Origin of the sequence: Nostoc sp. PCC 9305, assembly GCF_963920915.1 — a bacterium.
Classification (GTDB): Bacteria; Cyanobacteriota; Cyanobacteriia; order Cyanobacteriales; family Nostocaceae; genus Nostoc.
The window spans coordinates 57,672-115,342 of the sequence record NZ_CAWUDN010000007.1; the positions used below are offsets into that span (position 1 = coordinate 57,672).

General features: G+C 42.8%; 49 protein-coding genes, 1 tRNA gene and 1 riboswitch (2 of these 51 cut by a window edge). Of the genes, 24 read left to right on the forward strand and 26 right to left on the reverse strand.

Annotated features, from left to right (window positions below; genetic code table 11):
• Positions 1-552, forward strand: partial view of an alpha/beta fold hydrolase gene (locus tag ACM0OX_RS04435; RefSeq protein WP_414513381.1) — the 3' portion only. The gene continues 270 nt to the left of window position 1, outside the view; 552 of the gene's 822 nt are visible here — the last part of the coding sequence; the start codon falls outside the window, past its left edge; the stop codon is at positions 550-552.
• A gap of 58 nt (positions 553-610) precedes the next feature.
• Here the strand turns inward: ACM0OX_RS04435 and ACM0OX_RS04440 are convergent, their stop codons facing one another.
• The 5 genes from ACM0OX_RS04440 to ACM0OX_RS04460 form a co-directional block, all read right to left on the reverse strand.
• On the reverse strand, positions 611-2,176 hold the full coding sequence (locus tag ACM0OX_RS04440) for a hydantoinase B/oxoprolinase family protein (protein WP_414513383.1): 1,566 nt from the start codon (positions 2,174-2,176) through the stop codon (positions 611-613).
• A 63-nt stretch (positions 2,177-2,239) separates the two neighbouring features.
• Positions 2,240-2,824: a hypothetical protein gene (locus tag ACM0OX_RS04445; RefSeq protein ID WP_414513385.1), complete on the reverse strand. Its 585-nt coding sequence runs from the start codon at positions 2,822-2,824 to the stop codon at positions 2,240-2,242.
• Between the two features lie 24 nt (positions 2,825-2,848).
• Positions 2,849-3,304: a hypothetical protein gene (locus tag ACM0OX_RS04450; protein WP_414513387.1), complete on the reverse strand. Its 456-nt coding sequence runs from the start codon at positions 3,302-3,304 to the stop codon at positions 2,849-2,851.
• On the reverse strand, positions 3,288-3,614 hold the full coding sequence (locus ACM0OX_RS04455) for a hypothetical protein (RefSeq protein ID WP_414513389.1): 327 nt from the start codon (positions 3,612-3,614) through the stop codon (positions 3,288-3,290). Before ACM0OX_RS04455 ends, ACM0OX_RS04450 begins: the two co-directional genes overlap by 17 nt.
• A gap of 78 nt (positions 3,615-3,692) precedes the next feature.
• On the reverse strand, positions 3,693-5,786 hold the full coding sequence (locus ACM0OX_RS04460; RefSeq protein WP_414513391.1) for a hydantoinase/oxoprolinase family protein: 2,094 nt from the start codon (positions 5,784-5,786) through the stop codon (positions 3,693-3,695).
• A 225-nt stretch (positions 5,787-6,011) separates the two neighbouring features.
• Positions 6,012-6,155: riboswitch (cobalamin riboswitch) on the forward strand.
• A gap of 303 nt (positions 6,156-6,458) precedes the next feature.
• Here ACM0OX_RS04460 and ACM0OX_RS04465 point away from each other — a divergent pair.
• The 3 genes from ACM0OX_RS04465 (at position 6,459) to ACM0OX_RS04475 (ending at position 8,375) form a co-directional block, all read left to right on the forward strand.
• Positions 6,459-6,869: a DUF1636 domain-containing protein gene (locus ACM0OX_RS04465; RefSeq protein WP_414513392.1), complete on the forward strand. Its 411-nt coding sequence runs from the start codon at positions 6,459-6,461 to the stop codon at positions 6,867-6,869.
• A 162-nt stretch (positions 6,870-7,031) separates the two neighbouring features.
• A complete protein-coding gene (locus ACM0OX_RS04470) occupies positions 7,032-7,496 on the forward strand; it encodes a hypothetical protein (RefSeq protein ID WP_414513394.1) in 465 nt (154 codons plus the stop codon).
• 18 nt (positions 7,497-7,514) lie between these two features.
• On the forward strand, positions 7,515-8,375 hold the full coding sequence (locus ACM0OX_RS04475) for a methyltransferase domain-containing protein (RefSeq protein WP_414513395.1): 861 nt from the start codon (positions 7,515-7,517) through the stop codon (positions 8,373-8,375).
• A gap of 131 nt (positions 8,376-8,506) precedes the next feature.
• On the opposite strand, the gene ACM0OX_RS04480 is transcribed toward ACM0OX_RS04475, so the two are convergent.
• Entirely contained in the window at positions 8,507-11,317 is a 2,811-nt protein-coding gene (locus tag ACM0OX_RS04480) for an ATP-binding protein (protein ID WP_414513397.1), read from the reverse strand.
• 195 nt (positions 11,318-11,512) lie between these two features.
• On the opposite strand from ACM0OX_RS04480, the gene ACM0OX_RS04485 reads away from it, so the two are divergent.
• The 5 genes from ACM0OX_RS04485 to ACM0OX_RS04505 all read left to right on the forward strand — a co-directional run bounded on the left by ACM0OX_RS04485 (position 11,513) and on the right by ACM0OX_RS04505 (position 15,413).
• Positions 11,513-11,686, forward strand: coding sequence for a hypothetical protein (locus ACM0OX_RS04485; RefSeq protein WP_414513398.1), 174 nt, complete (start codon positions 11,513-11,515; stop codon positions 11,684-11,686).
• Positions 11,687-11,803: 117 nt separating this feature from the next.
• Positions 11,804-13,888, forward strand: coding sequence for a GAF domain-containing protein (locus ACM0OX_RS04490; protein WP_414513400.1), 2,085 nt, complete (start codon positions 11,804-11,806; stop codon positions 13,886-13,888).
• A gap of 97 nt (positions 13,889-13,985) precedes the next feature.
• Positions 13,986-14,399, forward strand: a complete 414-nt coding sequence (locus tag ACM0OX_RS04495; RefSeq protein WP_334896594.1) for a response regulator — start codon at positions 13,986-13,988, stop codon at positions 14,397-14,399.
• Between the two features lie 320 nt (positions 14,400-14,719).
• The gene (locus tag ACM0OX_RS04500) at positions 14,720-14,881 is read left to right on the forward strand and encodes a hypothetical protein (RefSeq protein WP_334896595.1); all 162 of its coding nucleotides are present in this window, start codon (positions 14,720-14,722) and stop codon (positions 14,879-14,881) included.
• Positions 14,820-15,413 (forward strand): Uma2 family endonuclease, encoded by a 594-nt coding sequence (locus ACM0OX_RS04505; protein ID WP_414513402.1) that lies wholly within the window; start codon positions 14,820-14,822, stop codon positions 15,411-15,413. The genes ACM0OX_RS04500 and ACM0OX_RS04505 overlap by 62 nt, the downstream gene beginning before the upstream one ends.
• Before the next feature lie 38 nt (positions 15,414-15,451).
• On the opposite strand, the gene cheB is transcribed toward ACM0OX_RS04505, so the two are convergent.
• The 4 genes from cheB to ACM0OX_RS04525 form a co-directional block, all read right to left on the reverse strand.
• Entirely contained in the window at positions 15,452-16,582 is a 1,131-nt protein-coding gene (cheB, locus tag ACM0OX_RS04510) for a chemotaxis-specific protein-glutamate methyltransferase CheB (RefSeq protein ID WP_414513404.1), read from the reverse strand.
• 205 nt (positions 16,583-16,787) lie between these two features.
• Complete coding sequence (locus ACM0OX_RS04515) at positions 16,788-19,121, reverse strand: response regulator (RefSeq protein ID WP_414513406.1); 2,334 nt, start codon at positions 19,119-19,121, stop codon at positions 16,788-16,790.
• A gap of 190 nt (positions 19,122-19,311) precedes the next feature.
• A complete protein-coding gene (locus ACM0OX_RS04520) occupies positions 19,312-20,880 on the reverse strand; it encodes a methyl-accepting chemotaxis protein (RefSeq protein ID WP_414513408.1) in 1,569 nt (522 codons plus the stop codon).
• A gap of 21 nt (positions 20,881-20,901) precedes the next feature.
• Positions 20,902-22,308 carry a methyl-accepting chemotaxis protein gene (locus ACM0OX_RS04525; protein ID WP_414513409.1) on the reverse strand — a complete coding sequence of 469 codons (1,407 nt, stop codon included), beginning with the start codon at positions 22,306-22,308 and terminating at the stop codon, positions 20,902-20,904.
• Between the two features lie 128 nt (positions 22,309-22,436).
• Here ACM0OX_RS04525 and ACM0OX_RS04530 point away from each other — a divergent pair, with 128 nt between their 5' ends.
• Positions 22,437-22,568 (forward strand): hypothetical protein, encoded by a 132-nt coding sequence (locus ACM0OX_RS04530; protein ID WP_414513411.1) that lies wholly within the window; start codon positions 22,437-22,439, stop codon positions 22,566-22,568.
• 219 nt (positions 22,569-22,787) lie between these two features.
• Here ACM0OX_RS04530 and ACM0OX_RS04535 read toward each other — a convergent pair whose 3' ends face one another.
• A complete protein-coding gene (locus ACM0OX_RS04535) occupies positions 22,788-24,245 on the reverse strand; it encodes a methyl-accepting chemotaxis protein (RefSeq protein WP_414513413.1) in 1,458 nt (485 codons plus the stop codon).
• 17 nt (positions 24,246-24,262) lie between these two features.
• Here ACM0OX_RS04535 and ACM0OX_RS04540 point away from each other — a divergent pair, with 17 nt between their 5' ends.
• Entirely contained in the window at positions 24,263-24,520 is a 258-nt protein-coding gene (locus ACM0OX_RS04540) for a hypothetical protein (RefSeq protein ID WP_414513414.1), read from the forward strand.
• Positions 24,521-24,707: 187 nt separating this feature from the next.
• Here ACM0OX_RS04540 and ACM0OX_RS04545 read toward each other — a convergent pair whose 3' ends face one another.
• The 4 genes from ACM0OX_RS04545 to ACM0OX_RS04560 all read right to left on the reverse strand — a co-directional run bounded on the left by ACM0OX_RS04545 (position 24,708) and on the right by ACM0OX_RS04560 (position 28,972).
• Entirely contained in the window at positions 24,708-25,772 is a 1,065-nt protein-coding gene (locus ACM0OX_RS04545) for a chemotaxis protein CheW (RefSeq protein ID WP_414513416.1), read from the reverse strand.
• Positions 25,762-27,321: a CheR family methyltransferase gene (locus tag ACM0OX_RS04550; RefSeq protein ID WP_414513418.1), complete on the reverse strand. Its 1,560-nt coding sequence runs from the start codon at positions 27,319-27,321 to the stop codon at positions 25,762-25,764. The genes ACM0OX_RS04545 and ACM0OX_RS04550 overlap by 11 nt, the downstream gene beginning before the upstream one ends.
• A 246-nt stretch (positions 27,322-27,567) precedes the next feature.
• The gene (locus ACM0OX_RS04555; RefSeq protein ID WP_414513419.1) at positions 27,568-28,284 is read right to left on the reverse strand and encodes an IS66 family transposase; all 717 of its coding nucleotides are present in this window, start codon (positions 28,282-28,284) and stop codon (positions 27,568-27,570) included.
• The gene (locus tag ACM0OX_RS04560; RefSeq protein ID WP_414513421.1) at positions 28,268-28,972 is read right to left on the reverse strand and encodes a DUF6444 domain-containing protein; all 705 of its coding nucleotides are present in this window, start codon (positions 28,970-28,972) and stop codon (positions 28,268-28,270) included. Before ACM0OX_RS04560 ends, ACM0OX_RS04555 begins: the two co-directional genes overlap by 17 nt.
• A gap of 77 nt (positions 28,973-29,049) precedes the next feature.
• Between ACM0OX_RS04560 and cas12k the strand changes: the two genes are divergently transcribed.
• Complete coding sequence (cas12k, locus tag ACM0OX_RS04565; protein WP_414513475.1) at positions 29,050-29,634, forward strand: type V CRISPR-associated protein Cas12k; 585 nt, start codon at positions 29,050-29,052, stop codon at positions 29,632-29,634.
• Between the two features lie 1,134 nt (positions 29,635-30,768).
• On the opposite strand, the gene ACM0OX_RS04570 is transcribed toward cas12k, so the two are convergent.
• From ACM0OX_RS04570 to ACM0OX_RS04580, 3 genes are all read right to left on the reverse strand, one after another.
• Positions 30,769-30,841 (reverse strand) — tRNA-Ala (locus ACM0OX_RS04570).
• Positions 30,842-30,906: 65 nt separating this feature from the next.
• Positions 30,907-31,635 carry an HAD family hydrolase gene (locus ACM0OX_RS04575; protein WP_414513423.1) on the reverse strand — a complete coding sequence of 243 codons (729 nt, stop codon included), beginning with the start codon at positions 31,633-31,635 and terminating at the stop codon, positions 30,907-30,909.
• Positions 31,632-32,519: a class I SAM-dependent methyltransferase gene (locus ACM0OX_RS04580; RefSeq protein ID WP_414513425.1), complete on the reverse strand. Its 888-nt coding sequence runs from the start codon at positions 32,517-32,519 to the stop codon at positions 31,632-31,634. Before ACM0OX_RS04580 ends, ACM0OX_RS04575 begins: the two co-directional genes overlap by 4 nt.
• A 318-nt stretch (positions 32,520-32,837) precedes the next feature.
• On the opposite strand from ACM0OX_RS04580, the gene ACM0OX_RS04585 reads away from it, so the two are divergent.
• A complete protein-coding gene (locus ACM0OX_RS04585; RefSeq protein ID WP_414513427.1) occupies positions 32,838-34,019 on the forward strand; it encodes an RtcB family protein in 1,182 nt (393 codons plus the stop codon).
• Positions 34,020-34,084: 65 nt separating this feature from the next.
• On the forward strand, positions 34,085-34,273 hold the full coding sequence (locus ACM0OX_RS04590) for a hypothetical protein (RefSeq protein ID WP_414513429.1): 189 nt from the start codon (positions 34,085-34,087) through the stop codon (positions 34,271-34,273).
• A 150-nt stretch (positions 34,274-34,423) separates the two neighbouring features.
• Here ACM0OX_RS04590 and ACM0OX_RS04595 read toward each other — a convergent pair whose 3' ends face one another.
• Both ACM0OX_RS04595 and ACM0OX_RS04600 read right to left on the reverse strand, forming a co-directional pair.
• On the reverse strand, positions 34,424-35,338 hold the full coding sequence (locus tag ACM0OX_RS04595; protein WP_414513430.1) for an Rpn family recombination-promoting nuclease/putative transposase: 915 nt from the start codon (positions 35,336-35,338) through the stop codon (positions 34,424-34,426).
• A 162-nt stretch (positions 35,339-35,500) separates the two neighbouring features.
• Positions 35,501-36,796, reverse strand: coding sequence for a dihydrolipoamide acetyltransferase family protein (locus ACM0OX_RS04600; protein ID WP_414513432.1), 1,296 nt, complete (start codon positions 36,794-36,796; stop codon positions 35,501-35,503).
• A 511-nt stretch (positions 36,797-37,307) separates the two neighbouring features.
• Here ACM0OX_RS04600 and ACM0OX_RS04605 point away from each other — a divergent pair.
• The gene (locus ACM0OX_RS04605; RefSeq protein WP_414513434.1) at positions 37,308-37,829 is read left to right on the forward strand and encodes a hypothetical protein; all 522 of its coding nucleotides are present in this window, start codon (positions 37,308-37,310) and stop codon (positions 37,827-37,829) included.
• Positions 37,830-37,878: 49 nt separating this feature from the next.
• Here the strand turns inward: ACM0OX_RS04605 and ACM0OX_RS04610 are convergent, their stop codons facing one another.
• Positions 37,879-38,328: a YlqD family protein gene (locus tag ACM0OX_RS04610; RefSeq protein ID WP_012412623.1), complete on the reverse strand. Its 450-nt coding sequence runs from the start codon at positions 38,326-38,328 to the stop codon at positions 37,879-37,881.
• A gap of 42 nt (positions 38,329-38,370) precedes the next feature.
• Positions 38,371-40,347 carry an AMP-dependent synthetase/ligase gene (locus ACM0OX_RS04615; RefSeq protein ID WP_414513436.1) on the reverse strand — a complete coding sequence of 659 codons (1,977 nt, stop codon included), beginning with the start codon at positions 40,345-40,347 and terminating at the stop codon, positions 38,371-38,373.
• Between the two features lie 230 nt (positions 40,348-40,577).
• On the opposite strand from ACM0OX_RS04615, the gene ACM0OX_RS04620 reads away from it, so the two are divergent.
• Together ACM0OX_RS04620 and ACM0OX_RS04625 are read left to right on the forward strand one after the other, a co-directional pair.
• Positions 40,578-40,823 carry a hypothetical protein gene (locus tag ACM0OX_RS04620; protein ID WP_414513438.1) on the forward strand — a complete coding sequence of 82 codons (246 nt, stop codon included), beginning with the start codon at positions 40,578-40,580 and terminating at the stop codon, positions 40,821-40,823.
• A 650-nt stretch (positions 40,824-41,473) separates the two neighbouring features.
• A protein-coding gene (locus tag ACM0OX_RS04625) for an IS5 family transposase (RefSeq protein WP_414513439.1) occupies positions 41,474-42,264 on the forward strand; the annotation gives its coding sequence in 2 pieces (ribosomal slippage) (positions 41,474-41,810 and positions 41,810-42,264; 792 coding nt in all).
• A gap of 53 nt (positions 42,265-42,317) precedes the next feature.
• On the opposite strand, the gene ACM0OX_RS04630 is transcribed toward ACM0OX_RS04625, so the two are convergent.
• Positions 42,318-43,283, reverse strand: coding sequence for an RsmB/NOP family class I SAM-dependent RNA methyltransferase (locus ACM0OX_RS04630; protein WP_414513440.1), 966 nt, complete (start codon positions 43,281-43,283; stop codon positions 42,318-42,320).
• A gap of 185 nt (positions 43,284-43,468) precedes the next feature.
• On the opposite strand from ACM0OX_RS04630, the gene ACM0OX_RS04635 reads away from it, so the two are divergent.
• From ACM0OX_RS04635 to ACM0OX_RS04645, 3 genes are all read left to right on the forward strand, one after another.
• Entirely contained in the window at positions 43,469-44,887 is a 1,419-nt protein-coding gene (locus ACM0OX_RS04635; RefSeq protein ID WP_414513442.1) for a DUF2157 domain-containing protein, read from the forward strand.
• A 211-nt stretch (positions 44,888-45,098) separates the two neighbouring features.
• Complete coding sequence (locus tag ACM0OX_RS04640; protein ID WP_414513444.1) at positions 45,099-45,809, forward strand: GDYXXLXY domain-containing protein; 711 nt, start codon at positions 45,099-45,101, stop codon at positions 45,807-45,809.
• Positions 45,810-46,105: 296 nt separating this feature from the next.
• A complete protein-coding gene (locus tag ACM0OX_RS04645) occupies positions 46,106-48,646 on the forward strand; it encodes a type II CAAX prenyl endopeptidase Rce1 family protein (protein ID WP_414513446.1) in 2,541 nt (846 codons plus the stop codon).
• A 172-nt stretch (positions 48,647-48,818) separates the two neighbouring features.
• Here ACM0OX_RS04645 and ACM0OX_RS04650 read toward each other — a convergent pair whose 3' ends face one another.
• Positions 48,819-49,229: a universal stress protein gene (locus ACM0OX_RS04650; RefSeq protein WP_414513477.1), complete on the reverse strand. Its 411-nt coding sequence runs from the start codon at positions 49,227-49,229 to the stop codon at positions 48,819-48,821.
• An 89-nt stretch (positions 49,230-49,318) separates the two neighbouring features.
• Here ACM0OX_RS04650 and ACM0OX_RS04655 point away from each other — a divergent pair, with 89 nt between their 5' ends.
• From ACM0OX_RS04655 to ACM0OX_RS04665, 3 genes are all read left to right on the forward strand, one after another.
• Positions 49,319-50,521 carry a phosphoglycerate kinase gene (locus tag ACM0OX_RS04655; RefSeq protein ID WP_193948422.1) on the forward strand — a complete coding sequence of 401 codons (1,203 nt, stop codon included), beginning with the start codon at positions 49,319-49,321 and terminating at the stop codon, positions 50,519-50,521.
• 86 nt (positions 50,522-50,607) lie between these two features.
• Entirely contained in the window at positions 50,608-51,225 is a 618-nt protein-coding gene (locus ACM0OX_RS04660; RefSeq protein ID WP_414513449.1) for an NUDIX hydrolase, read from the forward strand.
• A 129-nt stretch (positions 51,226-51,354) separates the two neighbouring features.
• Positions 51,355-52,233 carry a TauD/TfdA dioxygenase family protein gene (locus tag ACM0OX_RS04665; protein ID WP_414513450.1) on the forward strand — a complete coding sequence of 293 codons (879 nt, stop codon included), beginning with the start codon at positions 51,355-51,357 and terminating at the stop codon, positions 52,231-52,233.
• Between the two features lie 138 nt (positions 52,234-52,371).
• Here ACM0OX_RS04665 and ACM0OX_RS04670 read toward each other — a convergent pair whose 3' ends face one another.
• Both ACM0OX_RS04670 and ACM0OX_RS04675 read right to left on the reverse strand, forming a co-directional pair.
• A complete protein-coding gene (locus tag ACM0OX_RS04670; protein ID WP_414513452.1) occupies positions 52,372-54,552 on the reverse strand; it encodes a protein kinase domain-containing protein in 2,181 nt (726 codons plus the stop codon).
• Between the two features lie 196 nt (positions 54,553-54,748).
• Positions 54,749-56,434 (reverse strand): protein kinase domain-containing protein, encoded by a 1,686-nt coding sequence (locus ACM0OX_RS04675; RefSeq protein ID WP_414513454.1) that lies wholly within the window; start codon positions 56,432-56,434, stop codon positions 54,749-54,751.
• A gap of 149 nt (positions 56,435-56,583) precedes the next feature.
• Between ACM0OX_RS04675 and ACM0OX_RS04680 the strand changes: the two genes are divergently transcribed.
• Positions 56,584-57,671, forward strand: the 5' portion of a protein-coding gene (locus ACM0OX_RS04680) for a phenylacetate--CoA ligase family protein (RefSeq protein WP_414513456.1). Its footprint extends 427 nt past the window's final position; 1,088 of the gene's 1,515 nt are visible here — the first part of the coding sequence; the start codon lies at positions 56,584-56,586; its stop codon lies beyond the right edge, outside the window.

The following is a 57,671-nucleotide window of genomic DNA, read 5'->3' on the forward strand; positions in this document are numbered from 1 at the left end:
GGTCATTCAATGGGTAGTCAGATAGCCCAAGAGCTAGTGTTAGCACGCCCTGAAAAGGTAAAAAGTCTGATGCTACTCTCATCTTTAGCAAAAGGTGATGCATTATTCAACAGCATCATTGAGACTTGGGGAGAACTTCCTAGTAATGTAGACCTAAAACTTTATGAAAAAGTCATATTGCCCTGGATATTTACAGATACCTTCTACTCAATTCCTGACATGATCGAAGGTCTGATTGAATTTGCGATCAGATATCCTTTCCCACCTGCAACTCATTCACTCTATCATCACAGCCAAGCCATCCTTAGTAGTGACACAATAAACCGCCTCCAACAAATTCATTGTCCTACCTTAGTTATGGTTGGTAAACAAGATATTCTCACCCCGCTAAAGTTTTCCCAACAACTTGCTCAAGGTATTCCCAACGCTGAACTTGTAGTCATCGAACGTGGTGGTCACGGCTTCTTGATTGAGTCGCCGGATGCTGTAGTTGCAGCTATGCTCAATTTTCTGGGGAAATTGAAGCCAGCTTATAGCAATTTTGGATTTTAGATTTTGGATTTTAGATTACTTCCTAAAACCCTGTTTCGAGAATCTCAAATAATACTAACTAAGAGATTTTACCAAATCCACCACCGCCAGGAGTTTCTATTACAAAAACATCTCCAGTTTTCATTTCTACTGTTGCTGTGCTTTCTAAATTCTCTTCAATTCCATTCTGACGTTGTATCCAGTTGCGTCCTACTTTTCCTGTTTCCCCACCATTTAATCCAAAGGGAGGAACAAGCCGATGACCAGAGAGAATATTAGCTGTCATCGGTTCAAGAAATCGAATGCGGCGGACAACTCCATTACCACCCGAATATTTTCCTTTGCCACCGCTATCGGGACGAAGACTAAAGCTTTCTAAAAATACAGGATAACGGGTTTCTAAAACTTCTGGATCGGTCAAACGAGAGTTAGTCATGTGAGAATGAACACCATCAGTGCCATCAAAATTAATCCCCGCGCCAGAGCCGCCGCAGATAGTTTCATAATATTGATATTGCTCATTACCAAAAGTAAAATTATTCATCGTTCCTTGGGAAGCAGCTATAACACCCAAAGCACCATATAAAGCATCAACAATAGTTTGAGAAGTTTCGACATTACCCGCGACTACTGCGGCTGGATAGATTGGGTTGAGCATACAGCCAACCGGGATAATAATTTCTAGAGGATTAAGACATCCGGCATTGAGAGGAATATTATCATCAACTAAAGTACGGAAGACATATAAAACTGCTGCTTGAGTTACGGCTTTAGGAGCATTAAAATTACTATTTAGTTGTAGAGAAGTCCCAGTAAAATCGATGGTAGCACTACGGTTTTCTGAGTGAATCGTTACTTTAACTTGAATTTGTGCCCCATTATCCATTTTATAAGTAAATGAGCCATCCTTGAGAACTGCGATCGCTCGTCTAACAGACTCCTCAGCATTAGCTTGCACAAATGTCATATAAGCCTGAACAGTATCAATCCCGTATTGTAAAACCATTTTACAAATTTCTTGAACTCCCCGTTCGTTTGCAGCAATTTGGGCTTTGAAATCGGCTAGATTTTGGTTAGGATTACGAGCAGGGTAAGTATGATTTGAGAGGTGTTGTTTTACTGCGGATTCTCGAAAATTTCCCTCTTCAACCAAGAGGAAATTATCAAAAAGAATTCCTTCTTCTTCTACTGTGGTACTGTGTGGAGGCATTGAACCGGGAGTAATTCCACCAATATCTGCTTGGTGTCCGCGAGAAGCAACAAAAAATAGGGGGGTAGGGAATAGAGTATTTTTACTACTTTCCAAAAAAACAGGGGTAATTGCAGTGACATCAGGAAGGTGTGTGCCGCCGTTATAGGGGTTATTAGATAGATAGACATTTCCCGGTTTTAGGGTGTCGCCTTTATCGTTAATTAAACTGCGGACACTTTCACTCATTGAGCCTAAATGTACGGGAATATGAGGGGCATTTGCTACTAGTAATCCAGAAGAGTCAAAAATAGCGCAGGAGAAATCTAGCCTTTCTTTGATATTCACTGATGTGGCTGTGTTTTGTAACACAATTCCCATTTGTTCGGCGATAAATTGATAGAGATTTTTAAAGATTTCTAAACGGATGGGATCGGATTTAGATGTTGTATACATTTTGGGATTTTATTTATATAGATGATTTTATAGCTAGATTTGCCCTATAAAAAAAATATTCATTTAAGGAAGTCTAATTAGACATTTCCTACTTTTCTCCTTAGCTAGCTCTTCATTAAGATTTTGTCTAGCTCTTTCAGCATTATCTAATTTTTGCTCAAGCTCTTGAATCACTTCTGGTTTAGCGATTTTTTGTAACTCTTGATTTTCGGATGTTAGGTCTTGAATATCTTTTTTATAATTGTCGATTTGCAATTCTAAATTTGATATTTCGCTTTTGTAGTCGGATATAGCCTCAGACTCCTTTACAAAATTAGCTATAGATGGTGTAGCAAACCCCAAGCCAAAAATACCGAGAATAAAAGTAATTTTTAGCAGCCGATTAACTAACTCTTGCTGTTTTGCTTGTTTAGATTTTTCTGGCTTCTCGACTAGCCCCACATCAATTAAATATTGAAAAACTACTTTTTCTTTATAAGTTAAATCATCTAAATTAGTTTTCCAATCTACTTTATCTCTAAAAGCCATTTTGCAGTAATGTAAAATCGGCTCATCTTCAATATGATTTGTTTGTTGGAACTTTATAAAAGCTAAGTTAATCGTACTGAAGTAATCCTCTTGGCTCAACCTAGTTAGCTTCATTTCCATAGTCACTTGAGTTTTTATTTTGAATTAATAAGTCTGACGTTTTAAAATCTGCTGGACAGAACCATACATTTCGCTTGTTAAACCTTCAAGTTCATGCTCTATATCTTCCCAACGTCCAAGTTTACTCGTCCATTTTCCGTTAGATAATTGTCTGGCGGCGTGGGTTGGTTCACCATCAGAAGTAGCGTATATTGCTATTTTTTCAAAACCCACTTCAAGCTCGGAATTATCGCAAAGTTTGTACCCTAAGCTTTTGTATGCTTGGATAAAAGCTGACATAGTTAATTCTGCTGTTACACCTTCTACCCAGTAATACATATTATCTGGGTCTATTGGACTCCACCAGCGTTCATCCTCACCCGCAGCCCAAGCAAAACAATTATATGATGTGCTTTGCTTGCTGGTTACAGAATATTCAGTATGGTATAAGTTGGGAAATTTATTTTCTCTGTAGCTTTCCAACTTACCATCTATATCCATTTGCTTTCCCCCATTCAATCCAAGCTACAGCCATTTGCTGAAGTCTACCACGCTGTTCGGCTTTGACAGGGTTTGCTCCTGTAATTGCACTTAAGGCCCAAAACCAATGGTCTGGTTCGCGCTCAAGTTCACGCATAATTAAAGGAACCACAGGTTGTCCCATCCCGATTATTCTTTGATAAGCGGGATGCATTGATATTTTTGAAGCAACTGACAGCATTCCTGTCTCACGTCGCCATTGTTCTGCTAATTCTGAGAATGTAGTTTCTATTTCTGCGGTTTTAATAACCGGATAAACGTAAGGTGACATTTAACTTCTATTTAGGTTGACTACAAGGTACTTGATATTGATTATCCTTTAAATTACAGACTAATCCTGATGAATTGATTAATATTTACGGTGTAAAATTAGATGATTGTGTGCAGTTAATCTCGCTTGCCAGTTAGGCTCAACTACAATTGTACTAATTTTTTCGATAACGATCGCAGGCCCATTAATACTATCTTCTGGTTGTAAATCTTCCTTTCTATAAACAGGAGTATCGTGCCATCTATTAGCAGTAAACATACTTACTGTCTCAACAGATACGGGGGCTTCATCTAAAGGGCGAGTACGAATAATTAAGGGTTCTTCTGGAGTATCCATCTTCTGAATTACTTCTACTGAAGCGGATTCGACAATTAAAATTTTCTCTAATTGAATGAAACCATAGCGAGATTGATGTTCAGTCTCAAATTTTTGTTGCATCACTACCACATCCTCGGCGAAATTAACGGTTAATGTGGAGTTAGTACCTTCAGATTTTAAGTTGATTTTTCGGATTACTTCTACTTGACTTGGTATTTCATCTATTTCACTTCTAGCTTGAGTTTCTAAATATTCCATTAACTGCTGTAATTTAGGGATTAATGCTTGAGTTAAAGGTTGTTCAACTCCTCCTTCTCTAATTGCCAGCACATCAGCTAATCCCATTCCGTAAGCAGAGAGAACTCCCGCATAAGGATGTAGAAATATTGTTTTTATTCCCAAGGTATCGGCAATTAAACAAGCAACTTGCCCACCTGCACCGCCAAAACAACAAAGCACATATTGGCTGACATCATAACCCCGTTGCAGACTGATTTTTTTAATTGCGTTCGCCATATTTTCCACTGCGATCGCAATAAACCCTGCGGCTACTTGTTCGGGGGTAGAATCATTTAATGTAGCGGCTTGAATGTCTTTGGTTAATTGTATAAATTTTTGAATAACAATATCTTTATCTAAAGGTAAATTGCCATCAATGCCAAAAACTGAGGGAAAATATTGTGGGTGAATTTTAGCTAATATCACATTGGCATCAGTAACCGTTAATGGCCCGCCACGTCGATAACAAGCAGGCCCAGGATTTGAACTAGCAGATTTAGGGCCGACACGATAACTAGAACCATCAAAAAAGATAACTGAACCACCACCAGCAGCAATAGTATTAATTGCTAATACAGGAACTCGCATCCGCGCCCCAGCAATTTCCGAATCTAGTTGTCGTTCATACTCTCCTTTAAAGTGGGCGACATCTGTACTTGTCCCTCCCATATCAAAGGTAATAACTAACTCAAAACCTGCTCTTTTACTAGTTTGTACTGCACCGACAATACCGCCAGCCGGGCCGCTTAAAATACTATCTTTGCCTTGAAATTGTTCGGCTGCGACTAAACCGCCATCAGATTTCATGAACATTAATTTGACGCTGGGTAACTGATTCGCTACTTGGTTAACGTAGCGACGCAGAATAGGAGTTAAATAAGCATCGACTACTGTTGTATCTCCTCGGCTAACTAACTTCATTAAGGGACTAACTTGATGGGATATGGATATTTGGGTAAAGCCGATTTCTTGGGCAAGCTGGGCTATTTCTTGTTCGTGTTCAGGATAGCGATCGCTGTGCATAAAAACAATAGCACAACTCCGAATTCCTGTATGGTAAACTGCTTGTAAGTCACTTTTGACTTGTTCAATATTTATAGGTATTAATTTATTGCCGTTAGCATCATATCTTTCATCTATCTCAATCACCTGCTCATAAAGCATCGTTGGTAAAATTATATGACGGGCAAAGATGTTAGGACGATTTTGGTAGCCAATTCGTAGCGCATCTTTAAACCCTTTAGTGATGAGAAGAACGACGCGATCGCCTTTCCTTTCTAACAGCGCGTTTGTTGCTACTGTTGTCCCCATTTTTACCACTTCTATCGCTTCAGTAGGAATGGGTTCGTTGCTAGCAATACCTATGATATCTCGAATACCTTGAATGGCTGCATCTTGATATAGTTCGGGATTTTCTGAAAGTAGTTTGTAGACTATAATCCATTGCTGATTAGGCAGAGGGACAATTAAAAAACGTTCGGGATGTTTTGAAACTCCATCGATAATTGCTTGATTATTAGTAACAGCAACAATATCTGTGAATGTACCACCACGGTCAGCAAAAAACTTCAACATTACTCTGTTTACTCGACACTATAGAGGTAGCATAACAATAGAATTTGGAGTGTTTATACTTCTTCAATTTTAAGTTTTGATTTTTCAGCCAGTGAGACGGGTTAGCGTAGGCGTAGCCCATCGTAGACATCGCTACATCGAACCCAGGCATCGCGTCTGATAAATTGTAACTATTGCAACTAGTAAGTTTAAGTATTCTTAAATTCATTTATAATCATGCTATTATAAAACCAAGATCAAATCGGTTCTGGTGGAGATCAGCCATCAGACGCAAGGGGGAAAGTTCGGTGTAAATCCGGCGCTGTCCCGCAGCTGTAATGAAGCTTATGCCTCAAAGTCAGAATGCCCGCCGAAAGTAACAGACAAACTTATCATCCATCTGCGAGGTACAGGTGAATATTGCCATAAATATTTCAAAGATACATCAGTTTCACGCTCTTATAGTGCCAGAGATACGCCACGGACTACTCATGGCTATGAAATTATAGGCAGTTTATTGATAGTTACAATTGTGCTTTGGTGTAACTGTCATTTACGCTATTTTTTCTCTAGCGTGAAAGCTTTTGCAACATCATTTGTGCCAAATTTACTCAATAGCTATGTTGCAGTTGCACGACTGCGACAACATGTCATATCTGCGCTTCGGACTTAATCCTACACACTTCAAAATTAATGCTCGACAAACAACATAGTTTATTTGTTTGCACGACCTGCGCCAGCGTCTGGCAAGATGGTAAACGAGTTGGTGAAAGTAAAGGTGAGCAACTATTACTACACCTTCATGAACTTGCACAAGATTGGGAATTGCGAAATAAATTCCTCATTCAGGGAGTTGAATGCATGAGTGCTTGTAAGCATTCTTGTGTTATTGCTTTTACAGCAGAAGGTAAATCAACTTATCTCTTTGGCGATTTACCAGTTGACACTAGTGCATCTGATGTTTTGCAATGTGCTAGTCAATATTATGCTAAACTCGATGGTTCATTGCCTTGGTCAGAACGACCGGAAATTTTGAAGAAGGGCATTTTGGCAAAGATTCCACCACTAAATAAGTGGGCAAAATTAAACATAAGTTGTTGTTAATTGATGATTGGGTAAAATTTTTCAGTTTATAATCTCTAGTACTTAAATCATTAATCTTAAAAGGAATAGAAAGTAATGCAAATAAAAACAGCAAGGTTAGGCGATCCCTGCATTGGTGAAAACCGGGAAGTGAAGAAACAAAAGTCTTATGGGAAGAAGTGAATGCGACCCTCCAATAGTGTCTGGCAAGGAAATTTTGGCTACTGGCAAAACAACTTTATCCATAATAATCTGCTGGTAATCGGCTACACAGGATGGCAGGGATTTCAGTCATTTGGGCGGGGAGTTGTCATTTGTGATGTGGATACTAAAGTTATTCACCCTACAATTACAAGTCTTGATACAGTTCCCTTCACCCTGCAATTTCTACCCTCCGATCTGATTAGGTTCTACTTGCGCTCGTTTCAGGATTGTGGAACTATATCGCAATCAATCTGCTCATCCATGATTTCATCAATTTTTCCAGTAGTGGCAACATACAATCCCCATCAAGATATTCTTCTAGTGCTAAAAGCTGATCCTCAGATTGAGGTTAATTTTTTACACCAACTAAAAATTACTCCAGCCGATTGCTATGAACAAGTTTGTAAGCGATGGTCAGAATTTAAACCAAGCTTAATGCCCTAAAACTTACTTTATTCCTCAATGCTCAAGCCAAAATCAAGCAAGATTCCGAAACCAACTCGCTACCAAAATGCAGCGATAGATTATTACATTGGACTCACAAATTCCGACTATCTCCATTACGGGTATTGGAAGCCACTACCTACTCAGGATGAAGAATTAACTCTAACTCGTCTGCGTGTGGCGCAAGTTGCATATACAGCCAAACTTTTGAGTTTTATCCCAGAGGGGACAAAAACTGTGCTTGATGTAGGCTGTGGGATTGGAGGTAACGCAGCATATTTGTGCTCACGCGGTTTCACTGTTGAGGGACTAGCACCCGATGCACTTCAGCAAGAAAGATTTATTAAAAATACCAACGGTCAAGTACCTTTTTACTTAACGAGATTTGAAGATTTTCACAAATCATACTCCTACGATCTGATCTTATTTAGCGAAAGCAGCCAATATATTGCTGCTCTCGATTTAGCTCAGGGTGCAGCTCGTTTACTGGATAGTGGTGGCTACCTGCTGCTTGCAGACATGATGCGTTTCGATGCCGAATACCAAGAAGGTATTTTTTCTAATTGTCATATCGCCAGTGAACTCCAGATAGCGTTGGAACAATCTGGATTTAATTTAATCAAGACTGAAGACATTTCAACCCATATTGCGCCAACGATTGATTTGTGTGTTGATAACTTTCGTACTTTTGGACTGACAACAGTTAAATATATTGCTGATGTTGTGGCGATCGCTGTCCCTCCGTTACACGCACTTGGTCGTTTAGCATTTAAGCGTTGGTTGGAAAAACCGATTACGGAGGGTTTAGCAGCACGGACAATTTTTGAGAGCCATCTGCGTTATGAAATCCAACTTTGGCAGTTATCAAAAAAAGTTTAATCAAAATGACCCCAGAAATAAATACTCAAGATTGGTAACAAGCAGCAACTAAACACAATCATTTACCACACCCGAAAATGGGACACGCATACTCATCACAATTTTTATTTTTGCTTTCAAGATGTTGACAATTAGATAGCTTGCTGATTTAACGGAATTACAATTACAAATTCTGTTCCCTTTCCAGGAGCAGAAATACATTCTAATTTTCCTTGATGTTTTTGGGTGATAATCTGATGACTAATAGATAAACCTAACCCAGTACCTTTATTAACTGGTTTAGTCGTAAAAAATGGTTCAAATAATTGTTTTTGTACCTTTTCGGGAATGCCTATACCATTGTCGCCAATGCAAATAACTACCTGATTCTCACTAGTGAGTTTAGTCTGAATGCTTATCTGGGGAGTAACAAGCGTTTTTTCCCCTACTCCCCACTCACCATTTTCTACTGCTTCTTCTAAAGCATCGATCGCATTTGCTAAAAGATTCATAAATACTTGATTCAGTTGTCCAGCATAACATTCTACTAATGGCAGGTCGCCGTATTCTTTAATCACCTCAATTGTTTGATTGTTAGATTTAGGTTTGAGGCGATGTTCCAGAATCATCAAGGTATTATCTATACCCTCATGGATATTCACAGCTTTCATCTCTGCGTCATCTAACCGGGAAAAGTTTCGCAGAGATAAGACAATTTCTGTGATTCGTTCCGCACCAACTGTCATAGAAGTTAGCAAGTTAGGCAAGTCTGCAATCAAAAAATCTAAGTCGATCGCTTCTGTTTCTTGTTGAATTTCCTTTACTGGATTAGGATAGTTTTTCTGGTATAGTTGCAGCAATCTTAATAAATCTTGGATATATTGATTGGCGTAGCCGACATTGCCAGAAATAAAATTGATTGGGTTATTGATTTCGTGCGCTACACCTGCTACTAACTGTCCCAAACTGGACATTTTTTCACTATGCACCAGTTGAGATACTAGCTGCTTGGCCTCTTGGCGCAGTTGTGCTTCTGAGTATCGCAATATCTGCTCTGCTTGTTTGCGCTGGGTAATGTCGTGGAGAATCACGACATATTCCTGAAAATCCCGATGAGGTCTATCTGAGATGGAAACTTCCAGAGTTCTGTTTTTTCCATTGCCAATTAGAATTTGTTCGCTACGCTTTATCCACTGCTCTGGATAGTAGACTAATGCGGGTAGCCATTTGTTCAGGTGATTTCCCCGCAACTCAGATGGGTTGACACCAAAAAACGATTCAGTGGCTGGGTTTGCTTGCTGGATAATGCCTTGATTATCTACAACTAAAATACCATCCTGGGCGACAGTAAACAGATGTTCGGCAGATTCTCTGGCTTCTGCGATCGCAACTACTTGCGGTAAACTTGTCCAACAAGCGATCGCTACTCCCACAAATGCCACGCTCATCAGCAGCACCACAAATATATTCTCACCGCCCGCAGTTGCCACTTTATTAAGTTTGACGCCAAATAACCAGCCAACTGCCACGGCGCTGCACAGTAAAAAAATCAGGATACTCACCTGAAGAATTACTGAATCTTTGATGATTACCACAGGGCGCGTGCGATATCGCCGCATCCACCAATTGGGATGGAATGGGGGGAAATTCACACGGCGAATCACTGCATCTATTCCCAGGACACCAATGGGAAACAATAGCCCAATTAGCAAGTTGAGCCAACCCCAGGCAAATCCGCCCACGAACAGCACTACAACTTCTAACAGCAGAATGCCCAGAGATATGCGAGGAAACAAAACTTCTGGGCGATCGCGCCGGAGCCAAAGCCCCAAATGCAGTAACATAAAGGAAACAAACCAACCTATGTTACCAACAGCGACGATTCGCGCCACATCTCCCCAAATCAGATAAATTAAGCACAACACCAGTGTCAACGTCAATGCTGGGACAAACACACCTCGACGCGAGACAACAGAAAATACTGGTGAAATGTGGTTATCTAAGGCCAGCTGATACAAAATGCGCGGGCAATTAGAAACCACCGTTGCCGAACCGAGTAGACAAGCAGCTACTAGCAAAAAAGAAATACTGATACCAGCAAATCTTCCCCAAAATGGCTGGGAAGCTGCCACAAGATTTAGGAAAGCATTGTCTTTCAGGTTGGGATTTGTCGCCAACCGCATTACTACCCAAGAACCCCCCAAAAAGATGGGCGGCATCATCCAGGCGGCAATGTTTAGAAACCGCAGCGTTTGAGTGGGGTTGCGGCTATCGGCAACAAATGAAGAAGCTGTTTCACAGCTGTAGGTTGCGTAAGTGACGAAAAAAAACCACTTTGCCCAATCCACGAAGCTCAAAGATGACCAACTGCTAGGAAAAAACCCAGGACTAACGGGAGAAAACGCTAGCCAGCCAAGACCTTGCACGCAGAAGGTCATTAGCAATCCAAAAGCTGGAATGACAAAAAACAAATGTAAAATACTCAGGGCGCGAGTCCCACTAAACGCCACGATAAAGGGTAACAGTGTAAAGCTAATATCCAGAAATATGTCTGGACAGGCAATACCCAGCGCCTCCAAATTTACTTTAATTAAATCTCTGAGTACGATTGTATTCACTGACAGGTAAGAAACCCAATTGAGGAGGTATCCAATTGCTGCATAACGAGCTAGTCCTGGGTAGTTTTGCAGTAGCTTGGTAGCATAGTTAGGTGTTCCTCCAGCTACATTGATGAAATGCATACCTAAGCGTTTTACCTGATAATTAAGCAGCATTCCAAAAATCACCGCAGGTATCCAGACAAAAATAGCTTGAGAACCTAGAGCAGCATGAATCGCTGGAACCAATGCTGTCCAAGAAATATGAGCTGTCAAACCAAAGCCCCAACTTTCAACAGCACTTAGGCTTCTAGTTAAGCGAGGGTAAGAAGATTGGCCCAATGTGGAGTGAGCGAAGTTGGACATGATTAGCAGTGTTGGGTGGGATACTGTAATTAAGCTTATTAGCTAGAGTTCCCATCTCGTAAATCTTCTGAACAAAAACTTTTTGTAAGGAATCATACTTTTGTAGAATCACTTACAGCATTGTGGCATTGCTTCTTTGTTGCATTCTGGTAGTATTTCCAACTCCAGAACCTTCAACACTAAAACACTTGCATTTTGGACTCGTCTTCCCAAATTACTCAAAGCGAAATTGGACAAAATAGTGGTACAGGATTAGGGTTAGCTTTGGTGAAAAAGCTAGTGCAATATCTCCAAGACACAATTGAAGTCACAAGCAGTCAGGGCTGGATAAGTTTTCCAATCCGCCTGCCATTAACAGTATCAAAGTGAACGGCGCTATACTTAAGTTCGCATTCATAATTTGATTTAAAATATTGCTACGAAATAAGCACTTATGAAATCTAAAGCTTTTGAAAAACTTAGAGTAGCGATTGCAAATGTACCTATTTGACTGTCAAATTAGCGATCGCACCCAAATATAAAAAAACTATGAAAATCCCTGATTTATTACTTGATTCCATGCTCTCCTGCACAACGATGCCCTGCACCAACGAACTGACACGGCTCAAAGCAGTGTATCAGTTTCAGGGTTTGGATGCTTTACCCAATCGGGCATTAGATGACTTGACAGCACTGGCAGCCGATCTGTGCCAAACTCCAATGGCACTAGTGAGTTTTATCGGAGCCGATCGCCAGTTGGTTAAGTCTAAGGTGGGAATCACATTAACAGAGATTCGCCGAGACTTCGCATTTTGTAACTACACCATTCGCCAGTCAGATGTATTTGTGATTCCAGATACCTTGGCCGATCCCTGCTTTGCCACCAACCCCTTTGTTATAAATGCTCCCAATATCCGATTTTATGCCGGAGTCCCCTTAGTAATAACTGGCGGTTGTGTCTTGGGTACACTCTGCGTCATGGACATTGAACCGCGCGATCTGAGCCAGAAACAACGGAAAGGATTGCAGACACTCAGCCACCAAGTAATAGCGCAATTGGAGCTAAAGCGCAACACCACGAAGCTGCGTCAAATGATCCCGGAAATCAAACAACTAAAACAGCAATTGATTATTCAGGAATTGGTTGGTCAACAAGATTCAATTCTGTTTAATCTGGCAAATCAAATCCGTAATTCTCTGGATCTGGACACGATTTTACAAACGGCAGTGAATGAGATTCATACTCTGTTGCAAGTCGATCGCTGTGACTTTGTGTGGTGTCTGCCCAACAAAGATCGGTTCAAGTTCATGGTGACTCACGAAGCGACTAACCCAGAGATTCAGATGGCGTTGGGGGAACTTTCCCTTGGGCCAGGCTCCGTTCTGGCAGAAACTATCTTAAATCTAGATATGCTAAGGATTGAGGATGTTTCTACTACCTCAGAGGCACTCACCCCGGAGGATAGCGTCCTGCTGCATGAACTGGCAGTAACCTCGATGCTGTTGCTGCCACTGAGAACCCATTCTGGTCAATTGGGTGCTATTATTTGCCATCACTGTCGCGGTTCGCGCCAATGGAGTGATAGCGAAGTCCGGTTACTCAAAGCTGTCACCGATCAAGTAGCGATCGCTCTCGATCAGGCAGAACTGCTTGCCCAAACACGAGCAACCGCCTTTGCCGCTCAAACTCAAGCCACTTATCTGGGGAATGCACTGAGCCAATTGCAGCAAACCCAAATGCAACTGATACAGCAAGAGAAGATGTCGAGCCTGGGGCAGTTGGTGGCCGGAGTTGCCCACGAAATCAACAACCCGGTCAACTTTATTAACGGTAATATTACTTATGCAACCAACTATGTTCGGGATTTGCTAGAACTATTGGATCTTTATCAGGCAACCTATCCCAATGGAACTGATGCTATTCAGGAAAAGATCGAGTCCATCGATCTTGATTTCTTGATGCAAGATTTGCCTAATCTATTGTCATCGATGCAAATGGGTGGAGAACGAATTCGGCAAATTGTCCTATCTCTGCGGAATTTCTCGCGTCTGGATGAAGCCGAGATGAAACCTGTGGATATCCATGAAGGGATTGAAAACACGTTGTTAATTTTGAAGAGTCGCTTGAAATTAACTAGTGCCAAGTTTGAGATTCAGGTGATTAAAGCATACGAAAATTTACCGCCTGTTGATTGTTATGCGGGGCAATTGAATCAAGTATTTATGAATCTTTTGGGTAACGCGATCGATGCCTTAGATGAAACGCCTAATCCGATCGTTACCATTCAAACAGAACTCATTAGTAAAGAAAAATCGGGTAGTTCCGATCTATCCCAACCCTCCCACGCAGATAGTGTAGTGATTCGGATTCGAGATAACGGTTCTGGGATGACAGAAACAACCCAGCAAAAACTGTTCAATCCATTCTTCACCACCAAACCCATCGGCAAGGGAACCGGGCTGGGACTGTCCATCAGCTATCAAATTGTGGTTGAAAAACATCGCGGCATTTTAAAATGCTCCTCAGAACTTGGGAAAGGCAGCGAGTTCTTGATTCAAATTCCAGTTGAGCCTTTGGTTAAAAATACTTAAAGTGTGTATAAAATTATCAAAATATCAATTGTTCAAGTCTTACTTTGGGAATGCTAGAGTAAACGCCAACGATGATTGACTCATCGACTTGTAAAGTATGTCAAATGGTACGACAAGCTCACCGATTGTTCTCGCGCTTGATGACAGCCCTGTGATTCATCAAATGATTAAACGAGCGTTAGAACCGGGCTATCAAGTAATAACAGCTGCTAACGCGGTTGATGCCCTGTCGATCATTTATCATCAACCGATTTCAGTCTTGCTATTAGATGTGCAAATGCCGGATGTAAACGGGTTGGAGTTTTGCCGCACGGTGCGGAGCCTGCCCCAGTTTCAGCATTTGCCCGTGATTATGGTGACTTCTCAAGATTCCCCCTTCGACCGGGTGAAGGGTCATCTAGCGGGTGCAACAGAATATTTGATCAAACCTTTTGATGCCGAACAATTGCGAGAAACTGTACGAAAATTTATCGAACAGAATTCAGGAGTCAGGAGTCAGAATTCAGAATGAATTCTGTATGACTGGCGGATGAATAATCGGCGTTTTTGCACCCCCACCAAATTGAAAATTTGGTGGTCAACAAGACCTGCGCCGGTCTGAATCCCCGACTGATAGCGAAGCGTTAGCGAGTCTTGTCTGCGACACGCACTCGCGTTCGAGCGTCTTGATTCTGACTCCTGAATTCTGACTTCTGAATTCTTCTTCAATTACACCTGACTGCTTGTTCATCAGACTTCGGCGTGAGCGCTCAGTCGAACGCTGCCCACCCCACAATAGTTATATAAATCTTATATATGCAAATTAGATGTGGTTTAGCTTAACAGTCTGCGATGAGTAAAACATTAGCGCAGAATGAGGATTTGCTAAGATTGGCACAGCCAGTTTTTTATCCTGACAGCCTTGCAGCGGCGATCGCGGAGATTCCTAGCCATGACTCAAACTGCACCCAACGTCCCCAAGTTGATGACAATGGAGGAATACCTTGCCTATGACGACGGTACTGACACACGCTATGAGCTTGTAGATGGAGAGTTAGTAGAAGTGCCGACTGAATCCCCAGAAAACTGCAAGCTTGCCAAACTCCTCATGTTGGAATTGGCAAAATACATTTCGATTGTGCTGATCAACCTCAAAGATATGGAAATTGTGGTGAGTGGCAAACGGGCAAAGGTGCGCTTACCCGATCTGACCGTACTGAGTGAAGAAGGATACGCAACGCTAGCAGGACAACGCAGCAACACGATTACCCAAGATATGCCACCGCCAATCTTGGTGGTTGAGGTGGTTTCACCTGGACAAGACAACCGCGACCGAGACTATCGTTACAAACGTACAGAATATGCGGCGCGAGGGATTGCGGAATACTGGATTATTGACCCGGAAAGGCAACAAATGACGCTGTGCTTATGGGTGAACGGGCAATATGAAGACACGATTTATACGGGTGACACCCCCCTAGCATCGACGATCGTTCCTGGCTTTAAGTTGAGTGCTGCTCAGATTCTGGCATTTGGACAAAATTAGCCTTTTGGATTAAGATGCGTTGCACGTTATAGCTACACCTAACCCAGCCTATAACTGGAAATTCGATTCAATAGCATGGGAGCAATTTCGCTGATCGCCAAAATATGTTGGGCAGCTCCCAGAGCGATCGCTTCTTTGGGCATCCCGAAGACAACGCAGGTTTGTTCATCCTGGGCAATGGTAGTGCCTCCAGCTTGAGCGATCGCTTGTAATCCATCTGCACCATCCCGTCCCATGCCAGTCAGCAAAATACCAACCGCCGATCGCGGATAGCAGGTGGCAACGGCTTGAAACAAAGCTGTGACGGAAGGACGATGCCCGGAAACGGCAGGGGTGCTGACGGTGGTTAATCGCCCTTGAGTGTCGAGTTGCAGGTGTTTTCGTTCGGGAGCGAAGTAAACAGTACCCGGTTTGGGAAATTCTCCCGGTTGGGCGATCGTCACGCGCAGGAAACATTCTGCTGCTAGCCAATCTACCAGTCCTTGCAGAAATCCTTCGCTGATATGTTGGACGCACAGAATGGGTACGGGAAAGTTTGCAGGCAGTTGTTTTAGGATCGTGTAGAATGCCTGGGGGCCGCCTGTGGAGGCTCCGATCGCCACGATTTTGGGCAGAGAGAACGGGGAATTACGAATCGGGAATTGCGAGTTACTGACCGGTTTTGGGTTGAATGGTTCTGCCTTACTTTTGGGGCTAACAGGATGCGTTCTCGGTTCTACCGTCGCAGTTCGGGAAGTGTGGCGAGTAAAGACTGTAACCCCTGCCAGAACTTTGATCCGGTTGATTAATTCGTGCTTAACGTGTTCGTAGTCTGAAAGTGAGTCAATGCTGGGTTTGGGAAAAACATCCAAAGCACCCGCTTGCAGCAGTTTAAAAACATTGCGGGAATCTTCTTGGGTATTGACGGAGGTGCTGATTACTAGAATGGGACGGGGATAGTCTGCCATAATCCGGCGGGTGAGTTCCAGTCCATCCATTTTGGGCATGTGGAGATCGGTGCAGATTACCTGGGGCTGTGCGGCTGGAATTCGCTCCAATGCTTCCACGCCATTGGGAGCAGTTCCCACCACATCCACTTCCAGGGAACTCGCCAGAATCCGCTTGAGGATGGTTAAGGCGACGAGCGAATCCTCCACCAGAAAGACGCGAATTGGGGCAGAGTTTTTCATCAATTGATAGTAAGTTGAGATTTTACGAGAAAATTATTCTTCATTCACCCGAAAACAAATGGCACTAAGAAAAGCTTTTTGTTCGGGTGAGGCAGGAGTTATGAAATTTTTGTACTGTAAGACTTTCAACTTTTTATTTTATTTTCCTTCTGCCTCCTGCCTCCTGCCTCCTGCCTTATCTTCGCGCCATTTCACCCGAAAACCTCTACACTAACCGTTTGAGGGTTGACAGCAAGGCTTCTTGATTAAAGCTGCCTTTGATAATATAGGCATTGGCTCCGGCTTCCGCACCCCGACGTTTATCCTCATCGCTGGCAAGGGAAGTAACCAGGATAATTGGAAGTTCGCTATATTCTTGATATTGGCGGATTTTGGCAGTTAACCCGAAGCCATCGAGATTTGGCATTTGCACATCGCTAACAACAGCATCAACGGCGTGCGATCGCAGCTTGTTAAATCCATCTAAACCATCTACAGCAGTAATTACTTGATAGCCTGCGGTTTCTAAAATCCGCTTTTCTTGCGTGCGTGTGGCAATAGAATCTTCGACTAATAAGACGGTTGGTTTTGTGGGTGCAAGTTGACGAGTTTGGGTAGAAGAAATAGACTGCGATCGCGATCGGGCTGACTTCACCAAATCCTGGGGATTCAGCACCATACACACATCTCCAGTGCCTAAAATTGTTGCTCCAGAAACATTGCGGACTCGTTTGAGTAACTGACTTTGGGGTTTAATCAGTATATCTTGCTCATCCACTAAGGCATCCACCACTACACCCAGTTGTGCTTGCCCAACCTGGAGAATAATACAGGAAAGTGCCGTTTCTTGAGTTAATCCAGATGGCATCGGGGGCAGTTCTAATAGATCGGCCAACTGCACAATCGAAATGGGTTGGCTATCCCGAATTATTGTGTCACGTCCCTCCAAGGGAAAAATCTCTTCTGACTTGATTAAGCAAGCGGTTTGCACAAACTCGACTGGGATGGCGTAAGGCATTTCGTTCACTTGCACAATCAAGACATGGGCGGTTGCTAAGGTGATACTGAGATTGACGCGCAGCGTACATCCCAGTCCGGGAAACGATTCTACCTGAATCGTACCTTTCAATTTCTCGACATTGGTTTGCACCACATCCAGCCCCACACCCCGCCCTGATATTTCTGTCACCAGGGGGGCTGTTGAAAACCCTGGTGCGAAGATCAACGCTTGGATTTGGCTGGGAGTCATTGCTGCTAATTCTTCTTCCCCGCAAATGCCCCGTTTCACCGCTATTTGTTTGATTCTATCCAGGTCAAGCCCCCGGCCATCATCACTGATTTCCAGCACAATGTTAGTGGGAGTCTGGTAAGCTTTGAGCCGAATCGTTGCCGTTGTTGGTTTACCTAGCCGTTCCCGTTCCTGTGGTGGCTCAATCCCGTGATCGATCGCATTTCGCAGAATGTGCATTAGCGGATCTTTCATTTCTTCCAACAGGCGTTTGTCGGCAAGGGTGTCTTTGCCTTCCAGAATCAACTCCACCAATTTTCCCTGCTGCTGCGCCAGATCGCGCACCATCCGCGGGAAGAGGTTGAAAATCGTTGCAAAGGGCAGCAATCGCAGGGTACGAATCCCCTCTTCTAGATCGCTACTTAGTTGTTCCAGTCGGGTTGTGTCTTCTGAAAGGGAACTCTGCAAGGTTTTCACTAAATGACCCAATTGCTCTAATCGTTTTTCAGAGTGATGATGAAAAGTTTCTAGACGTTGGTGGGCGACATCACCTTGTTGCTCTCGGCTGAACGCAAACCGATTAGTGAACAAATCTCGATTCCATTCTTCCCACAAATTGGCGATCGCTTCAATTTCTCCCAGCCGATGAGCAATCCGAATTTTGGTTACAGTTAACTCCCCTGCTTGCGTCATCAACGTATCTAGGTGGCGAGTGCCAACGCGGATGGTTTCGATGCGGTAGCTATTGGTGGGGGATTTTGGATTTTGGACTTCGGCTTCGCTCAGTCGAACGATTTTGGATTTTGGATTTTGGATTGTTGCGTTTTCCTTTAGCTCTTGATTCTTATCAAAAGTATTGTTTTTAACTGTATTTATGACTTCAATACTGTTGACTTCTGGTTCCTGAGTTGGATTATCTTCCCTTTTTGCCGGCGGCGCTCCCATCAATTCGGCCAGAACAGAAAAGGTATCAACCCTGGCAGGTTCTCCGGTGACAGCTTCATGAACGAGTTTGCGGATAGCGGCGATCGCATGAGCGAGGCGTTCGTAGGGTGAGTCTGTTGGATCATTGCCCAACGAGGATGCCGGGTTTTCTTGTTGCTTGAGTTGAGTCAAAATATGCTCAATTTGATGTGCCAGAGTGCCTACATCTTTGACTCCCAGCATATTGGCATCGCCTTTGAGAGAATGTGCCTCTCGCATCAAGGCTTCCAGGACAGCCAGATCGTCGGGATGGTTTTCCAAATGCAGCAATCCATCATCCAGGTTTTGCAGGTGTTCTTCGCTGGCTACTTTGAAAACGTCTCTCAGTTCTTCATCATCGATCATCATAGTTTTAATTAGTTAGGGGTTGAGCCAATACGGTTCGGATAAGCAGGGGGAGCAGGCAGGGGGAGCAGGGGGAGCAGGGGGAGAAGAGAAGCAGGGGAAGAGAAATTGCTTAATAATAACTCTCTTTCCTCCCCTGCCTCCCCTGCCTCCCCTGCGCCCCCTGCCTCCCCTGCTTATCCAAACTGAGCGACTAAATAGTTGCCTTCAGTGCTTGCGCTGACTCGTTTAGTTGTTGAGTAGCAGAGCGGATCTGGCTAATGCCACTGGCAGTTTCACGCGCAGCAATATTCAGGTCATTCATCGCAGAGACAATTTGCTGAATAGCGATCGCTTGCTGGTTGATATTGAGTGAAATCTGTTGACTGTTGATGACAATATTATTCACTGCACCTTCTACACCAGCAAAGGATTCTGACGTTTCCTGGGCAATTCGCGTCCCTTCTTCCACAGTTTTAGTCCCTTCATGGGTGACAACGACAGTGATGCTAATGGCAGATTGAATATCGCCTACCAAGGTGCCGATCTTTTCGGTTGATTTTTTGCTCTGGTCTGCTAGTTTGCGAATTTCAGCAGCGACAACGGCAAAACCTTTACCATGCTCCCCTGCCCGAACTGCTTCTACAGCCGCATTTAACGCCAACATATTGGTCTGACTTGCCAACTCGCCCACCAAACCAGAGATACTGCCAATCTGCTTGGTTTGTTCATTTAAGCGTGTGATATGGTCGGCGATCGCTGCGACTTTCTGCTGTAGGGTTTCCATACCTTTGAGGGTGCGTTTTACAGCTTCAGCACCGTTACCTGCAAGGATCAACGCCTGCCGTGCCCCTGCTACCGCCGATTCTGCCTGTGCGGCTGACTGCTGCGATGAGGCTCCCAATTCGTCGATAGTGATAGTGGTTTGATTGACAGAACTTGCTTGCCGAGTCGCAGTCCGTTCTTGCTGCTCAATCGTAGCGGCGATTTCATTGGTAGAGGCAGCCATTGCTTGAACAATTTGAGCAATTTTACCTGTCAACGGTTTAGCAAGAAAAAATCCTAGTAAGATTGCCCCCAGAGGCCCAGCAATAATACCAGTAATCACCCAACCTGTGGTCAAGCGGGTATCGTCACTGGCGGCTTTATTTGCATTTTCAGCAGTATCCTGATTAATTTTGATCAGTTGCAACAATGAGTTAGTTGCAACCGCAAAGGAAACATCATTTTTGACAACAGCATTTTGTCTGAGTTTTGTCAGTCGATCGGCAGCAGCGATCGCCATCTTCATTTCTGGAGAATTTTCTCGCTTCTGGCTGGTCAATTCAAGCTGTCTGGCAGTGGGGTTTACAACACCTAACTGGGTAAAATCCTGGTAAGCCTGAAGATAGGCAGCATGATCCTGCCTCCATGCCTGCCACTGTTGCTTAAACGTCTGATAGAGTTTGTCCTCGTCGGGGGTGCGGGGCGTGGCTTCATATTCCTCAAGTCCTGCGTCAATCTGCTTCCAGGCTGTCTGCATTCGATTTAACTCAGACTGTTTGGCTGCGGAGGGTAATTCGGGGTTGAGAATCGCTCGTTCTGCCGACTGGATCTGGGTCTGCCCTTCATTAAGTCTCCACAATCCGTCGATGCTGGGGAGGCTGTTATTACTGAGGGTGTCGATATGGCTGCTTAATTTATGAGTACCCCACCAGCCAACAGTGCCGACGAACAAAACGACACCGCCCATCAGCAAAAACGATCCCATCAATCGTCCATTTAGAGACATATTTTTTAACATAGCTGTTACTCCAATACATTTTTAGACAACTGCTTTTAGTTCTTGGGCGGCATCATTCAGTCGTTGGGTGCCGGCTTTAATTTGACTAATGCCAGAAGCAGTTTCCTTAGCAGCAATATTAAGCGAGTTCATGGTTTCTACCACCTGTTGCACTGCGATCGCTTGTTGATTGGAAGTAAGGGAAATTTGTTGACCATTTATGGCGATCGTTCTGATGGCATCCACAATCTTTTCTACGGTTTTCGTGCCTTCATCTGTGACAATAACGGTGGAATTGGTCGATTTTTGAATATCTAAAACCAGTACATTAATTTTTTCAGCCGATCGCTTACTCTGGTCTGCCAGTTTGCGAATTTCGGCAGCAACAACCGCAAAGCCTTTGCCATGTTCCCCGGCTCGTACCGCTTCTACTGCCGCGTTCAGCGCTAGCATATTAGTTTGACTTGCTAAGTCACTAACCAGGGTGGAGATCGTGCCGATTTGATTGGTTTGTTCGCTGAGATGGAGAATTTGGGCGGCAATATCGCCTACCTTCTCGCGTAGACTCGATTGGCTGAACTGACCCTCTTGAGTGCGACCGTCTACCAGCAATAACACCTGCCGCGCCCCTGCGGCTGAGGCTTCTGCTTGTTCGGCAGACTGGCGCGAGGAAGCCGCCAATTCATCCATTGTCGTGGTAGTTTGGGTGACAGAAGTGGCTTGTTGGATGGTGGCGCGTTCTTGCTGCTCGATCGTCGTAGCAATTTCAGTTGTAGAAGTGGCGATCGCGCTGGCAGAGGCGTTCATCTTGCGGGAAGTGCGGCTAATGACCCAGATGCCAATTAAAATAGATAGCACCAGGGAGAGTCCACTTGCTAACATCACCGTGAACTTAAGGGCATTGAGCGCCTCTTGTAGCTCTTTCGCGGCGGTTGCAAAAGTCTGATCTTCTCGCTGCTGCATTTCTCCAATCATGTCTACGACATCCTGCCCTTGATTGCGGGAATTTCCCTTACTCCAGCTTTCAACAGCTTCTTTGACTTTGCCGCGATCCACATTTGCCATCACGTTATCGTCAAAAGCAATCTGTTTATTGAGCAGTTCCTCCAGTTTGGTTAAAGACTGTCGTTCCTGTTGCGATCGGGCAAGTGTCATCAGTTTTGCTAGAAATTCCTTGGAATCTTTTTGAGTCTTTCGGTAGCTCTCAAGCGATTGCGGATTTTGTTCTAACAAATAGCCTCGATTTGCCTTGGAATTACTTTGCACGCTAACAGAAAGATCGTCAAGTATTGAGTTAATGTCATAAGAAGTCAATAAATTTTCTGACCGTTGGTTCACCGTGTTGATATTGACAATTGTCATTCCGGCAGAAACTAACAAAGCCAGCACGGGAACTGCATACCCGCCAATAATCCAGTATCTTAGTCTCCAGTTTCGTTTGCTTTCCATCTAGCGATCTCCTGTAAGTGGATAAGTTCGAGAATTTCCAGATATTGCTATTACACAATTTTGGATTTTAGATTTTAGATTCACCCCATCAAGCTACGGTATACACACAAATCTCTTAATCTGCACCTTTGTTGCATCGACTTGCACCTTTGTTACATCGACTTGCACCTTTATTGCATCGACTTGCACCTTTATTGCATCGACTTGCACCTTTGTTGCATCGGCTTGCACCTTTGTTGCATGGTTACGCAGTAACTTGAAAAAACTAGTGGTCTATCGCATTAATTTTGAGGGATAAAAGAACGAACCGCGAAGGACGCAAAGAGCGCGAAGGAAGAAGGAAAGAAAAGAAATTGAAAAATTTATCTACTTGTCAGAATTAATGGGACAGACTACTAGTAGGCTTCACAGCAGGAGGAAAGGGCCATTTCCTCCTGTCCCCTGTCCCCTGTCCCCTGTCCCCTGTCCCCTGCCTCTGATTACACAACACTTTGTAGCTTATAAGCTGCATCATTGAGTTGGTGAGTGCTAACGCGAGTCTGACTGATGCCGATGGCTGTCTCTCTAGCAGAGCTATTGAGTGCATTCATTGCTTGTAAAATTTGCTGAACCGCAATCGATTGCTGGCTAGCGTTTAGCGAGATTTGCTGAATATTCAACACCATCCGGTTGACGGACTCGGTGACACTGGTAAAGACCTCCACCGTCTGCTTAGTTATTGCCGCCCCCTGTTGAGCAGTTTTTGTACTTTCATCTGTCATCACAACGGTTGAGTTGATGGCGGATTGAATGTCATTCACCAGCACATTAATTTTTTCAGCCGATCGCTTACTCTGGTCTGCCAGTTTGCGAATTTCGGCGGCGACGATTGCAAAGCCCTTCCCCTGTTCCCCCGCCCGGACTGCCTCTACTGCTGCATTTAGCGCTAGCATATTGGTTTGATTTGCTAGGTCACTTACCAACCCGGAAATACTGCCAATTTGCTTAGTTTGTTCGTTCAGGCGCAGCATTTGGTCTGCTACCGCAGTTACTCTGTGGCTCAAGGCTGCCATTCCTTCCAAGGTGCGGTTGAGTGATTGATTGCCTTGATCTGCCAAATTTAAGACCTGTTGAGCGCTGGTTGAGGCAGTGGATGCTTGCTGGGCAGACTGTTGAGCAGAGGCACTGAGTTCGTCCATTGTAGTGGTAGTTTCGCTGACCGAGGCTGCCTGTTGGTTGGCAGTGCGCTCTTGTTGCTCAATTGTGGCGGCAATTTCAGCCGTCGAGGTGGCGATCGCACTGGCTGATTCATTTATCTGTCGAGCAGTGCGGCTAATTACCCAGATGCCAGTCCAAACCGACAACAGCAAGGAAAGTCCAGTCGCAGACAGGATGGTTAGTTTGAGCGTATCGAGCGCTGCTTGTTGTTGCTTGGCAGCCAAAATTACATTCTGGTCTTCTCGGCGCTGAACTTCATCGATCGCACTTGTCAGGTCATCAACCAGACTGCGGGCATTTTCGTTACTCCAGGTTTCAACAGCTTCCTGAACCTTGCTTTGATTCACTTTGCCAATCAAATCATCCTCGACAACCATTAAATTATTTAGCAGCCCCTCTAGCCTGTTTAATGACTGTCGCTCTTGCTCTGTTCTGGCAAGCGACATTAGCTTTGATAAAAGCTGATTGAAACTTCTTTGAGATTTTTGGTATTCGTCAAAGGATGTCTGATTTTTTTCTAACAAATAGCCCCGAACTGACTTAGAACCTCTTTGTACATTCGTGGCAAGGGCATTAATCGCTGAATTAACGTTATAGGAAGAAACTAAATCTTGCGCTCGCTGACTCACCAGGTTGATATTAATAAATATCAGCCCCGCAGAAATTACCAATGCCAGAATGGGAACCCCATAGCTGCCCATAATCCAGTATCTCAGTTTCCAATTTCGCTTACTTTGCATCTTGTTATCTCTTGTGAATGAATGAGTTCAAGGATTTCCCAATATTTCTAGCATTTGTAATCTTTGCGATCGCACTTTTGAATCAACGGAAGATTGCACAACATTCTGTAGTTCATCGGCTGCGTTATCTCTGCCAGTTTGCTCCGAATCTCATCAACGATCTGCTTGGCTTTATTGGAACGAAATCTAATACCATTTCTTTGTCTGACTTTTCACGTTATGTGGAAAAGTTAACGATTGACCATAAGACTTGTGTGTACTCCGTAGCCTCTTAGGAGAGAGATTTAGAGAGAGGTTTTCCACATACCGTGAAAAGTCAGATTTCTCTGTGAGGCTTCGCCAAACCCTTTTAACTTCTTTCTTTGTGTCCTTTGCGGTTCGTTTCTCATTCTTATTTCTTGTACTTCAATATGATTTAGCGCACCTTCATACAGAATTGGTATAATCCTAGATTTATGGGCGTTAAACTTCTTCATTCACAACTAACACCTCTGAAGTGAGCAATTTAGACAAATTGATGATGCTCATCATCCGATCGCGATAAGGTGCGACACCCTGGAGATAGTCGTCCTTGGCAGAGTGCAGGGCAATTGGAGCCGTAGTCATTTGGGAGGGATGGATATACGTCACATCAAAAATGTCATCCACGGCAATGCCCGCCACTCGTCGATCTAGACGCACGACAACGGCTTGCTGATGCAATCGCACTCCATTTATGGGCAGATCGACCACATTATTGATGTTAATTAAGGTGACAATTTCGCCCCGCAGGTTGATGTTGCCAACAATGTGCGGCGGACAGCAGGGAATCGGGGTAATCTTGTGAATATCGGTAAACTCATGCACCGTTTCTAAGCCAAACCCAAAGTACTCACCCCCCAACCCCACAACCGCTAGAGGCAATAGCGACGCCGAATCTTCGTCATCAACCAAACATCGGAGAGCTTCAGTTCGCTCTTGCAAAATCTGTCGCTCCTGCGAATCGAAACGATCGTATAAACCCTGATTTAGGGCTGAATCAGAGGAATGTTTTAGTGTGTCATTGACTGAGCTGTTGTTATTAAAATCAGAATTGAGATTGAAAACAGTCTCTATAAAGGCGTGTTGCACCAACAGTTCGGGATTGAGCAATGTAACGATGCCCTCCTCAACGTTGGCAATGCCAGTCACCAATCTATCCTGCAAACCCTCTTTCGAGCGATCGCAAACATTAGCAGCGATCCGATCGGGTGCGATCGCTTGCACGCTATCCACTTGATTGACGATGATTCCGATTCGTTGAGTTTGCCACTCCAGGACAATCATGCTGTCAGTCAATTGAAAAGGGGGACGCGCTTGTTCTAAACGGTGATATAAATCCATCACGGGCAGAAACTTTCCTCGCAGATTAATCACGCCTAAAATTGTGCTGGGAGTTTCCGCGATCGCAGTCACTTCTGGCAGAAAGAAGAGTTCTTGCACGGCTGTAGCCGGAATGCCATAGCGTGAATGATTGAGTTTAAACATTAAATAAGATTCATGGCTCATGAGTAGTTGAATTTAAGTGCTTAAGAACGTGTGCTTTTAGTTCAGCAGTGGTTTGCTGGTTATGGGAATCGATCGCTTGTTGGGGTAGATTTTCCAAAATCTCTAGAAGCGATCGCCAGGTTTTTTGAGCCTGTTTTTCATTTCCCTCTCGTTCGTATATAGAACCCAATTCCAGGTGAGCAGTAACAGAATTAGGAGCGAGATAAATAATCCGTTTTAAGAATAATTTGGCACTGTCGCGCTCTCCTTGCTCTTCGGCAATTTGAGCCAACAAATGATAGGGTTCGATCGCCAATGGATCGATCTGGAGTGCCTGCTGACACGCCTGATTTGCCTGGGAGTAATCGCCAAAATTCGCGTAAGCTTCTGCCATCAAACAATATGCCTGAAAGTGTTGGGGGACAAGAGCAATCAGTTGTTCCGCTATTTGAATGACATCGGCATAAGCTTCTTGAATTAGCGATTCCTTGGCTGTATCTAAAAGAGTTTGAGTGTTTGCGCTCATGTCGAAGCCCGTTTCCAAGCTTGGGAGACAGGGGGAAAAAATTTCGGTTTCCCTGCTCTCAATGGCAGCAGGTGTTATGGTATTCAAGACTTTGCTCTGCTCGTCGACTGAAGTATGCTTTTGATAAACCGCAGATTGCGGAAAATTTTTGACTTGAAATGGTTCAGTTGTTTGCCCGTGTAATTCCGTGTGGCCTGTGAGGAGAAACCCTCCCGGTGTCAGAGAGCAGTAAAACTTGTCTATAACTTGGGCGATCGCGTTGAAGTCAAAATAAATAAACACATTGCGGCAAATAATCAAATCGAAATCGTGAATGCTAGAGGCGTAAGCGGGATAGTTATCCTGCATCAGGTTTCCAGGTTGAAACGTCACCATTGCTTGAATAGCAGGATCGATTTTCCAACCTTGTTTGTAGGATCGAAAGTAGCGATTTTTGATTTCTGGAGTGGTTGTCCGAAAAGACCAATCGCTGTAAATTCCTTGTTGAGCCAGAGCGATCGCGGGTTGATTAATATCTGTGCCCAAAATCAGAATGTCCCATGTCTGATTGTCAGGGATTAGTTCCTTCACCAGAATGGCAAGTGAGTAAGCTTCTTCACCAGTCGAACACCCAGCACTCCAAAGCCGTAATGTCGGCCGATAAAATTCTCCATTAGCAGGGTTGCGCTGAGTTAAACTAAGTACAGTTTTGCGCTCGATTAATTCTGGGAGCAGCTGATTTTTGAGCAGCGACATCTGCCCCTCATCCCGAAAAAAATAAGTTTCAGTGACAGTGAGTAAAGATATTAGTTCTTGCCACTCTCTCGCAACAGTAACTAATTGATTTCTTGCCACCAAGAACTGATAGTAATCATTGAGCGAGCATAATCCCAGCGCCCGGATACGAGTGAAAAGATTTTTCTTTAATGTATCTTGATAGTGTGGCTTGATATGAATGCCGAATATATCAGCAATCAGAGCAACCATCTGTGACAAACTAAAGTCATCACTGTGTTGAGAATTAGTTTCAAATAAAATGGGGCGATCGCCGATCGTTTGATTCATCACTACATGATTTTTGAGCCGATACGCTTAGGTTTCCCATTTCAATTTTTTTATTCGGATTTTGTAGAACTACAAATTATTTGACCACAGCGACAAATTATTTGTCAAAAAATTTTATTAACTACGAATCTTTATATATCAGGGCTTTCAGGAATTAAACCCGTAAAAAGCTAATTCAAGCTTTGGCGACAAATTAAGCGTCTTTTTTTAAGCTTTACGACTAATTAGATGACAATTCGTAACTGCCTAGCTAGTAGTAATGGAGGCGAGAAAAACACAGACATTACCAAGTAGCGCCTGAGTAATAACTTCCAGTAAGTTAAGACCCTGCTTAAAAGCAGTGGAAAGAAAAGAACGGATATTCGCAAATGAAACCGCAAAATCGAAGGAGCGAAAACCACCGGAAATCTTCTGCTTACATTTCATCATCCGCAAGTCACGTTCTGCCTGATTATTGGTAAAGGGAACATCAGGTTCTGTCAGAAACCGTAAAACATCACTCTGAAAATTTTGAAGCCGCAACAACAAGTTATGACCAACACGTCGTTTCACCCGCCCACGATTACCTTTGCGAGTTAGGGGTGATTGAGAGGAATGAAAACTCAGTCCTCGTTGTAGAATTTGCTCATACAGTTGAGTCAGACGAGCAACAATATTTTTGGGAATACCTTTAGGATAACGATGCTTGTAATTGCAAGCTAAAAGCAGCAACTTATTCATGGATTTAGCCCAAGGTTCTTGCTCGATTTCTTCTATTGCTTTGAGTTCTCGAAGGTGATGGGCATTACACAAAGCGTGATTGACATCAAGGAGTTGATAATAGGGTTTCCAATGGTCGTGGACTACTACACCTTTGATATCAGCTAATACTTCTATGTCTTTACGTTGAGGAGAAACTCGATACCAAGTTTGTGTTTCAGTGGCAACCACATGCAGCCAATTGGTTTTACCACCAATCCTCAAAGAAAGTCTCGTCTAAATGTTTAACTGCTGCTGCTTTTACCTCACAGGCCATCTCTGCTACTACTGGTTCTATGATTTGAGCCAGAGTCAAAGTTGTCTTTGCGATTGTTCCTGGTGTCATTCGGCAACCAAATAAATCTAGCAGCACTTCACTCAATCGGTCTTCGGGAATAAAGTGTTGATGATTTAGATAAGCTGCAACTGCTCTAATTCTGGCTCCATATTGTACTGGGGCTGTGACAGATTTTGGAAAGCTACCTTGTAGCAGAGTTTTACATTCTGGACATTCTTTGACTGTCACTCTGTGTTCTGTAACGATGATGCGTGGGGGTGGTATGTCAAATACTTGTCGCTTGATGATTTTTTTGATTCCTACATCCCCAATATCACTTCCACACCCAGAACATGAATATGGTGTTGGATGTTCTACTATTTTCTCTGGCTCTAATACTTGTTCTAATGTGTGCCCTGGATGACCTATCTGCCCCCCTGATGGCCGCTTCCCTTTTTCTCTTAAACTTTTTGTCCGTATTTGATTTGACTTTTTGAGTCCGTCGCTGGCTGGTGGTTTTGAACTTGTTTGGCTATCTAGTCCCAAACTTCTCTCTAGCTCTGCTATCCTTTCCAGCAGTGCTTTAACCTCTTGCTCTAGCCTTTCTATTTTTTGATCTTTTTCTTCTGGACTCATCCTTGAACATTACCATCTTTCTTCCCTCACGGGAATATTCCTGACTTTCCTACCTGGGCAGTTACGGTCAATCTAACATAATTATCGGCGTGAGTTTTCATCCGGTTGAGTTAGCAACGGTTACTATAGTTAATATAAATACTAAAAAAGTACTCACCTGTAAAACAGTAAAACAGTTACTAGGTGATGCTTTTCACCTCTTAAGCCGCAGACGACGACAACAAGTGCATTTAAGTAAAGAGAGAGAAAAATCTCAGAAGAAAGATTCGCTGTGCAATATAGGTGAATCTGAACTTGGGGAATACGTTGATAAATTACTAGCCAAGAGAATAGTAGAAACCGCTCATGACTATCAGGCAGGTTGTATCGTATTATCTAGATTAAAAGATACAAGGGAAATTCGTGCAAGTGCAATTCAAGCCAAAGCTGAGACTAAAATTCCAGGTGATATAAATGGTCAAAAATTATACGTAAAAGAATATAATCGTCAGATACACAATTGGAGTTACAACAGACTCCAAGAATCTATAAAGTCGAAAGCTGCTGAATTTCAAATTAGTATTGAATTTGGTATCCAACCCCATTATGGTTCGCTGGAAGAACAAGCGAGAGATTTAGCATTTTACGCTTACCAATGCCGGAATAATACTTTTGGTAGATAAAAATTCTACCCAAAGAATGTAATCTTATGGAAATTAAATCGGTGCCGTCATACATGCTCTTTTGAGCCTTAACTGTATGATGCTACAGTATTAATCCCTTTGTGTAGATACTGTGGAATGGGTTAGTTTAACGCTTGGAAAAGCGTATTCTTTCTGACCCTGGTAGCTGCCAACTCTACCTGTGCGATCATCTAAGTGTTTGTTAGTGGTAATTGCTTGGGTAAGCTAATACTGCTGTTAGATGAGAAAGTACTCGCACCGAGACGCATGGGAAGTATAAGGTGTTAGGGTTCCAAACAACCCAGAACCTTGCTCTTGACATCAAACTCTTTTAGCTTGGTGTTAGGTGCCAGAGCGGCCTGTACTACTGAAATCTTAGATTTTGGTTTTACGAGGAGGATCATTACCTCTTACTTTACAACAAAGTAAGGGTACGGGTATACCGTCACGGTGGCTACTGAACTACCACCCCCTAATTTTTATTTTTGGCAGGTCAAAGCGGGGGCAAAATCCCTAGAGTGCTGCCAAATAGCTAAAACTCCTGTGTACACTGGGTATTACTGTTTTAGTCATGAATAAAATTTTATTCATTGACTGTAGAAAATAGGAATTAAAGGAGGCTTGTCAATTTTGCCTTCAGAAGCCCTTGTTGGCAAGAGTTTTCACGGGTGCGGTTTCCAAAGCCCTCTCGTTAGGTGGTGGGTTGAAATTTCTGATCGCCCAAGTCGGCGCTTTGCTTATATAATTTTGTATTAGGGTGGTTTGAAAGGAGCGCTGCGATCGCACGTAAAACGCAGCTATATAGTAGCGGAGCCTCTGTTTGGGTGAAAACAGCAAAACAAGAGGTAGTAAATTTTTTTATTAGACTTGCAAATAAAGGGCTTTAAAGCCACTCTTGTTATTCAAGAGCTTTGGGCTAGCTGTAATAAATTAAATTAGCAACCATATATTTAGCCGAGTTTTACAGGCTGATTTTGGACAATAATTCTTTAAAACTGGTTTCAACTCTGGACAATAATTCTTTAAAACTGATTTAATTGCTGAAAGCCGCGAAACTACGTAACTTATATCCCTAAACTTGGAAAAAATGGACAATAATTCTTTAAAAGTGACAATAATTATTTAATGGACAAATGGAGAATAACGGATTTGAACCGATGACCTCTGCGGTGCGATCGCAGCACTCTACCAACTGAGCTAATTCCCCTTAATCGGTGCTAAGTTAAGAGTAATATTACTCATTAACTCAAAACATTATCACCATAGATTATTCTAACATTCTGTTACCGATGGTTGAGGCTGTTTTTGGGAATAAACTTTTTGCACCCGTTCTAGTTCCAAATCACTGAGATAATCAACAGTCCAGTTACAGCAGCGTTGAAGCATGTGGAATGGGTAAGTATTCGCTACACCAACAACTTGCATTTGCGATCGCTTCGCTGCTTCGATACCTGCTGGAGTATCTTCAATTGCTAGACACTCGTATGGTTGAAGATTCAATTCGGGATATTCTTTATTCAGGCGTTTTACTGCCAGTAGATAACCATCGGGTTCTGGTTTACTGGTGGTGATGTCATCACCCGCGACGATAATTTTAAAATGTTCGTCTAGTTTAGCGCGATTCAATACCAATTCTATTTCTTTCCGAATCGCGCCACTAACTAACCCTAGTTTCAGATTCCGCGATCGCACCTGAAATATTAAGTCTTCTACACCTGGATATAAAGGCAGTTTCTTTATTTTCTCTAGTTCCACCGTATAAGCTTGGGCTTTGCGGTACAGCAACTGAGTTAGATAGTTTTCATTGGCGACTCTACCACGATTAGCGAGTAGTTGCTGAAAACAAGCGCGATCGCTGCGTCCTAAAGAAGCTTGACGCTCACTGACTTTTTGGGGTTGGAGATTTTCTTCAATGAGAATCTCATCGATTAGTTGCAGGTGGATTGGCTCATCGTTAATGATGACACCATTAAAATCAAAGAGAACTGCCTTTAAACTCATGCCATTATGCCAAACGCTGGAGAACCAAGTCCCTCCAAATCATTATTATCTACTGATGTGGGAGTATAATGACGGACATTTTCGGTTGCTATTGGTTTTATGCCGCTAGTTACCTGATTTATCCACCATACATCCTGCGATCGCACTGCTTCAAATCCGGCCGCACCCATATTCGCTTCTGTACTACTAGCAGCATACTCACGAATATATGGCTCCTCAAAAACATCATTGAGCCATTCTAACTGACGCAGAGTCTTCTGATTCCCATCTAGAATTAATACTTGTCCTCCTGTTACCAGCAACCGGAAGCTTTCCCGCAGAATTGCTAGGGATACCGCATCTGGTGTTTCGTGGAATAGTAAAGAAGCTGTTACTAAGTCAAATGTTGCATCCTTCCAACCAGTTTTTTCAGCATTTCCGTGTCGCCAGACTATTTCCAAGCCAGCATTTCTAGCTTTATCTTCCGCCCTTACCAGCATATAGGGTGATAAATCCAAACCGATAACTTCCGCTTCGGGGAAAGCCTGTTTTAACATTAAAGTAGTGGAACCAGTACCGCAGCCTAAATCGAGTATGCGTCGTGGTTTCACTTGGACAGCATCAACTAAAGCTTGACGAACAATACCTTCATTAGGCGGTATAACGTATTGAGTAACCGGATCGTAAGTAACTGCTGCATCGGAATTGAGATATCCACCAGCAATCCCGTGAAAGTTTTGATTACTGTAGTAAGACGGAATTATGACATCATCTCGTCGATAGCGATCGCTCTCTTTTTCCCAATTAATACTATCAGCGTAACGCCGTAACCCATCTTTATCAATCAAAAGACGCACTACAGGGGATAAAAAACGTTCCCAGATTGTATCTTGACGCACTGCCATATTGTGTCAGAACTTTAAGGGGCTATTTAAACAAAGTTATTTTCTTTACAAATTTTAATACATCTGGGAAGTATCTGCTTTCTCTCTGTGGTGATAGGTTGACGGCTGTAATCCAAAGTGCTACATTTATACTACTAACATGTAACTCCTAAAAGTAGTTCTTCAGCTTCACGAAAATTGAGGGAGCCAGATGAAAGACAATACAACATTTAAATTGCTACAACTAACTAGGTAATGGGTTATATGTCACACCGATAATTAACAGTGCCCAATACCCAATCCAAACTCTAAAATTTAAAATCAAAAATAGAAACGATTATGCCCTACGAAAAATTAGAAATTACCACACCAGCACCCGTCTTATCTTGGGCAAATCATTCTTTGGGGCCAGAAGAAACCAAGATGGCCAAGAATGTGGCATCATTACCATTTGTATTTAAGCATGTGGCATTAATGCCAGACGTTCACTTAGGAAAAGGTGCTTTAGTGGGTTCTGTAATTGCAACCAAAGAGGCAATTATTCCAGCCGCTGTCGGTGTGGATATTGGTTGTGGTATGAGCGCGATCAAAACAGCATTTACCGCCGAACAACTAGAAGGTAAACTAAAGAAAATCCGCTTGGATATTGAAGCAACAATTCCGACTGGATTCAACGAAAATAAAGACGTTGAAAAATCCGTCAGCAATTGGCAACACTGGGATGATTTTAAAGACTTGCATCGCGGCGTGCAAGACCTACAAAGTAAAGCAATGAAACAGATGGGTTCTCTCGGTGGAGGAAATCACTTTATTGAAGTGTGCCTCGATACAGAGAATCAAGTTTGGCTGATGCTGCATTCTGGTTCGCGTAACATTGGGAATAAACTTGCCCAGTGTCATATCCACACAGCTAGAGAATTAGCAAAAATGGCAGGTAATAAATTGCCTGACCCAGATTTAGCTCACTTTGTCGCTGGTACGCCAGAATTCCAAGCATATTGGCACGATTTGCAATGGTCACAAAACTATGCGCGTGTCAACCGCGATGTGATGATGGCGCGTTTTAAGCATATTGTCGAGAAGCATTTAGCAGGTGGGAAGGCAACTAAACCTTTATTGCAGGTTAATTGTCATCACAATTATGCCGAAAAAGAAGTGCATTTTGATGAGGATGTATATGTTACTCGTAAAGGTGCAGTTCGGGCACAGAGTGAAGATTATGGGATTATTCCTGGTTCGATGGGGGCAAAGTCTTTTATCGTTAAGGGTAAAGGTAACGCCCATAGTTTTTGTTCTTGTTCCCACGGTGCAGGGCGTTTGATGTCTAGAAATAAGGCAAAAAATGTCTATACACTTGATGATTTAATTGAGCAAACAAATGGTGTAGAATGCCGCAAAGATGAGGGTGTGTTAGATGAGATTCCTGGTGCTTATAAGCCGATAGAACAAGTTATGGCAAATCAAGCGGATTTGGTTGAGGTTGTAGCGACTCTCAAGCAAGTTCTTTGTGTGAAAGGATAAGTTTGTTGGGTGGGTAATGCCCACCTTTTTTATTTTTTTAAACGCAGAGGTACGCTGAGGAATAAATGATTGTTTTAAGTGAATCGACTGAACAGATAGAGCCATCTGCCAGCGCTAGCGAAAATAAATTAATGACTGAGGCTGCACAATTATTAGGGTGCAAGGTCTACTATATACCGCGAGATTTTGAACGATGTGGTACAGCAGAAAATGCTCTATGGCACATTCCTAATTATCCTAAAGTAAATGGATAGTGATAGAAACAGCCGATGCACAATTTGCTGGTCTGAGTCACATTCCTGCACTTGAATTGTGGAATAAGTTGAAAGATATATACTATTGACAGTTTATTTAACAGATTAGTAATTAAAAATATCATACAAAAGTTAGAGCAAACTCTAACTCTAACTTTCTATCGTATTTAGCCAATTCATCAAATCAGCTTCACTGGCGAAATCTAGTAATACTTCACCCAAGTTTTCTAACTGAGCCAAGGACAACTCTTGCAACCGAGATTGTAACTGAGAATTAATTGAACCAAGCCGACGAGTTAATAGACGTATCACTAGCCTCAGTTCTGATTGTCTTCCTTGTTCAAGACCTTGCTCAAGACCTTGTTCAAGACCTTGTTCAAGACCTTGTTCAAGACCTTGTTCAATGCCTCGTTGTCTACCTTCTTGGAGTCCTTCTTCAAGAATTTCTTGATAAATGCTAGATTCTCTCATATCTTCTCTCCTCAAAAACTGACGAATTAGTTCTGGCTCGAATACCAACCCTGCTAGAAGTTGGGTACATACCGAGATACTCTGCTTGGTGGCTTCTTCTTCAATCATACTCACCTGAACTGCCACCTGTTGAAGTAAGCTTTGAGGAGAATCTGTTCGCGCCGAAGTTGCCAGAGGTAATAAACCAGGAGATAACAATAAAGGTTCTGGATCTTGTTCCCAAATTCGGATGACGCGGTAACGGTGGGTAGTATTGCGGGCAGTAAATCGATCTACAAAGACAGCTTCTGAAGTTGTCGGTTTAAGAAAAATTACTATCTGCTCGATATCACAATTGTATTGTCGATATAGCCGCACCCAATAGTCCAACATCCGCAGGGGCAAAGGTGGAGTGGATGCTGGTAAGGTTTGAAACTCTAAATGCAGTATTTGATTAGCAGTTTGCAAAAAGGTTACTGAGTCGGCACGGATTGGTTCTTGATTTAATTCTGTTTTGAGAATCTGGATATCCGTTGCCTCAGATGCAAGTAAGTAGCGGATAAAATCTTCTGGATATTGCTCAACCAGATATTTCAGGGTGTTGTCGTATGTCACTTTGATATCAGTTTGGAAATAAACTCATGTAGAGATGTGATATCGCCACATAGTTTGTCCATCAAAAATTTAAGTTTAAGTATTGTTTGTTGTTAGCGCTACTCCACGAAAAAGTAATGTTCGCTCATAGCGCTAACATTTAAATTTGGTGTTTTTTCAAAACTACAGTGTCAAAGATTGAGGATTTGTCTCAATCAATTTTGCTAAATCTTGCAAGAACGCCGCAGCATGAGCACCATAAATAATCCGGTGGTCAGAAGTAATATTCACCTGCATTTGTTGGCGCACGCCAAATAAACCGTCAGGTGTGGCTACTACTTGCGGACGGGATGCCCCGATCGCTAAAATTGAACCTTGTCCAGGCGGTAAAATCGCATCAAATTTATCTACGCCAAACATCCCCAAATTGGACAGGGTAAAAGTACCACTGTTATATTCTTGAGGCTGTAGTTGTTTTGCCCTCGCACGTTCTACCAAAGACTTCCAAGTACGCGATAGAGAATATATATCCACTGCGTCTGCATTTTGCAGCACAGGTGTAATTAATCCGCCATCATCCATCGCTACTGCGACAGAAATGTTGATATCAGAATGATAAACAATACCCTGGTCTGAGTAACTAGCATTTAACAATGGGTGTTTTTGCAATGTCACTGCTACAGCTTTCGCCAGTAGCGCTGTCATTGTCACGCCTTTGGATTTAATTTGTTTATAAAGTTTGTCTAATCCATCGGTGGTAATTGTATAACCTACACGGAAGACGGGCACGGATATGGTAGCTACCATGTTCCGCACTACCGCATTTTGGAAGGTAGTTAGAGGCACGGTTTGACCAGGAACAGCCGCTGCCACGGGTGCAGGTGCTGGTGTCCGAGGTGCTGGGGGTGCAACTGGGGCGCTGGTTGTTACAGGTACTTGTGGAGCAACTGGGGCGGGTTGCTTGCCTTTGTTAGACAATGCTTCTACATCTTCGGCGACAATGCGACCGTAGGGGCCACTGCCTTGGAGTGTAGTTAAATCAACTTTGAGTTCTTTGGCTAACTTACGGGCACGGGGTGAAGCGACAAGCCTTCCTTCTTTGTGGTTAGACCCGTTCTGAGAGGCTAAGGTAGGTGTGGCGGCTGAGGCTGTGGCAGCAACTGGTTCAGGGGAAGCGGTAGGAGTAGCAGCCGCGCCGCCAGAATTGGCAAGAGATTTCGCCTGTTCAATTTCAGCTTCAGTTTCGGCTATGAAGGCGATCGCAGATCCTACCGGGGCAGTTTCACCAGCTTCAACTATGATATGGGCAAGAAAGCCTTCATAGAAGGTTTCTACATCCATATCTGCCTTATCTGACTCTACAACCACCACTGTTTCGCCTTTTTCCACTTTGTCCCCTGGCGATTTCACCCAGGAAACGATTTTGCCTTCCGTCATGGTGGAACTCAGCGCCGGCATAAATACTTCGTGAATGCTCATAGGGTGGTTTGGAAATCAATGGTTTATGGACTTTAACAGTTTTTATCAGATCGAATTGTATCTTGATGGGAGAGTTTTAGACTGTTTATATTTTAGGTTGGGCATTGGGAATTGAGAATTGGGAATTGGGCACTTGTACTGAGCGTATCGCTAAAGCGAAAGCTCCGCTAACGCGTAGCGTCTCGTAGAGAAGTCGAAGTATTGTGAATTGGGAATTGCCATTGGCTATCCACTAATGACTAATGACTTTAGGAACCTAAATATAGCTTAGAGGTCTATAATACAGAACTTATCCTCAATGGTTAGCCAATATCTTGCTCGATCTCGTTTTAGTCATTGACTTGCAAAAACTACCACGAGTTTCTCACAGATTAAATAGGATTGCTATTTAATATTTCTCATAACCACTACTTAAGATACAAGAGCTTCTCACGGATAGAGGATATAGGATGTAGTTCAATCTAGAATTCAAAATTGGTAATAAACCTATTTGAAATTCCTGTTTACTTTTATGTCGGCAAAGCTGAAATTCTTTTTGATTGTGATATTAAGTATCTCTGCCACGGCTGGTGCTGGAGTTTATATTATCCAGCACCAGCAATCTGCACCGATTGTTGAGACTAGTGATGAGCAAACCCAGCAGATGGGAGCAATACATCAGTCTCAAGAAGTTGCAGCATTCTCAGAGCGTTCCGATTATCAAACTATACCTTTAGAAAAACTGAACTCATCTCTCCAAGGCAGTAATCCTACTACCCTTGCCCTGAATGCCTTTGAGGAGATAGCAGTGGGAGGTTCGCGAAAGATAGAGGTAGTTTATCCCCAACCAAATCAGGCGTTAGTGACAATTACACAAATCAAGCGGGGTAATAATTCAGTTGGGACGGTTAAATATCGAGCGGAGATGACAACCTTTGGGCGATCGCTTTTTATTAGCTCACCTCCAGTGTGGCAAATTGTTTGGGCTGGCTCCCAGGTGGAATGTTGGGCTGGGAGCCGCTCTCACACTAAGTTAAATCACATCTGTCATTAGTCATTGGTCATTGCTTCGCAAAACAAATGACAAATGACAAATGACAAATTTAAATGTCCCCGCGAATTTCTTCTACAACGCCATCGCGCAGAACGATTTCGACTTGCATTTTGCTAATCAGGTTATCACCGATTTCCACCCGAAAAAAGCCTTCCATTTGGAATTGGTTGACTTCTTGATCTTGCTGGAGAAATTGCACTTGCTGGAGGTTTTGCAGCAACTGATTTTTCTGCTCTAAAAATTCACTTTTCTTTTGATTGACTTGGAGTTGGATATTGTCAATTTGTTGGAGAGTCTGAGGCCCAGGTGGTTGCAGACTCTGTTTTTGAATTGCCGCGATCGCTCTTTGTCCTTCAACGTCTAGCTGTTGCAGTTGCTGATCGAGTTGATTGATCTGGGTTTGCAGCTGCTGTTGTACTTCCTCTTTCCACAGAGGAGTCACAATAACTTTGACGTTAACGACGCGTTTCAGAAGCAAATTAGATTTGGAGACATCCATAAATATTTCACGTTCACTCTTTACAGTTAGCAGGTGGAATGATCAGGCAAACATGCCGTCAATAATATCGCGATAGCGTTCCGTGACGACATGTCGGCGAACTTTTAGTGTTTGTGTCATCAAGCCATTTTCGATGGAAAACGGTTCCAGGATGAGTTTAAACGTTCCGATGCGGTCATCCGGTCGATAGCCTGGACGATTTTGGACTTCCCGATTCAATTCTTGGCGAAATAAATCCTGGATCATTCTACTCTCGAAGTCAATTTTTTGACTATCTGAGGAAGTCACTCGATCGCCCAGCGTATCCAGCGTTAAATTCTGACTTGCTGCCCATTTTTCTATGGCTTCGACGTTGGGGACAATTAAGGCTCCCAGGCTACGCCGATCTTGGCCGATGAGCATAATTTGATCGATGTATGGCGATCGCAAACACGCATCTTCGATCGGCTGTGGCTCGATGTTTTCCCCGTTAGTCAATACAATCGTATCCTTAGCCCTGCCAGTCAGCACTAAATCGTCTTGTGGTGTCAGCCAACCCAAATCGCCGCTATCAAACCAACCTTCCGCATCAATTGCTTTCGCTGTCGCTTCAGGATTTTGGTAATAGCCTTGCATAATTTGCGGGCCCCTCAACAATACTAAGCCTCGCTTCTCTATTGGTAAAGGCGCTTTTGTCTCAGGATCGACGATTTTAGCTTCTGTAGCCGGGAGTGGTAGCCCTGATGCGCCAATCAAATTCCGCCAAGGACGCCGTACATGGGTGACAGGAGAAGTTTCTGTCAAGCCATAGCCTTGTAAAATCTGTACGCCAATAATTTCAAAGAAATTATCTATGTGTCTGGGAAGCGCACCGCCGCCGCTAATCATCTGCTTAACTTGTCCCCCTGTGGCTTCCCGAACTTTGGCGTAAACCAGTCGTTCTCCCAAAGCATGGAGGGGTAATAAAGCTGATGCTTGGATCTTAGCTGCTAATCGTTCGACGGCTGAAGCATGAAGATTATTTAAATCCAATCCCTGAGCAGTTCGCTGCGCTTTGATATATTTGTCGCTAATGCCCAATAAAAATTTAATTAGGCGTTGCTTGTTGGCTGGTTGTTCGCGGAACTGCTTTTGCACTCCTTCATAAATCGATTCCCACAGGCGGGGTACACCGACCATATAATTGGGTTTAAATTGTCTCAAATCCCCTTTTACAGAGCGCAAGTTGGTATAAACTTGCGTACAACCTTGAGATAGTAGGTAATATTCAACAGTTCGTTCGTAGCTGTGCCACGAAGGCAAAATACTGAGAACTATATCACCCGCGTTTGGTTGCAATACTGTGCCAAAACTTATCACTTGGTGCATCAAGTTACTATAAGACAGCATTACACCCTTGGGTTTACCCGTAGTACCAGAGGTATAAATTAGGGTTGCCAGAGCGTCACGCTTTTGCTTGACTGGCACAAAATTATGACTTTTCCCAATTTCGAGCAACTGTGAAAAGTTGAGTACCTTTAGAGTTTCGTCTGTTGGTGGTGCTTCATCGGAAAGTAAGATTACCACTTGAATTGGTAAATCTTTGAGGCGATCTTGTAGTTTTTTAAGTGTTTTTAAATCTTCAACGACGATCGCTGTACTGCCGCTATTCGCGATAATAAACAGCAATTCTTCTTTTTCGGCTTGGGAGCTACGTACCGCATCAACACCTCCAGCAGTCATTATGCCTTGATCGGCAATAAACCACCGAGGACTATTGTCAGCAATTAGGGAAATGCGATCGCCTACTTTTACTCCTAACGCCTGTAACCCAGCAGCAAATAGTTGCATTTGCTCTGCCAACTGGGTATAAGTAATCGCTACCTCTGGTTTAGCGTGAGGATTGCGGAGAGCGACAACATCACCAAATCGTTGAGCTGCCAAAGGCCAAATTTCTGGTAGTGATTCCACATTTGTGTAATCTACCAACCGCTTTAATGCCTGCCGTTCTCGTTCGCTGATGTTAGATAAAAAAGAAGACGCGGTTTGGGTTGTTGACATAACACCTTACTTAAAGATTTTAAACTGATTATTTTCCAGCTTATTTTGTTATTCCGCTACAATAACCATCCTTATTATCCACATACCCTTCTGTGTACGATCATTCCAGGAATTCCACGTTTATATTTACAAAAATTTATGTTAAAGTTAATTTACATAGAGTGCAAGCAATGGATTGTGTTTGCATCTAAGAACAGCAATCGCCTATGTTTCACAGGAGATGATTACCTATGAATTTTATCGACGGCATAATGCTAACGTTGCTCAATATTGCTGCTTGCATAGCGTTACCGAAGCTTTTAGCTATCCTTTTGGCTGATAAAACCAAACTTACTGAAACATTGGCGAATGGTTCCAAATTACAAGCAGCTAAAATTGAACTTACAAGTTTTCCTTATTGTACAGCTTACCAATTGACAGGTAGCCAATACTGCAAATTCAGTCCTGATTTTTGTGCCAATTGTTCTCCAAATTGATGGACTATTCGTCAGGAAAAATTCCTCGGTACTTCCGAAAACCAGCAATTCAATTAATTCTTCAGCACATATTCATTCTCATTTCGACAGCTTGAAATCCCCGATTTTTTCAATAAGTCGGGGATATTTTTGTTCGTAACTCCTGCAAGGATTCCTAAATACTCGTACATTTTGAAACCTGGAGTTCTGCAATCTTCGCTACTAAGTTAATAGGCTAGGACTAGCCCTTCAAGCTGACTTAAAAAACCTCTTTTTTTTCTCTGTGCTCTCTGTCCCTCTGCGGTTTAAAAGTAATTTATTTAACCAAACATATATAGGAAAAACAGAGGGTAAGAGGTTAAAAAGGGATTTTTGATCAACATTTTTACTCACCTTGAACTGGACTTTGGACTAAACGGCTAGAGAGAAGCAGTCAGCAGTAACACTGACTGCCGTAAAGTCAATAGGCCTCTTGCAAAAGTCCCTAACACCCCACCCCCACTCCCCGCTTGCGGGGAGGGGAGACAAAGCATAGCTTTGGCGGGGTGGGGTTCTTTCTTATTTTTGATTTAGAGGCTATTTATAAAGTAAATCTAAAAGCCAGGAGAAAAGAGTTTTGATAACGATAAAATACTTCGTGTCCAGTGTATTTACATAGATAGTCAGTCGGTATGGTGCGAAAGTCTTACCCCACAGATTTAACTGATATGGAGTGGGAAATCTTGGCCTTGATTCCACCAGCTAAAGAAGGAGGGCATCCACGCACAACAGATATGCGTGAAATATGCAATGCCATCTATTATCATTTGAAAACTGGATGCCAATGGAATATGCTTCCGGGGGACTTCCCACCCAGCTCAACGGTATACAGCTATTACCGTAAATGGCAACGCAAGGGAGTTTGGGAAAAATTAAACCATACACTGCGTGATCAAGTTCGCATAAAATTAGGTAGGTCAACACAACCAACAGCGATCGCCGCAGATAGCCAGTCAGTAAAAACGACTGAAAAAAGGGGGATGTGTACGGCTTTGATGGTGGCAAGCTTGTCAAGGGAAGGAAACGCCAAACGATAGTTGATAGTCTTGGCCTATTGCTCAAAGTGGTTGTAAGTGAAGGCAATGCAGGTGAAAGAGTTCTTGCAGCCTATGCTTTGATGGAACTTGTGGAGGAACGGCCAGAGTTATTGGAAAAAGTTGAAGTCATGTGGGTTGACTCAGGCTATGACGGTGATAAGTTTGCGCTGGCTGTTTGGTTGATGATCCAAGCTCATGTTGAAGTCATTCGCCGTACTAATAAAGATTTTGAGGTTTTGCCGAAGCGTTGGGTAGTAGAAAGAACATTTGGCTGGTTTAACCAGTACCATCGTTTGAGTAAGGATTATGAACGTCTTCCTGAAATGAGTGAAGCTGCCATATATGCCGTTATGACTCGTATTATGCTACGTCGTCTAGCCGTCTAAAGATTTACTTTATAAATGGTCTCTAAGATGAATACAGCCATTTATAAATTATTTTAATTTTTCAAATTTTGGTAGATATACAGCGAATAAATTGTATTTAAATCTAATTTTTTAGGCTCATCTTCATCCGCATTAGTATTTTTAAATAGGACTGTAAATGCACCAGCACCTAACCTATCTTGAGGAAATATGCGATAACAAGGCATCGTCGTTAAATGCGATTGATATTTGGCTAAATTACTAATTTCTATCGCTTCAAATTGGGGAAAGCGTTCCAAAAACCATTCACAAACTTGCTCATTTTCTTCGGGCGAATATGTACAAGTCATATAAGCAAGATAGCCTTGTGGTGAAACAATTTTAGCGGAGTTAGCTATAATGCGCTTTTGCCGATTTGCACTCTTGTTAATAGCAGTTGGGTGAAAACATCCGGGTGCTTTTTCACCTTTTGCAAGTAAAGATTGTCCAGTACACGGAGCATCTACGATGACTAGATTGCTAGAGCCGGGAAACATTTCGGCAAATATACTCGAATCTCTATTAACCACCGCACTAGGGCTAACCTGGCAACGCTTCAAATTAGAAATTAGCATTCCCAGACGTTTGCCAATTACTTCATTACTGATGAGTAATTCAGGTTTTAAAGCTCTCCAAGCGAAGATACTTTTACCTCCCGGTGCGGCACACATATCAAAAACTAAACGCACTGACTCAGGAATAGCTAACAAAGTAGTAGCTGCAAACACCGAAGAAAAATCTAAACAATAGAAATATCCTTTTTCATGCAAGGGATGCTTACCAGGTTTCTCTCCTAGAGATAAGCGGTCTATAAATTGTGGTTGCCAAGCTGTTGGTGTTTCCACTGCCAAAGGCGCAATATCTGGCTTTTCTTGACACCAAAGAATACTAGGTGAAAAAGGTTGAGGATTCATTAAAGCCTCAATAAATTTTTCTTGCTCATCTACATTGGCGAACAAACGCCGCGAGACTTTAAGTAATAAATTAGAAGGTTTTTCCATGTAGATGATGAGTTATTAATTACGAATTACGAATTACGAATTACGAATTAGTACGTTGTATCTAAATCAAAATCAAACTGTTACACAAGAACAATGTAATTAAGGCTTTTGGCTTCATACTCAAAATATAATGACCGCCATTGGGAACGCAATGGCCAAGCTACCCCACTGCACCGGAGAAGGTCATGTTTTTAGATAGTTTTCAGGAAAAATTACGCAAACAAGCACAACTATGGAGGGATGAAGGATTAATTAGTTCTTCGCAGTATGAGCAGATAGCAGAACGTTATCAATTTAAAAACCTGGAAGCTGCTGCACGCGATCGCAATAAAGCGATCGCAATTGCTATCGGTAGCATCCTTTTATGCTTAGGCATAATTACCTTTGTATCAGGAAACTGGCAGGGAGGATCGCGAGAAGTCAAATTTATTCTGATGATGAGTTTGTTTTTTGCGATCGCCATCACAGGATTTTACAGCTGGAGGCCACCTGAAGGAAAGAAGCCAGAACGAAGCAAACGCCTACTAGGAGAGGGGTTGCTAATTTTAAGCGCCTTCATCTTCGGTGCAAATTTACTGCTGATGGCCCAGATGTTCAATATCATCGGTTCAGCTTCCCAACTGTTTCTCGCCTGGGGATTCGGTGTCGTAGTCATGGCCTTCAGTTTGTCCTTAAATTCTTTAGGAATTCTATCAATCGTCCTTGTGGAAATCGGCTACTGGACTGGACTAGAAGACTTATGGTACGCTTCAGGTGAGTTAACTTGGTCGCGGCTAGTAGTGCAGCATCTGCCTCTGTTGGCATGGCTAGTATTTGTACCCTTAGCCTACTTCTGTCGATCCCGTTGGATTTTTGGTCTAGCAGCCTTTGTTTTTGCTAGTTCCTTACAAGCTAACCTTAATCCACTGCCACTGCTAAATTATGCTGATATAGCCCCTTGGGTGGCATCTTTTGCTTTTGCACTGCCACCTGCATTATTCTGGAGTTATGATGATTTACTGTTTCCAACCATAAATTACAGATTGTTTCAATCTCTAGCCCGTAATTTAGCGTTGTTAAGCTTTGGCATCGTCTTTTACGTTTTGTCTTTTCGTTGGGTCTGGGAATCTCCTGATTATAGTTATAATCAGCCAACGAATTTGACAAACTTATTCGAGTCTCTGCCGATTATCGATTTGGGGATTCTCAGCGGCTTGGCGGTTTTACAATGGTTGTTTCTACTGCGCCAAAGAAATAATCCTCCGCGCCGCGAAGTGATTTTTACAACTGCTGTCATTAGTACATTTCTTGTCTTTATTGCAATAGTACCTTTTTGGCATCAAACTATCAGCCGGATTGATGAACTTGGCATTTTTATTTTCAATGTACTTCTTGCAACATTAGCCTGGGGACTAATTCAAGAAGGATTGAAATTAAGCAACAGAAGTTCCTTTTGGGGCGGTATGCTGTTAGTAACACTGCAAATTATCAGTCGCGTGCAGGAGTACGACACCGATTTACTTTTTAAGTCGCTAGTCTATGTCCTGTGCGGTTCTGCTTTAATTAGCGCTGGACTCTGGTTTGAACGCCGCCTACCCGGTGGTAGCTCTGCAAGTAAAAAGTAGTGCAAAAGATGAAAGAATTCAGGAGTCAGAATGGGCTACGCCCCGCTGCGCTAACAGGAGTCAGATTCAGGAATTGAATAATTCCTAACTCCTAACTCCTAACTCCTAACTAAAAATCTCTGTGCGTCAAAATTTTTAAAGTTTCTCTGCGTCAGTCCTAATCTCGTTACTTTTAACCTCTTCAAGACCTCTGCTTTTTAGGACTACGCTCATGACTAATACTTCTTCTGAATCTAAGAATAAACCCTTGTCTCCTGAAGCCGAATTTTCCAGTAAGGTGACTTTTCGGGATTACTTGATTGCTACTGAACAAAAATCGAATAAGCCCTTACCTTTTTGGCGGTTACTTGCTCCCCTGGCGTTGCAAACAGGGCTAATTATGGCAGTACCAGCCCAAGCAGTTTATACAGACGTAACAGGTAAGACGGTGATTTTGCAAACCGTACCTGTAGACCCTAACAATGCGATCGAAGGTAACACCTTAGCCTTAGATTACAACATCTCCCGTACCTCAAATTTGAGCAGACTACCTGGCTGGCAAACATTAGTCAGCAGAGGTCGTGGAAGTGGCAGAAGATTGCCTGAAGGAACTAATATTTACGTGACTTTGCAAGAGCAATTCTCTTCTGGGCGCGGTGTTCCTAGAGCTTGGAGACCGTTACGAGTAAGTAGCGATCGCCCCACAACTCTAAGAGCTAATCAAGTAGCCTTAAAAGGTGTTTATCAGGATGGTTCTGTTAACTACGGTTTGGAAACATATTACATCCCAGAAAACCAACGGCAGCAGATTCGGAACGATTTACAAGCCCAACGCGCCCGCAGAGGACAAGTACCACCTATTGTGGTCAAAGCGAAAGTAGATCCACAAGGTAAAGCAGTGCCACTTAGTATGTGGGTGCGCGATCGCAACTATCGTTTTTAAGCTGTTAGGCAAATAAAGAGTGCATATTTACACCACGCCAGTTTTGTCTTTGAAATTCTGAGCGCCGACTTCCGACGCTCAGAATTTTCTGTTTGTCATTAGACATTTCGTGAAAAAGAATATAGAGACGTAGCATTACTACGTCTCTACAAAGGTTCTAGGTAAAGCGTATTTAATTTCACCAAATGTCTTCTATATCGCCTACATTTAGAATGAAATAGCCCTGGATTACAGCAGAGAGTCAAAATAGTGTATTTATAGTAAGATTATCAGCAAATAAAACTTGCTGATAATATATGATTTTTCTGGGATTAAGTCGAAAAGCAAAGCTACTATTTACGAAATTTTTAATGCTAGTGTTCATTGCAGTAATTGTGTTGTGGCAATTCTCTCCAATACAAGCTCAGTTAATACAGCAAAAAAGCAATTATGCGCTCCATATTCAACAAAACTTTAATCAATCTGCTTTTTATCCCATTGCCAAAATTCCGTCTATCAGCTTTTATAAACCTATTGGTGATTGGGTGGGAAGGTTAATTTTACCAACACAACAGCAATTACAAGATGGTTTGGATTGGGTATGGATGGAAGTACAATATGCACCACCTACAGCACAAAATTTAGTAGGTAAAATTGTGCGTTTGGAGTGGAAAAAGAATAAAAATTTGCTTGCTTTGGGTAAAGCGGTAACGCGAGATATAAATTTCACTCCTGAAGTTATTAAAAGTCAAAAACAAGGAAACATTCATCCTTTTCGACTAAATGGAGTTCATCATGTAGGGATTTTACGCTCTTTGGCTGGCGCTAATCCTGATGATGAAACAATTGTTGTGTTAGATTCAAGTACAATCGTTGATGCAAATCAAGAAAAATCTATTTTGCAAATTGAACGCGAACCTGTTTTGGCAACTGGTAGATTTTATGGATTGGTAAAAATCATTAAACCGATTGAATCTCAATATAAAACTAGTTTATCTCCAGAACCAAAGCAGTATAACGATCATTTTTTGGTACAACATTATAATCCTAATTCAAACAACTTTGATGGTATTGAAGAAACTATTCGCATTCCCCAACAAGTAATAGATTCGCGAAACTTTGCTCCTTCAAGTTCGCAGCAAATCGAGCGATCGCCTGCGGGTGAAGATGGGTGGTATATTTATGGCGCTGCCAATGCAAAGGGCGTATTTACAGTACGCGCACTTGTACCTAGTTCTCTGTTGCAAATTAAACCCCGTCAAATTATTCCTGGTAAGGAATTAGGGCTAAATTATATCCAAGAGGTAAATTGGCAAAATACTAAGAAAAATAAAGGTCAATTCAATACTGTATTATTAAAACCTGGAGAAACGCAAAATTCACTTAATCAATCTATATCAACATGGCAAGAAGGCAATAAAGCTATTGTCCTACACCTATTTGGTGGAATTGGCGGACGTAAGGCTGAACCATTAGGAGTACCTTATACTATCACCGGACATTTCGCTTTTGGAATTGCAGAAGTTGTCCGCGACGAGTTTACTAACGAATTACGCTTCGAGACTAAATACCACCAAATCTATGCCCACAACCCCGATGGAATTATTGCCGGAACGCATACATGGGCTGATTACATGGGTAATTTACAACGTGGTTGGCTGGCAACACGTCCAGTATCAGATATTCTAATTAAATTCGACCCTGTAACGCAGGATTATGATTTTGATGGTGTCAAACTTTCACCTTTAGAACAATTCCAGCAACAATTACAGGTAACAATGGCACGTTATCGAGTTGGCGATGGAACTGGTGGTGCAATAGTATCACCTGCTACCTCATGCATTCAAGACGCAAGCCAAGCACTTTATGCTGCAATACTGACAATTAAAAACCAAGTTACTACAACTCCTCAAATTCAAACTTGGATACGCGCAAACCCCAATCACCCGCAAACATTACGCTTTCAGCAGCTAGTTGAATTAGGTCAATCTTTGGAACAACAATTAACACCCTTGGGTATAGTTCGCGCTGATTGGCAAAGTCAAGCAGGTATACTTGCTGGTACGGGCATAGGAAAAACAACGAAACCATTTCAAGATGGTAGTATTTGGGCTGGTTTGACAACATGGCGAACAATCATGCCTAGGCTTGCACACGACGATCTTGCCGCAATATTTTTAAAACATGGTGCAACTATGCAAGTATTGCGAACCAATCAAGTCGGTGGTTGGGAATCTAATATTACACCCATTGCACCAACAGCACTTTTGGGACAAATTAAAATTCCTTTTACGAATATTTCACCACTTTCAATTCTTTTAAATCGCACTTTAGCTTCCTTAGTAGTTCCGAGGTTAAAGGATTGGCTAGTTGTTGTTGTTATGCTGATAATTTATAGTATTCTTGCTCTACCTTATGGTTGGAAATTTGGATTTTTACAAATAGAATTTTGGTCTGCAACTTGGATTGATAAATATTTGCTAATATTGCGTTGTTTATTTTTACCTGCAATTATTGAAGAACTTTTGTTTCGCGTTTTTTTGCTTCCTCATCCTAGCGAAATCATTAATTGGTTCCAATGGGCTTTGTGGGCAATAGTGAGTTTATTATTATTTATTTTGTATCATCCATTGAATGCTAAAACATTTTTTAAAGCTGGAATCCCCACGTTTTACAATCATGTTTTTCTTGTTTTAGCTGCATTTTTAGGAATTATCTGTACTGTTGCATATACCCTAACAGGATCTTTGTTTGCGATCGTTTTAATTCACTGGATTGTTGTAGTAGTTTGGTTAATTGTTTTTGGAGGAATCAGAAAATTAGATAATAATCAAAAAATTCAGAACGCTAAGGTTTAAGGAGGTAGGAGGCAAGAGGCAGGAGTTAATAATGCTTGGTTAAGGCTAAAACTTGATGCCTTTATTTAGCACCAATAAATCTAGGACAACCTTCCTCGGCCCCCTTTTATAGCAACCGCAGAATTTTTTTTATTAGCGATCGCACTAAATACCAGTATTCCACAACACACTGCTAAGGCACAATCAGCACTGGGCAAGGAGAAAGGTTAATCACGCGAGTGGTAACGCTATCATCCGCTCCCTCTTCAGTCAAACCTAGCCCCCGACAGCCCATGATAATTAAATCTGCCCCAATTTCATCAGCGACATCGCAGATCGTAAAAGCTGGTTTGCCTTTCCTTTCCAAGGTTTCAGATTGAATTCCTTGCCCAGAAAATAAAGATTGGGCATTTTCCAGTAGTTTCGCAACTACCTCTGGCGACACCATTGGATCGTCGGCACTAGGTGCGTCTGGAGGCGCTTCTTCTACCACAGACAGCAGTATCAAGCGACTGCCGTACTTTTTGACTACGTTGGTGACAACATCAGCAGCTTCCCGCGTTTCCCGGCTTTGATCGATAGGAAATAATACCGTCTTAAATATATCTGTCACTTGGGTACCCCTGACTCCGGTAAAATCTTGATGGTTCTACTTTCAAAACAATAACAAAAAGGCAATCAGGAGAGTTTGGTGTGTCCAAAAAAAGTTTAGCAAGTTTATCTTCGGCTGATATCTCTGGGAAACGTGCCTTAGTGCGGGTTGACTTTAATGTGCCTGTGGACGACCAAGGCAACATTACTGACGATACTCGCATTCGCGCCGCTCTACCAACCATCCAAGATTTGACGCAGAAGGGAGCTAAGGTCATTCTCGCCAGCCATTTTGGCCGTCCCAAGGGTGTGGATGACAAATTACGCCTAACTCCCGTTGCCAAGCGTCTGTCTGAGTTACTGGGGCAAGAAGTCATTAAAACTGATGATTCCATTGGTGATGAAGTTGCAGCGAAAGTTGGCGCATTGCAAAATGGCCAAGTGCTGTTACTCGAAAATGTCCGTTTTTACAAAGAAGAAGAGAAAAACGACCCAGAATTTGCCAAAAAATTGGCAGCTAATGCAGATTTTTATGTAAATGATGCTTTTGGTACTGCACACCGCGCCCATGCTTCTACTGAAGGTGTGACTAAATTCCTCAGTCCTTCTGTGGCTGGATATTTGGTTGAGAAGGAATTGCAATATCTGCAAAATGCCATTGAAAATCCCCAACGTCCTTTAGCGGCAATTATCGGTGGTTCCAAAGTTTCTAGCAAAATTGGCGTAATTGAAACATTGCTGGAGAAGTGCGACAAGCTGATCATTGGCGGTGGGATGATTTTCACCTTCTACAAAGCCCGTGGTTTGAATGTTGGTAAGTCTTTGGTAGAAGAAGACAAGCTGGAACTAGCGAAGTCTTTGGAAGCTAAGGCTAAGGAACGGGGCGTTGCTTTATTGCTGCCTACAGATGTGGTATTGGCAGATAACTTTGCCCCAGATGCCAATTCTCAAACCGTTAGCATTGAAAATATCCCCGATGGTTGGATGGGTTTGGATATTGGGCCAGACTCGGTGAAATTTTTCCAAGAAGCCCTTGCAGATACCAAAACGGTAATTTGGAACGGGCCAATGGGTGTATTTGAGTTTGATAAGTTTGCGGCAGGTACAGAAGCGATCGCTCATACCCTCGCCGAAATCGGTAAAACTGGCACAACTACCATCATTGGCGGTGGTGACTCAGTAGCGGCTGTGGAAAAAGTTGGTTTAGCCGACCAAATGAGCCATATCTCCACCGGCGGCGGCGCTAGCTTGGAGTTACTTGAAGGCAAGGTGTTGCCTGGAATTGCAGCTTTAGATGATGCTTAATACAGAGGTTACAGCAAGTTTTAGCTAATTAAACCATCGTTAGAGGCGCACAGATGTGCGCCTCTACTGTAGATAGGAGAAAAACTGTGGAAACCAAATGGCTGGAATGGGCACAGAAGTTACAAGCGATCGCTCAAAATGGGTTGACTTATTCTGAGGGTATTTATGATATAGAACGTTACAAACAATTACGAGCGATCGCCACAGAAATTATGGCGAGTTACTCAAATGTAGAACACACTTATGTCCTCGATTTATTTAGCCGTGAAGTCGGATATGCAACTCCTAAAGTTGATGTGCGAGGAGCAATTTTTCGTGACGATACTATATTGCTAGTCAAGGAACGGGTAGACGGCTGCTGGACTTTACCCGGTGGATGGGCTGATATTGGTGAGTCTGCCAGTGAGGCAGTTGTGAAAGAAGTATATGAAGAATCTGGATATCAAGCACGCGCTATCAAACTTTTAGCAGTCTATGACAGAAACAAACAGGGACATCCACCATTACCGTTTTATGTCTACAAGCTGTTTTTTCACTGCGAACTTATTGGTGGTTCGCCATCATCAAGTATTGAAACTGAAGAAGTAGGTTTTTTCCCTGAAGGTGCGTTGCCAGAACTTTCTCTCGGACGTGTGACACCAGCACAAATAAATCGACTTTTTCAACATTATCGCCAACCAAATTTACCGACAGACTTTGATTAATAGCTCCTTCAATATTTAATATACTTGGGCAACTTTTTTAGATAAGATACTACTACAGAAATTTCCTATCTACACTAATTAACTATATAGTTTTATCCGATAGTTTGCTACCAAAATAAATGCATAGCAATGACTCAAATTACTCAACAACAAACAATCCAGCATCACTCAAGACTTGGAATTGAAGTTCTACGCGGTTGCAATCTCAACTGCCTCACAAATCTAGAGTTGCGTGAATTAAAAGAATCACTTTGGAGACATGGCGTTGTAGTCGTCAGACAGCAACAGCTTACCGCACAACAATTAAAAGAATTTGCCAAGCAGACTTTTGGTGATTTTATGTTTGGCGGCCCTCCGAAAACATTAGATCCTGATATTAGTCCAGATTTACAAAGCCAATATGTCTATATATTGGGCAATCCTAAAGGGCCGGTTCCCGATCCAGTCGGGAAATATGCGTGGCAATGGCATCATGATAAAGATGGTCTCCCCAGTACAGAGGGACTGGATATGAACGCACTATATGTTGTGATGCTTTATGGGATACAAGTGCCGGAAGGTGTAGATGGGAAACCTCACACTACCGAATTCCTCGATATGGTAGAAGCGTACAATAACCTAGATCCTCAACATCAGCAGCAGTTAGAGCAGATGTCGATGTATCACTCGCCACCAATGTTTTCTAAAAAACCCAATGTAGATACTGTTATACCGAAGAAACTGCATCCGATTGTGTCCACTCACAAAGTCACTGGTAAAAAGGGATTATATTTAGGTTCGGACACTGCGATCGCAGTTGGTATGGAAGATCGACCAGAGGAAGCAAAACGTTTCTGGGAGGATTTGTTTGCGACTGTTCTAGACTGCACGCCAGTCTACTCCCATGTTTGGCAGCCAGGAGATATTATTTTTTGGGACAACTCACAGGTGATGCACAGAGGCAGACCTTACGATCCAACGAAGCACCAGCGAATTGCGTTGCGTTTAGGTGTAGTGCAAACAGATTGAAAGACACTACTACAATAAACTTTTTGCAGAAGTGGGGAAAAGGGTAAGGGGTAAAGGGTAAAGGTATGGAATTTTCCCTTAACCTTTAACCTTTCCCCAACATTTTTAATTTTTAATTTTTAATTCCGCCTTGCGGTACTAGGGTGTTGTCTCAGGAGTTGGTATTGGTGTAGGTTCAGGTTCGGGTGTGGAGGTTTCTGTAGGCGTGGGAGTTGGTGTCGGCGTAGGTGTCGGGGTTGGCGTGGGAGTTGGTGTCGGCGTTGATGTTTCCGTGGGCGTGGGTATTGGTGGTGGGGGAGCGATGGGATTTTCCGCTGTAATAGTGAGTTGATAATCTACTGGTTTCGTTGCTGTGGAAACTACAACAAACTCATAAAATCCATTTTCTGGTAATTTAGTTGACAAACTACGCTTGGTAGAATCTTCTAAAAATCGAATTTTGCCAGAGGGTGAATAGACTGATAACAAGACTTGGGAATTTGCTTCTAGCTTCAAGTCTAGAGATTGGTCTTTGGCAAGTCCAGCAATGAATACCTTACCACCACCAGGTTGCAGAGTACCGCTGACTGTTTTGCCAGTAGCCCCAGGATCGAAGACAAGTTTCTGGAAAGCTGTACCAGCAAGGATTGCACTGAGTCGATCGCTAACAAATCCATACCAAACTTGTCCAATGGGCTGACCTTGAAAACTTTTACCCCGCTGCTCAGGAAATACACTTAAAAAAGCTGTATCTCCCAAATCATACAAAGAACGGCTACCAACGTTGATTTTGTTGACTTCTGCTTTCCAGCGATCGCGTTCAGCAGTTGTGTAAGTTCCTAGTTTTTGGCGGGCATTATTACTCAGTGGTGCAAGCTTTTCTAGTAATTCTGAAGCTGTTTTATCCCATTCTGCCCGCAAACTCTCATCTTCAGGGCCATTGCTGAGAGTACGTCCCCGTAAACTGGGATTTCTGTCCCAAAAAATTTGATTCACCAAGTTCACGTAGAAGTTAGAGTCAATACCCAACTGTTGACGGCGATCGCTTAATCTTTCTTTGCGTTCTCGTTCTGCTGGCGAATATTGCGCTAGAGGATCGGTTGGTTGTTCGCTGGTTGGAATGGGGCTGGCTGTGGGATTAGGATCGACTTGCCCTACATCTCGTCTGCCATTCAATCCCCACCAAATTAATCCCACACTACCAGCGACTAGCGCCGCCACCAGGAAGGTTTTTGTTGGTGTCCACCAGGAGGAAGAGGGGGAAGATGAGGGATATGAGGGATATGCAGGGGTTGGGGAAGGTGGGGGAGGTGGGGAGACGGCGACGGTAGCGGATGTGGGTTGTGGTGGAGTGGGATATTGAGTTGGCGGATAGTTTGCTGGGGGTGAGTTGAGGGCTTGGAGTACTTGACGGGCTGATTGATAGCGATCGCTTGGTCTAGCCGATAGCATTTTATCTAATACCTGTGCCAAATCTTGACTCAGATTAACTTCCCGTCGCCATTGCCAACTGAGAGTATAGGTATCAATTAATTCTTGGGGTTGTTTCCCTGTCAGCAAAACCAACATTGTTGCAGCTAAAGCATACAAGTCGCTGTGGGGAGATACTAACCCAGTTTGCATTTGTTCTGGGGGTGCAAATCCGATTTTACCTAATAAGGTTGGTGCTGGCGGAGGTGCAACCATACCGGGTTGGTAATATTCAGAAGCTACGGTTGCTACTACTTGTTTGACACCGCCAAAGTCAATTAAAACTGGCAGTTTGTCAACAGTCCGAAGCATTAAATTATCTGGAGAAATATCTCGATGAATTACTCCTAGTGAGTGGATGTATTCCAACACTGGTAAAATTTGCTGGAACAATTGGCGTATTTCTACTTCTGTAAAGCGCAAACCCTGCTGTATCCGGGTATTTAACAAAGAATTGTAAGTTTCCCCTTCTACATAATCTTGCACCAAAAACAGATATTCTTTGCCCCCTAAATTTAGCCGTAGCAGTTCGCGGAAGCGGGGAATTTGAGGATGTTGAAGTTTATAAAGAACACTTGCTTCTCTCTCGAAGAGTTCTTCAGCTTTTTGGACAACGTAAGCGGTTTGAACTTGGGGGGAAAATTCTTTTAAAACACAAAGTTCGCGGAAACGGTTGACATCTTCAGCCAAATAAGTGCGTCCGAAGCCACCTTGGCCAATTTGACGCACAATTACATAGCGATCGCCTAAAGTCAGTCCCGGTTGGATACCATAACTCATGGGCGTATCCAACAAATTTTCGCCACACTGGAGACAAAAGCGACTACCTGGGGAATTTTCATGTCCTTTAGAACAATAGATTGAATTCATTGGAAAGTTAGGAGTTAGGAGTTAAGAGTTAGGAGTTAGGAGTTAAGAGTTAGGAGTTAATAATAACAAGGAGTAGCGGGTAGTATTTTCTACTTGATTTAACTACACTCCTCCGTGTCTTAAACCGTGGTCTATAAAGAGAATTGCCCTAATTCATAACCCATAACTCCTAACTTATAACTCCTCACTCCTAACTTTATCTTTGTACTTTACTGACTCGATCGGCTGCGATCGCATACCAAATTTGACCAAAAGTCTGTTGATTGAGTTTCCTACGCTGTTGGTCGGGAAACAAGCGATCGAATTTTTCATTGGTATCTTTAGTCAATTGATCGATTGTATAGTTCCCAAACTGCCCCGATCGTGCTTGTTGTCTCCATGTATCGTAATCTTTTTGACTATAGTTCCCCAGTTTCCGACGAGCTGCTGTACTGAGGTCAGCCTGTTCTAGTTTATCCAATAAATTATCAGCGATATCAGACCATTCATCTCGTAAACCAGCATCTTCAGGTTTAGATGTCAGGCTACGTCCTTTTAATTCTGGTTTTTTTGTATAAAATAAATCATCTACTGTGCGAATAAAAAATCCTTCAGTAATTTCTAACTCTTGACGACGACTGATAATTTTCTGGAGGTCGCTATTTTTTCCTTTGTCGCCGGCTGGTTTACCAGTTGGAAACTGTGGGATTTGCGGTAATGAAGGTAATGAAATTGATGGGATGGTGATTGAAGTTACAGCCCGAATGGCTGCATTTCCCGCCGCTAAAGTTAATCCAACTAAAGCCGTCCCCCCTAGACTCATCACAAAAGGGCGAATCCAAACAGGGAAAGTTCTCGGTTTAGCAATCGCTTGCGTTTTGTTCTGAAATCTACTTATAACCGCACTGGCACGTTGTCTTCCCGGAGCAACGACCATCGTCTTAATCTTGGTGGTAATATAATTAGCTGGAGATTTAGTCGCAGTTGGCGACGGTAAATCTCGGAGAATTTGCTCGGCTCGTTGATAGCGATCGCTCGGTCGATAAGCCAGCATCTTTTTTAACACTGCTTCTAGTTTGGGACTAACTTGGATTTCCTTTCCCCACCTCCAAATTCCCTGATAACTATCGTATAGTTTCTGCGGTTCTTTACCTGTGAGTAACACTAATGTTGTTACTGCCAAAGAGTATAAATCACTACTGAAAAATGCTTTACCCTGCCGTAGCTGTTCTTCTGGAGCGTAGCCTTTTTTACCCAGCAGAGTGTTATTTCCAACCAACTTGGTGCGCCAAAAACCCTGAGAAGCTGGCAATTGCTTGACACCACCAAAATCAATTAGCACTGGCAAATTATCAGAACGCCGCCAAATTAGATTATCAGGAGAGATATCACGGTGAATTACATCTCGTGAGTGGATGTATGACAATACAGGTAAAATCTGTTGCAGGAGGGTGATTACTTCCTCTTCACTAAAAGTTTTTCCTTGACTTTCACGCTGTTCTAATAACTGGTAGTAATTGTCACCATCCACATAATCTTGCACTAAAAAGAAAAAATCTTTACTGCCTATCTTCACTTGTAGCGAGGCGTGAAAACGCGGAATCTGTGGATGCTGGAGTTTTTTCAGGACATTCGCTTCTCTCTCAAATAACTCTTTAGCTTTTTGTAAATCTTGAATTTCTTGTACTTGGGGTGCAAATTCCTTCAGCACACAGGTTTGATGGGATTTATTGATATCTTCCGCCAAATAGGTGCGTCCAAAGCCGCCCTGTCCTAGATGACGGATAATTTGATAGCGATTATCCACAACCTGTCCCACAGCAAGAGGTAATGGTTCACCACAATGGGTGCAAAAGCGGTTACTACCATTATTTGTGTGTTGTTTACTGCAATAGAGCTGCATGGTGCTGAAGGATAAATTAAGGTTTTATTGAATGACTACAACGCGCATACCCTCATTTTCGGATATTCTACGAATTATGAATTACGAATTACGAATTACGAATTATTTTAACGATGTTGGTTCTACTTCAGGATAAATAAGCAAGCGTCATGAACGGCAAATCAAGACAGCAGCAAGTAATTAAAGCATTTGAAGATTTTTTGTCTACCCCCCTAGAAACCTTACTGCAAAGGCATCTCAACACTCAAACTTCGGCAGCTTTGAGTTTATTTCACGATGTGGCGGCTAATGTACCTGCCTACAAGGCGTTTTTAGCAGAAAGGGAAATTAATCCCGCGACTATTCAAACCTTAGAGGAGTTTCAAAAACTACCAGCGATCGCTAAACAAAATTATATACTGCGTTATCCTCTAGCTGACTTGTGCCGTAACGGACAACTAGAAGCGTGCGACATGATAGCTGCTTCATCAGGTTCTAGTGGTAAACCGACATTTTGGCCTCGTTTTTTCACAGATGAACTCCAAATCGCCACACGCTTTGAACAGATTTTTCACGATAGTTTCTATTCAGATAGCAGACGTACCCTAGCAGTGATTTGTTTCACTTTGGGCACTTGGGTAGGTGGAATGTTTACCACTAATTGCTGTCGTTATCTTGCTAGCAAAGGTTATCTCATCACTGTAATTACTCCTGGTAACAACAAAGAAGAAATATTGCGAGTTGTCCAAGAACTTGGTTCAGCATTTGAACAAGTGGTGTTATTGGGATACCCGCCATTTTTAAAAGATGTGATTGATACTGGTATCGCTCGTGGTGTGGAGTGGCAGCAATATCAGATTAAATTAGTGATGGCGGGAGAAGTATTTAGTGAAGAATGGCGGAGTTTAGTTGCTCAAAGAGTTGGTTCGCGGAATCCTTGCTATGATTTTGCATCGCTTTACGGTACGGCGGATGCAGGAGTTTTGGGTAATGAAACACCCTTAAGTATCTGTATCCGTCGTTTTTTGGCAGAAAATCCTGATGCAGCTAGAGCTTTATTTGGGGAATCGCGTTTACCCACATTAGTACAATACGATCCTTTCACTCGCTTTTTTGAAGTTCAAGATGGCGGTTTGCTGTTTTCGGGAGATAACGGTATTCCCTTAGTACGTTATGACATCTTGGATACTGGCGGGATAATTAGTTATGACGCTATGCTGCAATTTTTAGCAGAATGGGGATTTAACCCGCTTGAAAA

What these genes read in the sequence shown, in the direction of transcription:
- ACM0OX_RS04440 (WP_414513383.1), bottom strand. Translation starts at nt 2,176, where the DNA reads ATGTATACAACATCTAAATCCGATCCCATCCGTTTAGAAATCTTTAAA.
- ACM0OX_RS04445 (WP_414513385.1), bottom strand. Translation starts at nt 2,824, where the DNA reads ATGGAAATGAAGCTAACTAGGTTGAGCCAAGAGGATTACTTCAGTACG.
- ACM0OX_RS04450 (WP_414513387.1), bottom strand. Translation starts at nt 3,304, where the DNA reads ATGGATATAGATGGTAAGTTGGAAAGCTACAGAGAAAATAAATTTCCC.
- ACM0OX_RS04455 (WP_414513389.1), bottom strand. Translation starts at nt 3,614, where the DNA reads ATGTCACCTTACGTTTATCCGGTTATTAAAACCGCAGAAATAGAAACT.
- ACM0OX_RS04460 (WP_414513391.1), bottom strand. Translation starts at nt 5,786, where the DNA reads ATGTTGAAGTTTTTTGCTGACCGTGGTGGTACATTCACAGATATTGTT.
- ACM0OX_RS04465 (WP_414513392.1), top strand. Translation starts at nt 6,459, where the DNA reads ATGCTCGACAAACAACATAGTTTATTTGTTTGCACGACCTGCGCCAGC.
- ACM0OX_RS04470 (WP_414513394.1), top strand. Translation starts at nt 7,032, where the DNA reads ATGCGACCCTCCAATAGTGTCTGGCAAGGAAATTTTGGCTACTGGCAA.
- ACM0OX_RS04475 (WP_414513395.1), top strand. Translation starts at nt 7,515, where the DNA reads ATGCTCAAGCCAAAATCAAGCAAGATTCCGAAACCAACTCGCTACCAA.
- ACM0OX_RS04480 (WP_414513397.1), bottom strand. Translation starts at nt 11,317, where the DNA reads ATGTCCAACTTCGCTCACTCCACATTGGGCCAATCTTCTTACCCTCGC.
- ACM0OX_RS04495 (WP_334896594.1), top strand. Translation starts at nt 13,986, where the DNA reads ATGTCAAATGGTACGACAAGCTCACCGATTGTTCTCGCGCTTGATGAC.
- ACM0OX_RS04500 (WP_334896595.1), top strand. Translation starts at nt 14,720, where the DNA reads ATGAGTAAAACATTAGCGCAGAATGAGGATTTGCTAAGATTGGCACAG.
- ACM0OX_RS04505 (WP_414513402.1), top strand. Translation starts at nt 14,820, where the DNA reads ATGACTCAAACTGCACCCAACGTCCCCAAGTTGATGACAATGGAGGAA.
- cheB (WP_414513404.1), bottom strand. Translation starts at nt 16,582, where the DNA reads ATGAAAAACTCTGCCCCAATTCGCGTCTTTCTGGTGGAGGATTCGCTC.
- ACM0OX_RS04515 (WP_414513406.1), bottom strand. Translation starts at nt 19,121, where the DNA reads ATGATGATCGATGATGAAGAACTGAGAGACGTTTTCAAAGTAGCCAGC.
- ACM0OX_RS04520 (WP_414513408.1), bottom strand. Translation starts at nt 20,880, where the DNA reads ATGTTAAAAAATATGTCTCTAAATGGACGATTGATGGGATCGTTTTTG.
- ACM0OX_RS04525 (WP_414513409.1), bottom strand. Translation starts at nt 22,308, where the DNA reads ATGGAAAGCAAACGAAACTGGAGACTAAGATACTGGATTATTGGCGGG.
- ACM0OX_RS04535 (WP_414513413.1), bottom strand. Translation starts at nt 24,245, where the DNA reads ATGCAAAGTAAGCGAAATTGGAAACTGAGATACTGGATTATGGGCAGC.
- ACM0OX_RS04540 (WP_414513414.1), top strand. Translation starts at nt 24,263, where the DNA reads ATGAATGAGTTCAAGGATTTCCCAATATTTCTAGCATTTGTAATCTTT.
- ACM0OX_RS04545 (WP_414513416.1), bottom strand. Translation starts at nt 25,772, where the DNA reads ATGAGCCATGAATCTTATTTAATGTTTAAACTCAATCATTCACGCTAT.
- ACM0OX_RS04550 (WP_414513418.1), bottom strand. Translation starts at nt 27,321, where the DNA reads ATGAATCAAACGATCGGCGATCGCCCCATTTTATTTGAAACTAATTCT.
- ACM0OX_RS04560 (WP_414513421.1), bottom strand. Translation starts at nt 28,972, where the DNA reads ATGAGTCCAGAAGAAAAAGATCAAAAAATAGAAAGGCTAGAGCAAGAG.
- ACM0OX_RS04575 (WP_414513423.1), bottom strand. Translation starts at nt 31,635, where the DNA reads ATGAGTTTAAAGGCAGTTCTCTTTGATTTTAATGGTGTCATCATTAAC.
- ACM0OX_RS04580 (WP_414513425.1), bottom strand. Translation starts at nt 32,519, where the DNA reads ATGGCAGTGCGTCAAGATACAATCTGGGAACGTTTTTTATCCCCTGTA.
- ACM0OX_RS04585 (WP_414513427.1), top strand. Translation starts at nt 32,838, where the DNA reads ATGCCCTACGAAAAATTAGAAATTACCACACCAGCACCCGTCTTATCT.
- ACM0OX_RS04590 (WP_414513429.1), top strand. Translation starts at nt 34,085, where the DNA reads ATGATTGTTTTAAGTGAATCGACTGAACAGATAGAGCCATCTGCCAGC.
- ACM0OX_RS04600 (WP_414513432.1), bottom strand. Translation starts at nt 36,796, where the DNA reads ATGAGCATTCACGAAGTATTTATGCCGGCGCTGAGTTCCACCATGACG.
- ACM0OX_RS04605 (WP_414513434.1), top strand. Translation starts at nt 37,308, where the DNA reads ATGTCGGCAAAGCTGAAATTCTTTTTGATTGTGATATTAAGTATCTCT.
- ACM0OX_RS04610 (WP_012412623.1), bottom strand. Translation starts at nt 38,328, where the DNA reads ATGGATGTCTCCAAATCTAATTTGCTTCTGAAACGCGTCGTTAACGTC.
- ACM0OX_RS04615 (WP_414513436.1), bottom strand. Translation starts at nt 40,347, where the DNA reads ATGTCAACAACCCAAACCGCGTCTTCTTTTTTATCTAACATCAGCGAA.
- ACM0OX_RS04620 (WP_414513438.1), top strand. Translation starts at nt 40,578, where the DNA reads ATGAATTTTATCGACGGCATAATGCTAACGTTGCTCAATATTGCTGCT.
- ACM0OX_RS04630 (WP_414513440.1), bottom strand. Translation starts at nt 43,283, where the DNA reads ATGGAAAAACCTTCTAATTTATTACTTAAAGTCTCGCGGCGTTTGTTC.
- ACM0OX_RS04635 (WP_414513442.1), top strand. Translation starts at nt 43,469, where the DNA reads ATGTTTTTAGATAGTTTTCAGGAAAAATTACGCAAACAAGCACAACTA.
- ACM0OX_RS04640 (WP_414513444.1), top strand. Translation starts at nt 45,099, where the DNA reads ATGACTAATACTTCTTCTGAATCTAAGAATAAACCCTTGTCTCCTGAA.
- ACM0OX_RS04645 (WP_414513446.1), top strand. Translation starts at nt 46,106, where the DNA reads ATGATTTTTCTGGGATTAAGTCGAAAAGCAAAGCTACTATTTACGAAA.
- ACM0OX_RS04665 (WP_414513450.1), top strand. Translation starts at nt 51,355, where the DNA reads ATGACTCAAATTACTCAACAACAAACAATCCAGCATCACTCAAGACTT.
- ACM0OX_RS04670 (WP_414513452.1), bottom strand. Translation starts at nt 54,552, where the DNA reads ATGAATTCAATCTATTGTTCTAAAGGACATGAAAATTCCCCAGGTAGT.
- ACM0OX_RS04675 (WP_414513454.1), bottom strand. Translation starts at nt 56,434, where the DNA reads ATGCAGCTCTATTGCAGTAAACAACACACAAATAATGGTAGTAACCGC.